This is a genomic window from Paenalcaligenes niemegkensis (assembly GCF_022230885.1).
GTDB classification, from domain to species: Bacteria; Pseudomonadota; Gammaproteobacteria; order Burkholderiales; family Burkholderiaceae_B; genus Paenalcaligenes; species Paenalcaligenes niemegkensis.
This window is the reverse complement of record NZ_JAKGCT010000001.1, coordinates 288358-343440: the sequence shown is the minus strand read 5'-3', so window position 1 is coordinate 343440 and position 55083 is coordinate 288358. Positions and strand designations below refer to the sequence as shown.

Below are 55083 nucleotides of genomic sequence, written 5' to 3'. Positions count from 1 at the left end.
TTAGGGTTTCTCACGAGAAGCAAAGTGGCGTTGCCAGCGCCATGCGTCATCGCACATTTCCTGTATGCCTTTTTGGGCTTTCCAGCCTAGTGTTTGTTCGGCTAATAACGTATCAGCCCAGCAGGCTGCGATGTCGCCCGGTCGTCTGGGTGCAATTTTGTAGGCGATGCTGGTGTCGCTGGTGCGCTCGAAAGCTTTAACCATTTCAAGCACCGAATAGCCTATACCCGTGCCCAGATTGACGGTCAGCAATTCTGAGGCGCTGTTCAGGCAATGCTTAAGGGCCGCTACGTGTCCATCTGCCAGGTCTTGCACATGAATGTAGTCGCGAACGCCGGTACCATCGGGCGTGTCGTAATCATTCCCGAATACCTGTAGATGTTCGCGTGTGCCCGTGGCCACTTGTGCAACGAAGGGCATGAGGTTATTGGGGATGCCCTGGGGAGCTTCCCCAATCAGGCCGCTGCTATGTGCCCCCACCGGGTTGAAGTAACGGAGGCGGGCGATGCGCCAATAATCTTCACTTTGGTAGAGGTTAGCCAGAATCTCTTCTACCATCAGCTTGCTGTGGCCGTAGGGGTTGGTGCTTGATAAGGGATGGTCTTCAGTCAGCGGCAGGAATTGCGGATCGCCATAGACCGTGGCAGACGAAGAGAAAATGAAAGTGCGTACATTGGCTGTCTGCATGGCGCTAAGCAACTGCAACGAGCCATGCACATTATTGTCGTAATAACGCAAGGGAAACTGTACGGACTCCCCTACGGCTTTTAAGCCTGCAAAGTGCATGACGGCATCAATGCGGTAGTCGCAAAAAACACGGGCAAGCACGGTCGCGTCGCGTATGTCACCCTCAATAAAGTCAGGCCGCTGGCCGCTGATGGCTGCAATGGCATCAAGTACCGAGACGGAGCTGTTGCTTAAGTTATCAAGGATGAGAACTTGATGGCCGGCCTGCTGCAGCGCGACAGTAGTATGGCTTCCTATGTAGCCTGTGCCGCCAGTGACAAGAATGAAAGAGCTCATAGTTTGATTAAATTCGTTTTGAAGTGGGCTGCGCGCTGCTGGTAGTTGCTGGCATTGCTGTGCAGTTTAGCCAGCTCATCATCGCTGAGGGTGCGTACGGCTTTGGCGGGCGAGCCGATAATTAAGGAGCGCTCAGGGAACACTTTGCCCTCGGTAACCAAGGCACCCGCTCCGACCAGACTGTTTCGGCCAATGACAGCTCCGTTTAGCACAACGGCTTGTATGCCTATCAGGGCTCCGTCTTCGATGGTACAGCCGTGCAGCATGGCCTGATGCCCGATAGTGACGTTTTTACCTACCTTAAGGGGGTAGCCAGGGTCAGTGTGCAATACAGCGCCCTCCTGAACGTTGGAGCCTTCTGCGATGTGTATAAGTTCGTTGTCACCACGCAGTACGGCACAGGGCCAAACGCTGGTGCTGGCGTCTAGCTGCACCCGGCCAATGAGTACCGCTTCGTTAGCAACATAGGCGCTCTCGTGAAGAGTAGGGCTGACGTCGTCAAGTTTATATTGTGTCATGCGTATAGGTAGGAGTCGATGTAGGGTAAATCGTAGCATTAGCTGAATTTTTAGAGCGCAGCGGCTGCGTTCAGTGTAAAAGATGCTACAGTTTCCACCAAATACCCTACTTTTTAGCAAGCATCCAGTGTCCTCATCTACGCCTACCTTAGCTCCTTCTCTATCTGATACCTTGTTGGCCAGTTCGCGCCACATTCAGGGCGTTTTATCGGGGAAATCACTCACCGAGTGTCTGGCTGCAACGCCTGATTCCTTGCGAGCCTCGTCACAGTCCGTTAGTTTTCATGCGCTAAGACGCCTGGGGCTCGCCCGGCAGTTACGTCAAATGATGGTGCCGCGCAAACCGCAGAGCGCCTGGTTCGACGCGTTGCTGTTGGTGTCGCTGGCATTGGTGGATACTGCTGCCCAGGCTCAGGATGGGCCTGAGTTTTTTCAGGACCGCCCCGATGTGCCGCTTTACGCAGTGCATACTGTGGTCGATCAGGCCGTTAGCGCCGCTGATTCCCAAATTGCGTTGCGTCCCTATAAGGCCTTGTTAAATGGGACTTTACGCCGCTTCCTCCGAGAGCGGGAAGCGCTTTTGGCGGTGGCGATGAATACGCAGGAAGCCAAATGGAATCACCCGCAATGGTGGATTCGCCGGTTAAAGAAGGCGTATCCGACGCAATTTGAAGAGATTTTGGCTGTGTCCAACGAGCCTGGTCCTTTAACGCTGCGGGTTAATCTGCGTCGCTGCAGTGTTCAACGTATGCTGGCGTTGCTTGAGCAGACGGGAATTCAAGCTTGGTCGCCAGGTGGCGCTGCAGTGATTCTGGCCCAGGCACAACCTGTGACCTCATTGCCGGGGTTTAACGAGGGCTGGTGGTCAGTGCAAGATTACTCGGCGCAGCAAGCTGGCTATTTACTGCCCATTGCCGACGGTATGCGCGTGCTGGATGCCTGCGCGGCTCCTGGTGGCAAAACGGCTCACTTGCTTGAGCAGGCCGATGTCTCGATGCTTGCCCTCGACTCCGATCCACAGCGTCTTACGCGTGTTAACGATACATTACAGCGTTTAGGCCTCTGGTCTGACAATGTGCAGACAGTCGCCGCTGATGCAGTCGATCTGGATTCGTGGTGGGATGGCGAAGGTTTTGATGCGATTCTTGCTGATGTGCCGTGTACGGCCTCTGGTATTGTTCGGCGTCACCCCGATATACGATGGCTGCGTCGCGAGTCAGATATTCTTGCTACGGCTGCGCTGCAGCAGGAAATTACAGATGCTTTGTGGCGTACACTAAAGCCTGGCGGACACATGCTATATGCTACGTGTTCGCTCTTCCCTCAAGAGGGGGCCGTACAGGCCAACGCTTTCGGTTATAGACACCCAGATGCTCAGTGTCTTGAAGCGCCAGGTCAAATTCTGCCTAAGCCCAATCGTGCGGGCCAGAGTTCAGGGGATGGTTTCTTCTATGCGCTATTTCGTAAAGTCACTTAAGTTCTTGCCTGCAGATGTGTAACCCTTCCCCTCTTTTTAAGCTGCTTTTAAGAGTGTTGCTGATGCTGACGATGTTGGCTAGCAGCGCACTTGTCAATGCGCAGGGGCTGCGTGGGCAGATTAGCGGCGAGCAGGGGTTGTTGCCGAATGCCTCAACCTTAAGCTTGCCTGTCGAAGCAGGCAGAACCGAAGTTTCTGTATATGGTATTGCGCCTCGCTCCGAGAATGCCAACGAACAAGTAACAGGTGTCGAACCTGTTATTCGTGACGGCAAGTTGTATATTGATGCTGATATTGAGTTTGAGCTAAGCCCGGAACTTGAAGATGCCGCCTACAAAGGAGTCCCTTTGCATTTCACGGCCGATGTTGAAATCAAACAGGCCCGCTGGTGGTGGTTTGATAAAAACGTGATAAAAGAAAGCCAGACGTGGCGTGTCATGTACAACGCGCTAACGCGACAGTGGCGCGTGGGTACGGGCGAACTCCTGGTTCCGGAAAGCACCCTCAATGATGCGCTCGCTCCATTGCGCCATATTCGCAGCTGGGCGGTGGCCTATGCTCACGACCTTGATAAAGACGAAGAACTGACCGGGCGAATTCGCCTGCGCCTCGATACGTCGCTATTGGCCCGTCCGTTCCAGGTGGACGCTATTAATAGCCGATCATGGACTCTCGCTACCCCATGGAAAGATTTCAGCTTTTCAATTTCCGACGTCGCGCCCCAGCCTTGATACGTTGGATGCTGCGCGTGGCGTTAATTATTGCCTCAGTCAGCGCGCTGGCGCTGTTGGGGCTGCTGGTGTGGTCCACCGCCAATGCTTCACGTTACGCCCAGCAGTACGATATTCTGTTGCTGCTGAATGGCGTGTTGGCCGTTGCGCTGATGTCATGGGTGCTATTGCTAAGCGCCCGGTTGCTGCGCCAAATCCGTCGCCGTCAGTTTGGCGCGCGTATGACGGCGCGGTTTGCGCTGTATTTCACCCTGATCGGTATTTTGCCTGGCACGCTTATTTATGTGCTGTCGGTGCAGTTCATGTCTAAATCCATCGAATCATGGTTTAACGTTCGGGTTGATTCAGCACTTGAATCCGGTCTGAATCTGGGGCGGGCCGCCCTTGATACCCAGTTGGCAGATTTAAAGCGGCGTAGTCAGAGTCTGGTCAGATCGTTGAATGAATCCGATGCTGAGCCGGGCACACTACTTAACGACCTGCGTGAGCGGGCAGGGGTAGGTGATGTGATGGTCTTTACCAGCTCAGGACGTTTGATTGCCTTTTCCTCAGCCCGCTTTGATGTGACACTGCCTGAAATGCCGCCGCAAAATGTTATGAATCATCTGCGCGTGGCACGAGAGTACTCGTCCGCAGAACTGGACGATGCCGCTACGGCTACGCGTCCGGAGAGCACAGGGCTGCTATTGCGGGTAGTGTTGCCCTTGAGCAGTGGCGAAGCCTATCTCGGACAGTTCGGCCAAAGCGGCGATAAGCGCTGGTTGCAGGTGACTCAGGTCGTGCCGGAAAAACTGGCACGGCATGCTAATCAGGTTCAGCAAGGCTTTAGGGATTACCAGGAGCTCGCGTTATCGCGGGTTGGGCTTCGCAAGCTCTACGGAATCACGCTAACCCTTGCCCTGATCCTTGCTGTATTTGCAGCCATGGCTGCTGCTATTGCTATCTCAAGCCGGCTGGTTCGTCCCTTATTGGCGTTGGCGGCGGGTACACAAGCTGTAGGAGTGGGCGATTATCGTCCCATACCTGAGCCCCCGGCTGAAGACGAAGTGGGCCAGCTTACCCGTTCTTTTAATGCCATGACCCGTCAGCTCGACGATGCTCGCCGTATGGTCGAAAACAATAGCCGGCAACTAGAGCGTTCGAACGTCTATCTTGAGTCGGTACTCAGCAGTTTATCTTCGGGAGTGCTGGTTTTTGATGATGTTTTTCGCGTAACCATGTTTAATCAGGCTGCCCAACGCATCTTGCATGTGGACTTGCGCAGCGTCAAAGGCCGTCCTCTGGAAACAGCGGACGATGCGGTAGATTTTTCGCGTCATTTGCGTAATGCATTTTCGGCTCATTCAGCCGTCGGCTCAGAGCGCCAGTTTTGGCAGCAGCAGTTTGAGCTTAATTTCGGCACTGAGCACGATATGCAGTCCACTACAATTACCTTGCTAGCGCGTGGTACCGAACTGCGCATTGATGAGCATTCAAATGGCTATCTGGTTGTATTTGACGACATTACTGAGGTTATTTCAGCTAACCGACTGGTGGCTTGGGGCGAGGTCGCTCGACGCCTGGCGCATGAAATTAAAAATCCATTAACACCCATCCAGCTTTCTGCCGAGCGTTTGGCGCTAAAATTAGCCAATAAACTGGAGGGAGCAGATGCAGCAATGCTGATGCGCTCTACAAATACGATCGTCAATCAAGTGGGATCATTGAAGCAAATGGTGGATGACTTCCGCGAGTATGCACGTACCCCACCTGCGCAAATGCATGCGCTTGATCTGAATGAACTGGTTTCTGAAGTGCTAACCTTATACGGGTGGGATCCAGTAGAGGGTGTTGTCCGGGACACAACCTCCAGCGTTAATTTGCAAGTAAAGCTCGAACCGGGCTTGCCTTTGGTCGAAGGAGACTCAACCCAACTACGGCAAATTATTCATAATTTGCTCTCTAACGCTACCGATGCCGCGACTCAGGAAAAAGAAATTAATGAAGCCTGCATTTATGTTCAGACTACTTGCATGGTCAATGAAGCCGAGGGGAGCCCACATGCGGTACGATTAGTGGTGTCAGATAATGGGCCAGGTTTTGACGAACAGCTGCTTTCGAGAGTTTTTGAGCCTTACGTCACAACTAAAGCTACGGGTACGGGGCTTGGCCTTGCTATAGTAAAGAAAATTATAGAGGAACACGGCGGTAAAATTGATGTTTCGAATCGTCGTGAAGGGGGCGCACGCATTTCCATCCTCTTAACGCGCCTGGCGAAATCCAGTATTTCACTGGATAAATCTGCCGAAGGCAACGATAATGCGTAAAAAAGCACGTAGGGACGGTTTATGGCCAGAATTCTGGTAGTTGACGATGAAATCGGTATCCGTGAACTCTTGTCCGAAATTTTGTACGACGAGGGACATACGGTAGAAATTGCAGAGAATGCTGCGCAGGCACGCGCGGCGCGTCTGCGCGCACGTCCAGATCTAGTATTGCTCGATATCTGGATGCCCGACACCGACGGGGTAAGCCTGCTAAAAGAATGGGCCTCACAAGGCCTGCTCGATATGCCGGTAGTAATGATGAGCGGGCACGCAACGGTCGATACCGCTCTCGAAGCTACTCGCATCGGAGCAGTAGATTTCCTTGAGAAGCCCATCACCATGCAAAAGTTATTGCACACAGTGGCTTCAGGTCTAGAGCGTACTGTTGTACCAGCTAAAGTCGCAGCACCGCCAGGACGAGGGGCGCCAGTCACAGCTTCAGGTCCTGCCGGCAGCTCTCCTGTTGGTACGGCAGGGTTAGCGGTGGCAGGTGATACAGTCGCTCAGCCAGAACACGATAATTCGTATCTGGGCAGTATCTCGCTTGATTTGCCATTGCGCGAAGCACGTGACGAGTTCGAGCGTATTTATTTTGAATATCATCTGGCACGCGAGAACTACAGCATGACACGTGTGTCCGAGCGCACTGGCCTTGAGCGTACTCACTTGTATCGCAAGCTAAAACAACTGGGTATTGATGCTTCGGCTCGCCGTCGCAACAGTAACCAATAAATAGCTGCCTGTTCGGTGGCCTGCGAACTACCTTGCCTCCAGGCGGGTGCGAACACAGCCGCTGGCATCGGCAGAGCAAATTAAAAGGGGTACGGCTAAACAGCTGTACCCCTTGTTTTTTCAGGCACCTTCCTTGGTGTTTTTTACACCGGGGCGAGTGCCTTTTTTATTTAGTCACGATGATGTGAAATCAATGATTCAGTTTAGCCAGCGGTCTTCTGCTGCATCCAGCACATCACGCTCATCTGCCAGATCCCAAGAGAACTGCATGACGCGCAGATAGTCAGCATCGTCTACAGGCAGCATGAAGCCCAGATAGCTTTTGGGTGTCAGGGGTTCGTCGATGAAGCGGGCAGCGAGCCTGGGGTCTGCCTTGCTGTAATGCAGAGCTTCGTACGTTTCGGTAATCATGACATCACCTTTGCCTTCAGCGATCAGTGCCGGAATTTCAGCATTTTTTTCGTGTGTGCTGACTTGGGCCTGCTTAAGGTTTTCAAGAACGAACATTTCGTTCGTACCGCCAGGGTTTTTGATGACATGCACAGCGGACTGATTCAAATCGTCGACGGAGTTATATTTGGATGCTTCATCTTTGCGTACCAATGCGACCTTGCCAAAGGGGGCGTAGCCAGGCAGCATTTCTACCTTGGCAATGCGTGCAGCAGTGCGTGTAATTCCGCCCACAGCAACATCAAACTTATCGGCCGTCAAATCATCAAGCAAGTCAGGCCACGAGCTTTGTACATACTCAACTTTGACGCCCAGCTGGCTAGCGATGGACTCGATGACGTCGATGTCATGGCCTTCGTAGCCGCCTTGTTCTGTTTTAATGGCAAAAGGACGGTAGTCACCTGGTGTGCCGACGCGGATGACCTTACTTTCCATGATGCGGTCTAGACGGGGGCCGGCCTGGGCCGTCGCGGCAACCGCGAATGCAGCGGCTAAACCTGCACAAATTCGAAGTATGGGTTTCATAGAGATACCTTTCTTATAGTTGTCGTATGCCACCAAGGCGACACGAGATGATGAACGTAAATTGTCTGTGTTTTGAATGGTATCTCAAAGAACCGCCTTATGGGTAGATCATGAGCTTGTCGCCGAAATTGCCCGCGGATCCTCATGTACGCTGCTGCAGGACGGCTTTTCGGAATTGCTTTATGCAGTCCGGATGATAAAAGGCCTATTGCCACCAGAAGTGGCAATAGGCCTTTGTTTATAGGTGAGTTGTAGATTCGCCTTCAGGACCTTTTAGGCCAAGGTCAAGACGTTTTTATACCGCCGCTGTCAGTACGATTTCGATCAGGTAGTCGGGCGACGCCATTAATACTTCGCCAGTGGCACGGGCAGGAAGCCCATGCGGGTCAGCCCAGTTAATCCAGACTTCGTTCATGCCGGCAAAGTCGCGATCAATATTCTTGAGCCAGATCTGGGCGGTTAGCAGACGCGTTTTATCGGTGCCTGCTCTTGCAAGAATTTCATCCAGCTTGCCGAGGACATTTTTAGTTTGTACCTGGATGTCGTCGGACAAGTCGCTGGAGAGCACACCAGACAAATAGGCTATGCCGTTGTAAATGACGGCTTCACTCATGCGGGTATTTCCAGCGGTACGGCTGATATCGCTCATTGTTGAATCCTAAGTGTGATTTTTGATGTGAAGGGGGAATGTTATTAAGAGTTTGTTTTAAAAAATGGTTCGGATTGTAAAAGGGGGCCTATAACGATGAGTACGTTATTGATACATCGCATATTGGCTGCGGTAGCAGGGAGCTTATTCATGCAGGCACTCGTGGCGGACCAAGAAATTTCAGGAGGACGGCTTTCGGGTAATCGACGAGATGGGAATACTGATTTCACCGCTAGCCTGATTGCGCGTCATCGTGGCGCGCCAGGCGTGGCCATAGGCGATCTCCAGGGTTAAGTGGATAGTGCCATCCATGTGCCGCTGGGCATTCAGTGCCTGAATGAGACGGTCACGCCAGGCTTTGGTGGTCAGGGACGAGCGGCGCAAGGTACTGGCATTCCCGCCTAAAATGGCAACCTCTTTAAGCAACTGCTCGGCAGTTTTGTAGGTAAGGGTAATAGTTTCCTGATCCATGACGGGATCAGTAAAACCATTCTGCAGAAGCTGGTCGCCATAATCATGCATGTCTACGAATGACAGGGTCTGAGTTTGGCTATTGGCGCTGCTCAGGGCATTACGCAGCTCTATAAAGGAGCCGGGGCCCAGTGCAGAAAACATAGCAAGTCCATTAGCACGCAATAGGCGACGCCACTCGTTAAAGACGAGCTCCGGATCCGGGTGCCAGTGCAGCGCCATATTAGACCAGACCAAATTCTGACTCTCGGCGCCAAGGCCGGTGTGAGCGAGATCAGCCTGAACAAAAGTGGCTGGCTTGGTGGGCTGATTGCGTAAACGCTCCCAGAGGCTGGGTTTCTTGCCGTATCGCTCGTTTGCAACCCTGAGCAACCCGGGGCTGTGGTCTACGCCTACATAGTCCATGTCGGGATATCGAGAACGCAGCGGATCCAGGGCATGGCCTGCGCCGCACCCTGCATCCAGTATATTCTGGGCATCTATCCGTATGTAGCTAAGGCGAGCCAACATGCGTTGGGCAATTTCACCGTACAAAAACTGTGCGTTATCTAAAGGCGCACGACGATTGAACTGCAGGAGAACGTGTTGCGAATTGATAGGCAGGGATGGGGTATGTGACATAGTGGCGCAGTATATAAGCGCAGTAACGCTTAAACGGGGTTAGATTCAGGCTTTGATTTCCATTGAGTAACTATTATGGCGTATCGAAAGCAGCTAAGCGAATTTTTGGGCCGATTACGGCGTTTAGATATATCGATCACGAATGCGTGTCCATTATGTTCGACGCCTGCTCATAATGGGGCTTTGTGCGGCCATTGCCAGGCAGAACTCCAAGAACAAAGGCAGCGGGGGAGACGGTGCGCGTGCTGCGCCCTGCAGCTGACTGCGCAAGGGGAATGTATTGATTGTCTGGGCCGTCAGCCAGCTTATGAGCGTGTCCATGTTGCTTTCGACTATACGTCGCCAGCCGACCTGCTGCTACATTTATATAAGCGTAAACGACGCCTCGCCCTTGCAGGTGTGCTGGGTGAAGCCATCTACGAACAGGTGCATCAGAACTGGCAGCCAGTGCCTGCCAAGCTGTGGGTGCTAAGCATTCCTTCGCGTCAAACGGCACTAAGAGACAGGGGCTTCAACCCTGCGGGCGAGCTGGCCCGGTATCTTGGCAAGCGTCTAGACCGGCCTTACAAAGCGAGCCAGCTTTACTGGCGAGGGAATCAATCAGCAGAGGCACAAAAACATCGCGGTCGCGAGGCTCGTCTGGAGGCAGACTTCGGCGCATGGGCATGCAAAGCGATTAAGCCAGGCACACATGTTTTAGTGGTTGACGATGTACTCACTACTGGCAGTACACTTCATCACGCCTCTTTACTCTGTTTGGCAGCGGGTGCTGCATCGGTTCAGGGGCAGTAGCGGCTCGGACCCCATGGCGAGAGCTGTCCTCAACAGCCTCTTAGGTTTTTCATGTTTCACATTGTTTTAGTCTCTCCAGAAATTCCGCCCAATACCGGAAATGTCATACGTCTGGCCGCCAACACCGGTTCCTATTTGCATTTGGTAAAGCCGTTGGGCTTTAAACTTGAAGACAGCAAGCTCAAACGGGCCGGGCTTGATTATCACGAATGGGCAAGGGTAGAGGTGCATGATGATTTGCCCACGGCTTTAGCCGTCATAGGGGCGGCCAGCGAGCGATGTTTCGCCATGACAACCAAAGGAAGCTCCAGGCTGGGAAAGGCGTCATTCAAGGCCGGTGATGTGTTTGTGTTTGGCTGTGAAACGGCAGGGCTTAAGCCTGAACAAGTGGCGCTGTTCGAGCCCTCACAGCGTATACGTCTGCCCATGATGCCCGATCAGCGTAGTTTGAATCTATCTAATGCGGTAGCGGTTACGGTGTTCGAGGCATGGCGTCAAAACGATTACCTGGGTTCGGTATAAGTTGAGAACATTTTCAGTTCAGTGGGGTTGAGACAGGAATACCATTCCTTGTGGTCTTGAACTCATGGAGGCGTGAAGTGAACGTTGAAATTACGGATTTATATGTGTACCCCATCAAATCCTGTGCGGGTTTGTCCCTTCAAAGTAGCCCGATCAGTTCGCGGGGGCTTAAATGGGACAGAGAGTGGGTGATTGTGAACAGTTCGGGGCAAATGGTGACTCAGCGCACTTTGCCACGTCTGGCGCTGGTTGCGCCCACTGTCAGCGAGACGCACCTGCATCTAGTGGCGCCGGGCATGGCGCCTTTTATGCTTAGCCTGGATGCTGCTGTTTCACCCACCATTGCAGTCACAGTTTGGTCAGCCCAGACTCTGGGCTATGACGAAGGCGATGCCGTAGCTGCGTGGTTAAGCACTTATTTAAGTGTGGATGGGGAGTCTTACCGCCTATTGCGCACTCATCCGCAGGCGAAGCGCCGTATCGGAGAGCGTTGGCTAGAGGCATGGCAGAAACAAAGCCAGTATGAAAGTGAACTTCTTAATCAAACAGCTTTTGCCTTCGCAGACGGCTTTCCGTTCTTGATCTGTAATCGAGCTTCGCTTGACGAGTTAAATGCCGAAATTCAGAAGCAGGGGGATGCTCCCATCGCTATGGAACGTTTCCGGCCAAATATCGTGTTATCCGGCCTCGACGCTTACGAAGAGGACTACCTGCTAACTCTTCAGGGCGGGGGCAACGCCTTTGCAAAGCTCAAAGATTGCACGCGTTGTTTACTGCCCAATGTAGAGCCCCTGACCGCTGAGGTGGGGCACCAGCCGTGGAACGCACTGTCCGATACCCGTCAATTTGAAGCAGGTGTGTTGTTTGGGGTGAATGCAGGGCTGAGTGATGTGAGCCCGGAGGGCGTTATTCGTGTCGGCCAACGTTTAGATGTGGCCTTCAACTTTTAATCAGGTGCGCTCGCAGCGAGATTCACGGGCCAGTAAACCGCTGACGGCTTGTCTGGGATGCAGTCCTTCAAGCAAGACTTGATAGACAGCTTCGGTGATGGGGGCATCAACCTGATGCCTTTGTGCGATTTCCCTTGCTGCTTTCGCGCAGCGAACCCCTTCTGCCGTCAGGCCACTGGCCATGATGCTGTCGATGCTTTCGCCCTGTCCTATCGCCAGGCCTACACGGCGATTACGAGAAAGATCACCTGTGGCGGTTAATACTAAATCGCCCAAGCCGCTAAGCCCAATAAAGGTTTCTGCCTGTCCACCCAGGGCCATGCCTAGATGTTGTATTTCAGAAAGGCCGCGTGTGATTAGCGCTGCACGTGCATTTGAACCCAAGCCCAGACCGTCGCCTATGCCGCAGGCAATGGCAATGATGTTCTTTAAAGCTCCGCCGACTTCAACGCCAATAACGTCATCGCTTGCATAAATGCGAGCCTGGGTGCCGTGCATGGCGCTGACGCAAGCAGATGGCAAGGCGGGGTTTTGACTGGCTGCCGTCAGGGCAACGGGCAGACCTTGAGCAACTTCAAGGGCAAAAGACGGCCCTGACAGGACACCGTGGCTTAGCCATGGGCGAGCTGCCAGATGCATCTGGGTAACATGGCTGGGAAGTTCACCCGTTTTTGCGTCGAAGCCTTTACAGACCCGCACGACATAGACCGGATGTTGCCGATGCAGGGGGAGGTGTTCAGAGAGCGCCTGGCAGGTTTCTGCAAGGGCAGCCATGGGCACGCCCAGGATGAGCAGGGCAGGCCCCTCATCAGCGCCGCAAGCATGCTGCACAGCATCTTGTAAAGAGTTGGTGGCTGTCAGTGACGCTGGCAGGCTGATGCCCGTCAGGTAACGTTCAAGTGTGTGGTGATGGTTGATTTCTTCGACCACGCCGGGATCACGAGCCCAAAGCATAGTCGAGGCACGGGCGCTGCAAAGAGAGGCCAGAGCCGTCCCGTAACTGCCAGCGCCCAAAACGCTGACCCGGAGAGTGTCGGGGGCGAGTTCAGTCATTCGTTATTGAATAGGCTGATTCTGTGCTTCAGCGGTGGCTTCTTTTTGTGCTTCTGCCAGGCGTTGCTCGTACATCTGCTGGAAATTAACTTCGGTTAAATGCAGGGGCGGCAACGACGTGCGAGTAATGGCGTCAGCAATAGTGGCGCGCAGGTATGGGTACAACATGGTTGGACACACAATGCCGAGCAGGGGATCGAGCTGTTCGGCAGGAATATTCGACGCTTCAAAAATGCCGGCTTGTGTAGCTTCTACCAAATACAGGACCTTATCGTTGATGCGGGTGGTAACTGTAGAGGTTACTGTGGTTTCGAACACGCTTTCGGCCAGGCGCTGAGCACTGACTTTCAACTCAACCTCGACGGCTGGCGCTTCTTGTTCGAGAAAAATTTGTGGGGCATGCGGCATTTCTATAGATAGGTCTTTAACGTAAGTGCGCTGCAAGCTGAAATTAGGCTGAGCCTGTTGGGCGTCTTGCTGAGCACCAGCGTTTTGGTTATTTTCTTCGGCCATGAGGGCTCCTGGATAGTAAATTGGCGTGGTTAAATGGGTAAGAGCTTAAGCTGACAGCAGCGGTACCAGACCGCCTTCGCGGTCCAGTGCGGCCAGGTCGTCGTAACCGCCTACGTGTTTTTCGCCAATGTAAATTTGTGGCACGGTACGGCGTCCGGTGCGTTCCATCATGATGTCACGCTGCGCAGGGTCGCGATCAATGAAGATTTTTTCTATTTCTTCAACGCCACGCTGTTTCAAAAGCATTTCAGCACGTGTGCAAAATGGGCATACGGTAGTGCTGTACATAATAACTTTAGTCATTTAATTTTCACCTTAAACGAATAGGGTCACGATTTCTTTACGGGTAGCCCTGCCTGAACCCAGCCTTGTTGGCCGCCTTCCAGACTGAACACCTGCTCAAACCCTAGTTTACGCAAACTGGCCACGGCTTTGGGAGCATTGCGGCCATGCTCGCAAACAACGACAATAGCTTTGTCTTTGGCGAAACTTGCTGTTTTGCTTTCCAGATCAGTGAGGCTGATGTTCTGTGCCTGGGCAATATGCGCAGCCTTGAACTGGTCGGCCGAGCGGATATCGATCAGTACGGCGCCGTCCTGGTTCATTTTCTGAACAGCTTCGTCTGTAGGAATCGACCTGCCTGTGCGACCTTTTGTAAAGGCTGGCAACAACAACATGATGCCGGAAGCGACAGCAACGACTAGAATAAGAATATTGTTTTGACTAGATAAAAAGTCCACGATGAATCCTGAGTAAAGCCTTTGTAAGTGGGCGACGTCGGTTGATTATAAAATGGACAAAAAATTTTCAACCTAGAGGCTGTTTTTACCATGTATAAACTCGTACTTATGCGTCACGGCGAAAGCCAATGGAACCGAGAAAATCGATTCACTGGCTGGACAGACGTTGATCTTACCGAAGTTGGCCGCGAACAGGCGCGACAGGCCGGGGAACTCTTAAAGTCTAAAGGCTACGAGTTCGATATTGCTTTCTCTTCGGTTCTAAAGCGTGCAATACGTACGCTTTGGATCGTTCTGGACACCATGGACGCTATGCACACACCCATCGGCATGAGTTGGCGTCTTAACGAGCGTCATTATGGCGCGTTACAGGGGCTAAATAAAGCCGAAACAGCAGAAAAGTTTGGCGAAGAGCAGGTTCATACCTGGAGACGGGCCTATTCAATAGGTCCTGACCCTGTTTCTGAAGACGATCCGCGTCATCCACGCTTTGATCCACGCTACCAGCGACTCAAGCCCGAACAGCTACCTGCTACCGAATGCCTGGAGACCACCGTTGAGCGAGTGGTGCCATTCTGGAACGACTCGATCGCTCCGGCGATTCGTGCGGGCCGCAATGTGTTGGTTACGGCCCACGGTAATAGTTTACGCGCTTTAATCAAGCATTTGGACTCTATTTCGGAAGAGGATATTGTCCATCTTAATCTGCCGACAGGGCAGCCGCTTGTTTATGAGCTAGACGAAAACCTTAAGCCTATTCGCCATTATTTTTTGGGTGACCAGGCAGAAATTGATGCGCAGGTGAAAGCCGTTGCGCAGCAAGCTAAAGCGGGTCAGTAATATGCGTCGTGCGAGCCTGTGTTTAATGCTGGCGCTGGTTGCCAGTACCTCGTGGGGTGCTGATATTACCTTGCAGTCTAAACAGCAGCAGGCTCGCCAGCAGCAGGCCGAGTTACGTGAACGTATACAAGGCCTGCAGAAGAAAATCGAGAGTACCGAGGCGTCGCGTAGCGATGCTTCTGTTGCGCTCAAAGAGTCAGAAAACGCTATTTCAGTTAGTGATCGGCGTTTAGCCGAATTAGAGCAGCGATCTGCACGGGTAAAGGCGCACATCAACGAACTCAATGCCCAAATCAAAGAGCAGGATGCGCTGCGCGAACAGCGTCAGCATGAACTGGCTGAACAATTGAGGGCCCTTCATTCAAGCGGTCTATCGCCATGGGCGGCATTATTGTCCGGCGACAACCCTCAGGCAATTCAGCGTGAACTGGGCTATTTGTCTTATGTATCCAAGGCGCAAGCCGAGAAAGTGCGCGCCTTGCGCCGCTCTTTAGAAAAGCTTGCTGCCTTGCAGGCGGACGCTAATGCCAGTCGGGACGAGCTCGTGCAGCTGGCATCTGAGACCAAAGAGAAAAAAGCTGAATTGCTTAAACAACAGGCGAAGCGGGTCCAGGTTCTTGCCGAGGTCGAAGACGAGCTTAAAAAGCAGCGTTCCCAAGCTTCAGGTCTGGAAAGCAATGAAAGTCGTCTATCGCAATTAATTACCGGTCTTGATGTCGAGATCGCTCGCCAGGCCGAATTGGCGCGGCAAGCGGAAATCCGCCGTCAGGCAGAGGCCAAGCGGCGCGCCGAGGAAGCCCGTCTGGCTGAAATAGCACGGCGTGAGCGTGAGGCTCAGCAGGTGGCTGAAGCCAGGCGTGTAGCCGAACAGCAGCGACAGCAGGCTGAAATGGCCGCTGCCCAACAAACGCAGCTTGAGCGAGACAAAGCGCTGGCCGCTCAGCGTGCAGAGGCCAGACGACTGGAAATTCTTGCTCATTCTCCTGCCATTGAAGAAGATTCTTCTACTCCGGCGACTGCGGCCAAAGCGCCTGACGCTCCTCCAGCCGCGCCCAAAGCCGTTGCAGTGGCACCTCCTGCACCTCGCTCCGCTCCGCCAGAGCCCATACGCCTTGAGCCAGAAGGCGGTTTTAAAGGATTGCAACGTGGTCTGGCGATGCCTGTACGCGGAGAAGTGCAAGGCCGATTTGGGGCTGACCGTCCCGAGGGCGGAAAGTGGCGGGGTATCGTTATTCGCGCCAGTGAAGGCACAGTGGTCAACAGCGTGGCAGCGGGCAGGGTGGTGTATGCCAGTTGGCTAAGAGGCTTCGGCAATCTGGTGATTGTTGACCATGGGGGCGGCCATCTTACTGTTTATGGATATAACCAGAGCCTGCTCAAGCAGGTGGGCGACGTCGTTACTCAAGGTGAGGCTATTGCACGAGTGGGCGCTACCGGCGGACAAGTGGAGCCGGGTCTGTATTTTGAAATCCGTCACAACGGCCAGCCCATCAATCCGCAGCTATGGCTCAGAGGGTAGTGGGGCTGCTGTTTCGATCAAGCTCGAATATCTTGTGCTCAAGTAACCGCGCTTTTAGCCATTGAGTACCGGGTTGCATCTGAGCTTCTTTTGCCCACAGCAAATCAATTCCCAGCACCCAGTCAGTATGTGGATAAGCTTCCAGAGGAAGCTCTATTAATTCACCGCTGTCTATTTCTTGTTTAATCAGTTGGCGTGGAAGGGTGGCCCAGCCTAAGTTAGCCTTTACTAACTCCAATAGAGCCAAATAGCTTTCTGCCTGCCAGATTTGGTTCGCATTAAGGTATTCGGTCGTAGGCAACTGGTTTTTATGTGCACTAAAGGTTAGGCGCCTGTGCTTTTTTAACTCCAGGAAGCTGATCTTGGTATTGCCTGCCAGTGGATGCTCGCGATGGGCGACGTGCGTCAAAATTAGCTTTCCCAGCTGACTAAACTGTATGTGACGTGGATACGAGGACTGAGCAAAGCTAATTGCCAGATCCACATCACGGCTGAGCAGTAATTCAGTTACGCGCCCCCGGTCAGGCGTGCGTATCGTAATGTCTATGTGCGGAAAACTCTCAGAAAACAACCTCAATGGTTCGATGACAGCGTTGTAAGGGATTTCAATGGCGATTGTCATTGAGGTCTGACTCACAGCAGCAAGCCGATGAGCGTGGCTTTCTAATTCCAGGCACTGATCAAGAATGAGTTCCGCTGATTTTAAAATTTGGGCGCCCGCCTCGGTAAGAGTGGGGAGTTTGGCTTCGCGGCTAAATAAGGCAAAGCCCAGGTCAATTTCAAGGTTGGCAATCGCGCTGCTAACTGATGACTGTGCTTTTCCCAGATGACGGGCAGCGGCTGAGAACGAACCGCGTTGAGCGACGGCGCTGAGCATTTCCAGTTGTTCTATCGAATAACGAAGGGACATTCTGACTCCTGTCATCTATCGGTTTTGGCTATGGATCCTAACTTTATTCCGTATTGATTCTGTTGGATGATTCAATAAATCGCAAGTCGATTCAAAGAAGTTATATCACTTCACGGAGGAGGTTAATGATGGAACGTCAAAACGAAACGAGCAGTTATAGCTCGGCAGGCGTACACCCAGTTGATGAGATTCTGCCTGTGCGGCAACTGGCCAGCTACGGCTTGCAGCATGTACTGGTCATGTATGCGGGAGCTGTCGCGGTGCCGCTGATTTTGGGAAGTGCGCTTGGGCTAAGTACCGCTCAGATGATCACTCTTATTAATGCTAATTTACTTACCTCAGGTGTGGCGACGCTGATTCAGACAATTGGGTTCTGGCGGTTTGGGGCGCGGCTGCCACTGATTCAAGGGTGCTCGTTCATTGCTATTGCTCCCATGATCATGGTGGGGCAGCAGTACGGGCTTAGCTATGTGTTCGGCGGCGTTATCGCAGCTGGCGCATTGACGATAGTGGTCGCTCCGCTATTTAGCCGTCTTTTAAAACTCTTTCCCCCGTTGTCATTGGCAGCTTGATTACCGTTATTGGCGTGTCATTGATGCCTGCCGCGGCAATTTGGCTAGGCGGGGAAACCCAGATGCCAGCGATTTCGGATCTATGCCTAATTTGGCTCTAGGCCTGTTTACCATCATCGTCACGCTTTTTGTTTATGCCAAATTTCGAGGTTTTCTCGGAAATTTATCGGTCTTGATTGGCCTGATTGTGGGTACGGTGGTGGCGGTGGCCTTTGGTTACTCCAACTTCTCGGGAGTATCAGAGGCCGCCTGGTTTGAAATCAGCCCTCCCTTTGCCTTTGGTATACCCAAATTTGCATTGGCGCCAACGCTTGTCATCATGCTGGCCATGTTGGTGATAATGGCCGAAACCACCGGAAACGTATTGGCTATTGGAAAAATCACTGGCAAACCAGCCTCACAGACTACCCTGGGGGATGCGTTTCGTGCTGATGGTCTGTCAACCATGCTCGGTGGCGTCTTCAACAGCTTTCCTTATAACGCCTTCACGCAAAACACGGGATTAATCGCCATGTCGAATGTGCGTAGCCGGTATGTTGTTGCATCGGCGGGCGTGATCATGATCCTGATGGGGTTATTCCCCAAACTAGGAGCGCTTATTGCCACCATTCCACGCCCTGTGCTGGGCGGCTGCGCGATTGTGATGTTCGGGATGACCACGGTTGCTGGTATTCAAGAGCTTAGCCGGGTCAGGTTTGAAGGTACGAAAAACGGCATTATTGTTGCCGTATCGGTCAGCGTTGGTGTATTGCCGATGTCATTTCCATCGTTGTTCGCTCAGGTCGAGGGGCCTTTAAAGCTAATTCTGGAGAGCGGGATTTTCCTGGCAGCGGTTACTGCGGTTGTATTGAATCTACTTCTTAATGGGCTGCCATCGGAGTCCATCCAGGTAGACAGCATCGACAACAAGCCGGACGTAGAGCCTTCTTATTAACGCTACTTACATTTAAATAAAGGTATAGGTATGAGCACTGAAATCACTGACGAAACGATTTCGTTAACCGAGTTAGATCGAAAATTGCTGCGTTTGGCTATTGAGTTATCTGAGGAGTCCAAGGCCCGGGGGCGTCATCCTTTTGCAGCGCTTGTGGCAGATGAGGACGGTACGGTGATTAGTACCGCTGGCAATAACTCCATGCCTCCGGAAGGAGATCCCACCCAGCACGCCGAATTGGTAGCCGTGGCCAAGGCGGCAAAGAAGCTCAGTCCTGACCAGCTTGCCCGCTGTACGCTGTATACCAGTGCCGAGCCTTGCTGCATGTGTTCAGGTGCTGTTTACTGGTGCAATATAGGAAGGGTGGTGTATGCATTGTCAGAGACCACATTGCTTGAGCTGACTGGCGCACATCCGGAGAACCCGACCTTTTCCTTGCCGTGCCGTGAAGTACTGGCCCGTGGGCAGCGCGAAGTTGAAATTGTAGGGCCAGCCTTGCAAGATGAAGCCGCACAGGCACATATTGGTTTTTGGAAATAGTGGCCACCTCTTGATTCACGCATAGCCCGCCATATATTGAAGTGACCCCAAAAAGATGGATGCTTATCCAGTTTTTTGGGGTTTTTACAAGCCCAGGGCTTGTACAGTGAGTTTATAGGCATCTTTTACCCAAGGGAGTACGGCAAGATGCGACTGTGCCGCTTCGAAACGTCGCTTAATTTTCTGTTTTTTCAAAAAAAGCTTCTTAACATTGTGTACGGCGAGTGGTTACGCCTATGATGCACAAACAGACCTTGTGGTCTGGGGTACTTCTCAGGGTAATGGCTATCACATTCTGATGTTGTCCCCGTCTATAATAGGATTGTTGTGCTGCTTAGCGTTAAGTGGCGGTTTTCTGACTTAATTCGATAGGACTTACATGAGCACTCGCAGGCTTCGCGGAATTGGTTTAGTTGGTTTGGGTGCGTTGGGCGGCGTCTTGCTTAGCCTTGCGCTCACTGCAACTGCGCAGCGTGGCGAACCATTGCCTTTGCGTGAACTACAGCAGTTTGCCAATGTATTTTCCGCTATTAAAAGTAGTTACGTAGAGCCAGTCACTGATCAGTCTCTTGTGAACGACGCGATTAAGGGTATGTTTAACGACCTTGATCCGCACTCCGCTTACTTAGACGCTGATGCGTTTAAAGAAATGGAAAACATGACGCAAGGCGGCTTTGGCGGGCTAGGTATAGAGATTGGCAGCGAGGAAGGCCGGCCCAAGGTGATTTCGCCTATCGAAGACACCCCCGCTGCGAAAGCAGGCGTGATGTCGGGCGATATCATTTCGCATATCGATGGTAAAGCGACCAAAGATATGTCGTTAAACGACGCTATTAAATTAATGCGTGGCGAGCCCCAAACGTCTGTCACCTTAACGATTTTACGTGCTGGCCGCGACAAACCTCTGGAAATCACTATCGTTCGTGACCACATCAAGGTAAAAAGTGTACGCGGCAAAAATCTGGATAACGAGATCGTCTATGTGCGCATTTCCCAGTTCCAGGAACGGACAGCGGCCGACTTGGTGCGTCAGTTGCGCACCCTGAGTGCGGGTATCAGCCCACGTGGCCTGGTGCTTGATTTGCGTAATGATCCCGGTGGCTTGCTTGAAAGCGCTATTGGTGTGACATCGGCCTTTGTCGAGCCTGGTCAGTTGGTGGTTTCTACCAAGGGCCGTATCCCGTCGTCAAACCGTGAGTATTTTTCCAAATCCATGACATCGGTGCTCAGTGAGCTTAATGGCGATAACGATGGGTTGACCTCGCTAGAGTGGCTCAGGAAAGTACCGGTAGTTGTATTGGTCAATGCCGGCTCTGCCTCCGCATCTGAAATTGTAGCTGGGGCGCTCCAGGATCACGAGCGCGCCACTATCATGGGTAACCGAACCTTCGGCAAGGGCTCCGTGCAAAGTGTGCTGCCCTTGGGTGAAGACTCAGGCATCAAGTTAACGACGGCGCTCTACTACACTCCTAATGGTCGTAGCATTCAGGTAACAGGTGTTGATCCCGACATTGTCGTCGATGATACGGCCCAAGGTAATATGTTCCGTATCCCGCGTGAGGCGGATCTGCAGCGTCACTTGCACAATGCGGGACTCGAAGACGAGTCATTGCAAAGCGACGAGTCCGAGTACGTAGAAGAGCTCAAAATGTTTGAGTTCGGCGGCGATGACGACTTCCAGTTGTTGCAGGCAGTCAACTTCATCGAAGGACGTCCTGTTAAAAAGTCTGATCCTACCCTGGCAAAAGCAGAGGAACCCACTACAGATACCGCTACTGTAGACGCTGCTAAACCAGTTGATGCTCAAAAAAAGCCCGGTAATTAAGGGCAAGGTCGAGCGCTATAAAGTTACACCCGAGGGTCTGGTGCCTGTGGATGCACAGCCCTAGGATGTGGCCGTATCATGAATGATCAGCACTTAATGCGCTATGCGCGTCACTTGTTACTCAACGAGTTCGGAATCGAAGCTCAAGAAAAAATAGTGGCGTCGCATGCCCTGATTGTCGGCGCTGGCGGCCTGGGGTCGCCAGCAGCCTTTTATCTGGCATCCTCTGGGGTGGGTACCCTTAGCATCGTCGATGACGATGTGGTTGAGCTAAGCAACCTTCAGCGCCAGATATTGCACACCACTGATCGGGTAGGCCTGCCTAAGGCAATATCGGCTAAAGACAGCTTGAATCAGCTTAATCCTCTGGTTACCGTACACCCTATTACCGAACGTCTCGACGATGCCGGCCTGCGTCCCTTGGTCGAGGCGGCCGATATCGTGCTGGATTGCACGGATAATTTCGCTACGCGTCATGCGATCAACCGTATCTGCGTAGAGCTCGCCAAGCCGCTGGTGTCGGGGGCAGGTATACAGTTTGCGGGACAAATCAGCGTTTACGATTTACGTGATCGGGAAGCCCCATGCTATAGCTGCTTGTTCCCTGAGGCTGATGACGTAGAAGAACTACGTTGCGCCACTACTGGAGTCTTCGCCCCTCTCGTGGGGGTGATTGGCTGCATGCAGGCGGCAGAGGCTCTGAAATTGCTGGGTGGATTTGGCGAATCGCTGGTAGGCCGCCTGTTGAGCTTCGACGCGCTCAACTCAAACTGGCATACCGTGCGCTTTCGTAAAGACCCGGGCTGTGAGGTTTGTGGCGTCGCCGTTTAGTTGTCCACAAGCGACAACTGACCGACTTGTTGAGCCAGCTCCTGGATACTGTCTACTCGCAGGTCTACATACAGGTTGCGGCCCCGATGGATGGCCGAGTAAGGGGTACCTGCATTAAAGATATGCACGGTGCGCATACCTAGCTGCTTGGCTGCCTTGAGATTGCGCAAGGTGTCTTCTACCAGCACTACCTGCCGCGCAGGAACTTGCAGTGCAGCCAATACCTGACGCATCAGTCCTAATGATGGTTTGGGACGATAGTGGCCTTGCAGCCGCATGTGGTCAATAGCCCAGACTCCGTCAAAGTTACGATGCATACCCGCAAGCCTGATTACGCGTGAAGCATAGTCACTGGGCGCATTGGTCAATACGATTTTGCGCCCTGGCAGGCGCTTGAGCTGCTGATTAAGCCCAGTTTCCACGCTAAGAAGCGGGGCAATATCGAAGTCGTGGCTGCGGTGCAGAAATGCATGCGGACTAACATTGTGGTGGCGATGCAAGCCGATCATGGTGGCACCATAACGCTGCCAGTATTTTAACCGCAGTGTGTCGGCGATTTGTGCGTCTACATCCAGCATTTCGGCCACGGCCAGCGCCATGCGCGAATCAATGGCCGCAAAAATGCCATGAGACGCGTTGTGAAGAGTGTTGTCCAGGTCAAAGAGCCAGACGGTCTCTGGCGTTCGGCCGGACGATTTAGGCAGCCGCAGCCCTTCGTTATGGCAGCGGCCAAGCACACGCATTTAGTGTGAGCTAATCATGGTGCCTACACCACGATCCGTCAGAATTTCAAGCAGCAGGCAGTGTGGAACACGTCCGTCGATAACGTGAACCGAATTTACTCCGTTACGGGCGGCTTCAAGGGCGGAAGAGATTTTTGGCAGCATTCCGCCTGAAATTGTTCCATCTTTAAATAGCTCGTCTATGGTTTGAGCAGACAGCTTGCGTAGCAAGTGTCCGTTTTTATCAAGTACGCCAGGCGTGTTGGTAAGCATGACCAGTTTTTCGGCACCCAGGACTTCTGCAATCTTTCCGGCCACGACATCTGCGTTGATGTTGTAGGCTTGTCCGTCTGCGCCATAGCCGATGGATGAAATGATGGGGATGAATTCGTCGTCTTGTAATGCCTTAACCACAGCGGGCTCAATACGCTTGATATCGCCGACAAAGCCGATATCAAGCATTTTTCCAGGATTTTCAGCATCTGCTAACAGCTTTTTCTCGACCTGGATCAAGCAGCCGTCTTTGCCCGTCAGGCCTACCGCTTTGCCGCCTGCCTCATTGACCATCATGACGATGTCTTGCTGCACCTGGCCACCCAGTACCCATTCGACCACTTCCATGGTTTCTGCATCGGTGACGCGCATGCCTTGAATGAAGGTGCCTTCTTTACCAATTCGGCGTAGAGCATGGTTAATCTGTGGACCACCCCCATGGACGACAACGGGTTTAAGCCCGACCAGTTTAAGCAATACTACGTCGTGAGCAAAACTGCGTTGCAGAGCCTCTTCAGTCATGGCATTACCGCCGTACTTGATCACTACCGTCTTGCCGTGAAAACGTCGGATATATGGCAGTGCTTCGGAGAGCACTTCGGCTTTGACAGTGGGAGAGTCGCTGGGATTGTCGCTGGAAGTAGTCATGGCGTAGTGGTCGGTAGTGATTAAACAAAACCCGGGGCTGTTGGGCTCCCGGGGTTAGGTTTTAGTTACGTAAAGGCTTAAGTTAACCGGCGAGTGCTTTTTCTAGGGTATTGATGAAAGTTTGCTTATCGTAGTTACCCACATATCGTCGCACTATATGGCCTTGTCTGTCGATAAGGAAAGCAGTGGGCGTCAGGCGGACATCATCAAAGGCCTTGGCAACCGAGCCGTCGGAATCAAGCGCAACCGTAAAAGGCAACTGGCGTGATTCGGTGAAATTGCGTACATAGTTAACGGGGTCGTGTTTCATGGCGACAGCGATTACTGACAGGCCTTTATCGGCATAGTCAGTGTGATATTGCGCGGTGTCGGGCATTTGAGCTACGCAGGTAGTGCAGTCGGTTGCCCAGAACTTAAGAAATACAACATTGCCTTTTAACGACTGCAGCGTGATGTCATCGCCGTCAAGCGTATGAAAGCTGACGTCCGGGGCTTTAGAGCTGCTGTTGCATGCGGCCAGCAGGCCGACTACGCCAACAAAAATAAATTTTATAAGTGTGTTCATTGTACAGGTATAGCCTGAGGGCCATCATCCAGCGTTGTCGCGCTTTGCTCGGGTGATGAAGATGGAGTGCTGCTGCCTTCTTTGACCGCAGCTGCTTCACGACGTTCTATAAGGCTTTCCGGGCTGACATAATGGAATAATTTTACGACTTCGTTAACGCCCTGGATACCTGCTACAGCTTTTGCTGCGCGCTGGCCTTCATCCTGGGTTACCCGGCCTTGCAAATACACCACACCACGTTCGGTGGTGACCGAAATGGTGCGGCTTGGCACATCTTTGGTGTTGACGAGCGTAGACATGACTTTTGTAGAGAGCCAGCTGTCATTGCTGCGTACGCTGAGTTCGGTTGGCGCTCCGACGCGGAGCCGATTAACCACGGATTTCACTTTTTCCACACGTGAAACACGATCGTTGGCCTGCTGTTTCTCTTGTTCGGTAGGAACATCGCCTGTCAGTAATACTTGACCGCCGTATGACTCTACATTGATTCGGCCTTGCTTGCCTTCAAGAACTTGGCGGGTTTCGCTGCCTGCTTTGAGAATAATGGCTTTGTCCTCAACCTGTTCGCCTGTGGTGCGGCGATCGGTAGCTACCACCGCGGTAGTGGCGGCTGTGCCGCCCACGACAACAGCAGCGCACCCAGACAGCGCTGTCAAGCCAGCCAAGGCGAGTGCAGCCACCGCGTGGCGATGAGGGAAAAGGGTAAAGCTCATAGGGTGTCTCCGAGTAGCAAAGCATCTATACCATCACACATGGCGTGCAACATAACGATATGAACCTCTTGAATGCGCATGGTTCGATCGTGGGGCACACAAAGGTGGATGTCTGTGTCAGCCAGCACCTTGGCGATTTCGCCACCACCTTTGCCTGTTAGTGCGATCACTACCATGTCGCGATCGTGTGCAACCTGAATGGCACGTATGACGTTGGCCGAGTTACCACTGGTGGATATAGCGACCAGAATATCGCCTGTTTGCCCCAGAGCACTGATTTGTCGTTCGAAAATGGCATCAAAACCGTAATCGTTGCCTACAGCAGTAAGAATCGAAGTGTCGGTGTTCAGGGCAATACCGGCCAGGGGAAGGCGGTCGCGTTCAAAGCGGCCCACGAGCTCAGCAATAAAGTGCTGGGCATCTGCCGCCGAGCCGCCGTTGCCGCAAGCGAGAATTTTTCCATTATTGGCGAGCGTGGCAAACAGAAGCTCGACCGAAGCGGTAAGGGGCTCGGCAAGTTCACGTGCGCTGGCTTTTAAGGCATCGACAGAGTCGTCGAAGTGCGTTGTCATGTGGGCGATTAGATCCATAGCCTTGATTATCGCATGTTCAAATTAACAGTGGTTAGCGCAAGCGCTGGAAGCTTACCGATTTTTGCATTACAGCAAAATGTAAGCGGAGCATTTGTATGACCGCCTCGGTGCGAGAGGGTTCAATCATAAACTTGACGCCCGGCGATGTACACCGGAATACGCTTACTCGCCAAATGCATTCGTAATCCAATGCATCTTAAGGTCGTCGATAGCGATCACATCAAAACGGTAAGGCGGCGTTTTTCCGCTGAAATACCGCCTGCCCAGCATCGGCAGCAGGCTTTGCGCCGAGCGTATTATTCGCCATTGCTTAGAGCGGTTTACACTAGCCAAGGCACCGCCGTAGCGGTGATTGGCACGGTAACGTACTTCTACAAATATCAGGTACAGTCCGTTCTGTGGCAATCAGGTCGATTTCACCGACCTGAGTACGTGCGTTGCGTTGTAGTATATGCAACCCATGGTCTTGCAGGTAAATGGCGGCTCTGGCTTCGTACTTGAAACCCACGTCTTGCGACGGGGAAGTCTGGGGAGCCGGGTGCATATGGCTGGTACCTGATGAGCTCTTAGCACGAGTGCGCCTGCCTAGCGTCTTGATTTGCGCTAAGCGTGCTAATTGATGGGGGCTGGGTGGGGCCGGCATCGCATTCCATAATATAAACAGGATAAATGCAGTATGAACGAGCTTAGTGCAGAATTACAGGGCGAGGCGACATGGAAACGTCTCACCGAGCGTGTTGGTGGACAGTCCTGGCCGGCTGCCACCTTGTACGTAGTGGCGACACCGATTGGCAACCTCGCTGATCTTGGATTGCGAGCCTGGCAAACCTTGTTGCGCTGTGATGTTATTGCCGCAGAAGATACACGTTCTACGCGTCCACTGCTGCAGGCCTGGGGAGTAGATACACCTCTTATTGCTGCTCACCGTCATAACGAGGCCAAAGCGGCTCAGGCGATTGTTGAGCGCTTGGCGAAAGGCGAGCGTGTTGCATTGGTGTCCGATGCGGGGGCTCCTGCCGTCAGCGACCCGGGTGCGCGAGTGGTCCGTGCTGTGCGCGAGGCCGGTTTTAGGGTGGTGCCCATTCCGGGCGCTTCGGCCGTCATTGCAGCCCTGATGGCAACCGGCGTAACTACTGACGAAAATCCTGCTTTTGCCTTTGCCGGATTTTTGCCACCCAAGCATACAGCCCGTGTTAAATGGTTGCGCTCCTGGTCACAGTTCAAGGGTCCTGTTCTGATGTTCGAAGGGCCGCATCGCCTGAGGGCCAGCCTGGCAGATCTGCTGGAAGTGTGTGGCCCAGACCGCACAATCAGTATCGCGCGCGAGCTGAGCAAGCGCTTTGAGCAGGTTCATACCGTTTCCTTGGGCGATGCGTTGAACTGGCTGGATGCTGATAGTCATCATGGCCAAGGCGAGTTTGTATTGATTTTGCACTCAGAAGAACAGGTAGAGGCTGAGCAAAGTGACGAGATAGACGAGGCTACGCAAGCCTGGATGAGGGTCATGCTGGAAACGCTTTCGGTGCGTGACGCGACGAAGATTGCCGTTAAAGCGACGGGTTTAGGACGCGATGTTTTATATAGTTATGCATTGAGCTTGAAAGGCTGATTGCCCTCGTCCACTGCACTGTCGGCAGGTCTACGGTCAGACAGGCCATGCTGGCTGGTTTTTAACGTACGGCCAGGCTAGCCTGCAGGCCAGTTTCCTGTTCAATGCGCAAGGCTGCGTTAATGGCTTCAGTACGTGTTTCGTAGGGGCCAATTTGAACTCTGAACAGGTCATTGGCAGGCTCGATGTAGGCGTCTCGGTACTCGACCTCTCGGGTTTGGCGGTTGATGCGCTCGACGAGGGCGGTGGCGCTCTGAGAAGCGCTGAAGGCCCCAAACTGCAAATAGACTCTGGGCACGCCACTACCGGAAATAGGTTTCAGCACGCTGGCCGGGGAGCCGGTCCGATTTCTTCAACTACCAGGCGCTGGCTATCGGCGTCGCTGCTCCATGAGGGAGTGTCGTTCATGGCGTTCTCTAGCTGGGTTTTAGCCAGCATTTCCAGCGCGTCAGGCACCTCTTCAGGCGCAGCCTGACCAGGGCCCGACCGGGGCGGTTCGACATCAACGACAGCTGCGCTGGCGCTATCCTGGAAGCGGCCACTGCGTATGTCTTCGTTGGTGATGGCCTCTACCACCACAGAGCCCTTTCCTGAGTTGATCAGCCCCAGTTTTGCCGCCGCGACGTAGGATAAATCGATGATTCGCGCCCTATGGAAGGGGCCTCGGTCATTGATGCGGACCACGACGGATTGCCCTGTGCCTGGCCGGGTAACCTTGGCATAGCTAGGAAGAGGCAGAGTGGGGTGTGCTGCCGTCATGGCGTACATATCGTAGATTTCACCATTTGCGGTCTTGCGGCCATGGAATTTTTTCCATACCATGATGCTGTGCCGGTTTGCCTGAATGACTGTTCGCCTGCCTGGGGGACGTACCGCTTCCCAAGTACGGTGTAGGGCCGCATGTTGGCGGGAGCATGTTTTTCAATTCGGGGGCTGGCATTGGGAATGGCGTGTAAATCGCCTGGGGGCTCATCCCAGGACCGTCGTCTTTATAGTATCCGCCATCGGCCGATGAGGTGCTGCTTTGGGGAGGGGCTGTACAAGCTGCGAGAATGGCGAGGATTGCCAATAGCAGCAATAAACCCCCGTTTTTACGACAAATCATGCAGGCATATCCACAGGTGGTTGGTTTCGGTGACGTACGAGTAATGGCGAGTGGCTCGCAAATCGTAAAGCCAGTTGCTCGACTACATAAACAGAGCGGTGTTTACCGCCTGTGCAGCCAACGGCTACAGTGAGATAGTTTCGAGTGTCTTGCATGTATAAGGGCAACCAGCGATTAACAAACCCGGCGATATCGTCGATCATAGTTTCTACACTGCCGAACTGCGATAGCCATTTGGCAACCGGCTCATCACGGCCGGTCATGGGACGAAGCTCGGCATCATAGTGAGGGTTTGGCAGACAGCGCACATCAAACATGATATCGGCGTCACCGGGGACGCCTCGTTTATAAGCAAAAGACTCAAAGGTGAGGACGACTGGGGCTCGGTCTGCCTGTACCAGATCTCGCACCCAGGCTCGTAGCTGACCTGGGGTAAGGTCGGAGGTGTCGATGACGTGCTCTTGTTCGCGCAATGCGGAAAGCATTTCCCGCTCGGCATCTATACATGCCTGCAGGGACGGCGATACGCCGTCTAAGCGTAAGCGGTCGGTAAGCGGGTGGCGGCGGCGAGACTCGGAGTAGCGCTGCCGTAACGTGTGATCATTGGCATCCAGGAAGATCACCCGCAGGGCGATACCGCTTTCACGAACTTGGGAAATGGCTTCGGGCAGGGTGTTAAGGTCGCCAGGGGCGCGTACATCAATGGCGATGGCAACGCGTTCGATGCCTGTATCGATAGAACGATTTACAAAATCCGCTAAAAACTGTACAGGTAGATTATCAACACAGGTATAACCAGTGTCTTCGAGTAAACGTAAGGCTACCGATTTTCCTGAGCCTGATATACCGGTGATAAGGACTACTTTTAGCATTGTTACAGTGATTCCACTTGATGATGGGACCGCTCAAGCATAACAGGGGAATATTACTCGTTAGCTTGACGGGTGCTTTCCATAATTGCCAAGGCTTGTCGCTCGATGAATTCACCCATGGTGTCGATGCCACGAATGTTCAGGATGGTATTACGCACTGCGGCTTCGACCAGAACCGCCAGGTTGCGTCCAGCCGCGACTTGCAGCATAACCTGCAGTATATCCACACCTAAAATTGATTCGGTACGGTCTTGCACGGGCAAACGTTCGAAATTGTCGGGATTGGCTCGCACCAGGTGAACGATAAGCTTCAGGTTCATTTTACGCCGTACTGAGGTTTCGCCAAAAATGGTACGAATATCGAGCAAGCCCAAGCCCCGGACTTCAAGTAAATTTTGCAACAGCGGAGGGCACTGACCTTCGATTACGTTAGGGGACGTGCGTGAAACCTCGACTGCATCATCAGCAACCAACCCATGACCGCGTGAGATGAGCTCGAGCGCCAGTTCGCTTTTTCCGAGTCCAGACTCGCCGGTAATTAATACGCCTAAGCCCAAGACATCCAGAAAGACGCCGTGCAAAATGGTTTTTGGTGCAAGGCGCTTATTTAAATAGATGCGTAGCTGGTCTATAAGTTCAGCGGCATCAAGCGGTGTTGCCAGCAGCGGTACATGATGCTGGGCGCAAAAAGAGACGAGGTCTGGGGGCGCGTCGGCACCACTGGCAACGATGATGGCGGGAACGCCACCCAAGGCAAGGTCGTCAAGATGGTGTTGGCGCCGCTTGATGTCAAAGCGTGTGTAGTACGAGAGCTCTTCAAGGCCGAAAACCTGAATACGTGCAGGGTGTATCAGGTTTAAGTGACCGACCAGGTCGGCTGAGGCCATACCTGGATCAAGAATAATGTGGGTGGCAGCCTGTTCTCCGGCAAGCCATTTAAAAGTGACTCGATCGGTGTTGTCGCTAACCAGCTCTTGTATCGTTAACATCGTTTTTAGCCTCGGCCGTTCCGGTCAACAGGCGGTGTACCACAGCTGGATCGGTTTCGGTGTTAAGTGCATGACGAAGATCGGGGTTAGACATGAGGCGTGCGATCTCAGCCAGTAAGTCCAGGTGTACCTGGGTGGCGGTTTCGGGCACGAGCAGGACGAAGAGCAAGCTGGCTGTGCGGCCATCGCAGGCGTCAAAGCGCACTGGGTCAGCCAGGCGAATAAACGCAGCTACCGGCTCTTTGAGATCTTTGATACGCCCATGAGGAACCGCGACCTCGTGGCCCAGGGCGGTAGAGCCCAAACGCTCTCGAGAGATCAGGCTTTGAAAAACCACGGTACGTGCAATGCCGTGATGGTTTTCAAAGAGTAAGCCTGCTTGTTCAAAAGCCCGCTTTTTGCTGGTTGCGACCAGATCTAGCACCACATTAGTGGATGGCAGAATACGCGACAATAGATTCATAGTGACTATTATAGGGCGAATGCATGAGTGCTGGTTAAGCGCCATTACATACGAAACGAGACAATTAATAAAGCCCCGCATAAAGACGGGGCTAATCAGTATGTCTAGTGTAGCAGTAGAACGCTAGACAAATCTGCATCTTGGCAGCTAGAGGGTGGCTTCTTCCATGCGCTTATGGGGGGCATGAGCATGATTAAATGCTTTGGATTTCGTCTTGACGATCTGTCGTTCGACCTTGTCGGACAGCAAATCGATAGCGGCGTACATGGATTCTTCGGTGGCGGCACAATGTATATCTTTGCCCGCGACCCGAAGGGTGATTTCAGCAGTATGCCTGACCCGCTCGACTGAGAGTATGACCTGGATGCCGACTACGCTATCAAAATGTCTGGCGATACGGCCAATTTTGCTTTCGACATAATCACGCATTGCAGCGGTGACTTCTAGATTGTGACCAGTGATGCTCAGGTTCATAAGAAGGCTCTCCTGTGAGAACAAGATGCGCAATTATGCGCAGAGATTAACGGTATAAAACGTTGATGCCCTCCCTGCAGTTTGTACACATCCAGTATACCCAAGACCCGGCTTTTGGGAATGACTTGCGTCAATTAAACTTGCCTTGCTTTCTACATTTTGAAGTTTTTGCCCAGGTACACTTTACGCACGGCTTCGTTGTTAATAATTTCGTTCGGATGTCCGCTGGTTAATACAGTGCCTTCGCTGATGATATAGGCGCGATCACAAATGCCCAGGGTTTCACGTACGTTATGGTCAGTAATGAGCACGCCGATATTGCGAGATTTCAGAAACTGCACAATACGTTGAATTTCGATGACTGCAATCGGGTCAACGCCGGCAAAAGGCTCATCAAGCAAAATAAAGCGCGGCTGAGTCGCCAGTGCCCGGGCTATTTCGACGCGACGGCGTTCGCCGCCAGACAGTGACAGGGCGGTGCTGCTACGAATGTGAGCAATTTGCAGCTCGTCAATTAATTGTTCCAGGTGCTGAGCAATTTTGGCGGAGTCGAAGCGCTTGCCGTTTTCGTCGTATTGCAGTTCAAGCACTGCACGAATGTTTTGCTCGACGGTAAGGCGCCTGAACACCGAGGCGTCCTGAGGCAAATACGATAGGCCCAGCTGGGCACGCTTGTGCATGGGAAGGCCGGCAATAGGGGTGCCGTCGATCTCTATGCGGCCCGAATCTGCGTGGATAATGCCCACAATCATGTAGAAACTGGTGGTTTTTCCAGCGCCGTTAGGTCCTAGAAGGCCCACTACTTCGCCACTGTCGACCGCGATCGAAACGTCTTTTACGACGGTGCGTTTACCGTAGGTTTTACTTAGGCCTACAGCACGAAGACTGCCAGATTGAGTGCGGTGGGGAGAGTGAGAGTTGGTGGTCATGGGTGATGCTTATGGTTGTGCAGAAGAGGCGGCTTGCCCCGATTTGTTTTCACACTCGGCTAAGGCGGCGTCGGCTTTGGCACGTGGCCGAGCCACGGATCTGACCCGCTGGTTTGCAGCGGCTGACTGGGCACCGCCAAACGCTTCGTAGGTGTCAGTGTCTTGATGATAAATGACCCGATCGCCCTGGATGTTGTCAAAGGGCTTGCCACATACATAACGAGTAATAATGGCTTGGCCGATCATGATGAGCTCGTCAGTTTTGCTGTTGTATTCTGCCCTTAAGCCTTCAGCTTTAACAACCTCATGTTTTTCGGGTTTTTCCTGGCGCACGCGCACGCGGTCAGTTTTGCTGACGGTAGCCGTGCCGTACTGAAAGCCTTCTGCGTCTTCTCGCATGGTGAGGTGATCGGAATTCAAGATAAGCATGCCACGGGTCATGATGACGTTGCCTTCAAACACGCTTTCTTTTTTGACATCGTCGTAGTGCAGCGTATCGGACAAAATCAAGGTGTCGGGCTCGACTTCGGGCTCTGTGGATTGTGCACTTAGCCCCGCACAGCTAAGGCCCAGGGCCAGGACTACGCAAAGCTTTGACCAGCCTGAGCGAGGCAGTCGTGACGTAAGAGTCGATAGAGATGGCGCGAGGTTCATGGCAGTTGGCTTAATTATTAGAGGAGTTGGCTCGTCGTTCTTGACGGTCCTGGCCGGATATTTTAACGTCTGAGGCCGAGAAAACTTCAAGTTGGCGGGTATTGTTGTCGTAGCGCATGCCTTTGCCGCGCATGGTCGAATTTCCGTTTACCACAACGGCAGGAATATCGGTGTAGACCACATCTTCGTCCGGCAACACGATCAGTATCTCGCTATTAACGTCCAGAGCCTTGCGTTCTGCATCGGGCAGGCGATGTACGTGGGCGTTTCCCTGCATTGTGATACGGGCGCCATCCTGATCCATGACGGCTGTGTCCGAGGTGGCAACAGTGATAGGTGAGTTTGCCCGATTGCCTACAGCGCGAGCGACAGTGATTTCGTAGGAGTCGTCGTCGGGATAGTGCAGCATGTAATCGCCTTCCAGCCGGTTAATCGCGATACCGAGCTCATTGCTGCGTACCAGCGTGAAGTGCTGTGCCCATGAGTCGGGTTCGTGAGTGGCACGACGCGCCGGGTCTACTTCAATAGCGCGCTGGGTGTAATCGGCAGCCCACCATGTTCCTCCCACCAATACAATTAGCAGCAGAATCGAGACGAGGGCGGGAAGGCGTTCGCGCATGAGAGGCTCTATTGAATGGCACCAGTAGTGCTTAGCGGTTTTGCGTTCAGGAAGGCGCCCAGCTTATGCTGGCTGGCCAGGATCAGGTCACAGCATTCACGCGCAGCCCCAGAACCGCCAGGCTTGCTGGAGACCCAATGGGTGATTTGAGAGATGTAGGTAGGGGCGTTGGGCACACTGGCAGCAAAGCCCACGCGCTGCATGGCGGTGATATCGATAATATCGTCGCCCATATAGCCGATTTCCGAAAAGCCCAGTCCCAGACGTTGCGCCATGTCGTGGAGTACATCGGCTTTATTGCGTACGCCCTGATGAACTTCCGCAATACCGAGTTCGGCTGCCCGACGAGCCACAATAGGGCCTTCGCGTCCGGTAATCAAGGCAACGCGTATGCCGCTTTCGTCAAGCAGCCGCAGGCCATGCCCATCGAGGGCGTGAAACGATTTAAAGACTTCGCCGTGTTCGTTATACCAGAGCCTGCCGTCGGTGAGCACACCGTCTACGTCAAAAACCATTAAACGTATATCGCGGAGCCGGTTCTGGACGTCGGAACTGATTTTCGCTAATAGCAGCGCTTCGGCCGGGTGTTGTGGTGTCAGTGTATTACTCATTTATATTACCTTCGCCGCGAGTAGATCGTGCATGTGCAGGGCCCCCTGCAGCTGGCCATCTTCGCCAACTACGAGCATTTGGTTGATGCGGTTCGCATCCATGGTGCCCGCTGCCTCGATGGCGAGGGAATGGGCTGATATATGCCTGGGGTTGGGGGTCATGCCTTCATGTATTTCTACGTTGCGGATGTCTCCTTCTCGACGGATAAGACGACGTAGATCGCCGTCAGTAAAGATGCCTATAGGCCGCTGCTTCTGGTCTACGACGATAGCCATGCCCATGCCTTTGGCTGACATTTCGGCGAGAGCTTCAGGTACCAGTGTGTGCTCATTCACAAGGGGTAAAGCATTGCCTTTACGCATAATATCGCGCACATAGGTAAGAAGCTGCCGTCCGAGGGCCCCGCCAGGGTGAGAGCGTGCGAAGTCTTCCTGGCTAAAGCCGCGAGCTTCCAGACAAGCAACTGCGATGGCATCCCCTAATACAAGTGACGCCGTGGTGCTGGCGGTAGGAGCGAGGTTTAGCGGGCAGGCCTCATATTCGACCTGTGCGTTCAGGTGCAAGTCTGCGTTTTGCGCCAATTCTGAATCAGGGTGACCAGTAATGGCGATAAGCCGTGCCCCCATGCGTTTTATTACATTCAGGATGGTTACCAGTTCTTGAGCTTTGCCCGAATAAGAAATAGCGATGACGATATCTTGACCAGTGATCATGCCCAGATCACCGTGCAGGGCTTCTGCTGCGTGCATGAAGAAAGCAGGGGTACCGGTTGACGCCAGCGTAGACGCTATCTTCCGAGCTATATGCCCGGATTTTCCGATACCGGTAACCACCACTCTGCCCTGGCAGTTCAGTAGCATTTCCACGACATCGACGAAATCGTGGTCGAGGCGATTTTTCAGAGCATTCAGGGCGCTGATTTCAGTCTGAAAGGTGCGTGCTGCCGAGGCGAGCGCTTCGTGGGTGGTGTGGGCTTGCGGTTTCATGATTCGATTGTAGTCGGGATGGTTTATTTTAGCTGGTCTTTGGGAGATTGAGTGGGCGATACAAGACGTATATGGCTATGGGTGTTTCTTGTCTAAAACATTCAGTAGCGTTATGATTTGTTTTTTACTGTTATTTCAGTAATTACTGAAACAAAAGAAGGCTGTGATGAATCTTGATCCGCAGGCAGAGCGCTTCGTCTTGCATTTTGGCGAAATGGGAGGGCGCTGGGGCGTCAATCGTACGGTGGGCCAAATATACGCATTGCTCTTTTTATCGCCTGATCCATTAAATGCCGAGCATATTGCTGATAGCCTGAAAATTTCACGTTCCAATGTCAGCATGAGTCTGAAGGAGCTGCAGTCCTGGCGTTTGGTGCAAATGGTGCATAAGGTCGGGGACAGGCGTGAGTATTTTGAGTCACCCAAAGATGTTTGGGAAATTTTTCATATTCTGGTTGAAGAAAAGCGTAAACGAGAGATTGACCCCACGCTGACTCTATTACGCAGTATCCTCATGGAAAAACCTGAGGGCGAGCGGGAGGCCTACGAGCAACAGCGCATTAGTGATATGTTGGCGCTCATTGAATTAGCCACGGATTGGTTTGACGAAATCCATGACTTGCCTCCAGAAACGTTGCAGAGCTTGATGAAACTGGGCACTAAAGTACAAAAGGTATTGGGTTTAGTCGGTAAAGTCCGCAAAAACGTTGGTTCCGGAGGCCAGTCATGATCGATATGGATGTCGTCACGCTTTCTCGATTGCAATTCGCTTTTACAGCGATGTTTCATTTCTTGTTTGTCCCGCTCACTTTAGGCCTGGCTGCGTTGATAGCCATTATGGAGAGCGTGTATGTCATGACCGGTCACGAAGTGTGGCGTCGGATGACCGTATTCTGGGGCAAGCTGTTCGGGGTCAACTTTGCATTGGGTGTCGCTACGGGTGTCGTGATGGAGTTTCAGTTCGGCATGAACTGGGCCTATTACAGCCATTATGTAGGTGATATCTTCGGTGCGCCTCTGGCCATTGAAGGTTTAATGGCTTTCTTCCTTGAGGCTACCTTTGTCGGGCTGTTCTTTTTTGGCTGGGACCGGTTGTCTAAAGTGGGCCATTTGATAGTCACCTGGCTGGTTGCTATTGGCACGAACTTTTCAGCGTTGTGGATTCTTATTGCAAATGGCTGGATGCAAAATCCGGTGGGGGCCTATTTCAACCCCGAAACGATGCGTATGGAACTCAACGATTTTGTTGCCGTTATTTTCAATCCGGTGGCTCAAGCCAAGTTTGTACATACTGTTAGTGCGGGTTATGTTCTGGGCGCTGTCTTTGTAATGGGTATTAGCGCCTGGTATGTTCTGCGTGGCCGTCACATCGAGATTGCCCGGCGTTCCATGGTGGTGGCAGCTAGCTTTGGCTTGGCTTCAGCACTGTCGGTTGTCGTATTGGGAGACGAGAGTGGTTATTTGACCACCGAGCACCAACAAATGAAAATTGCGTCGCTGGAAGCTATGTGGGAAACCGAGCCGGCGCCTGCCAGCTTCAATGCGTTCGCGATTCCCAATCAGGCTTCGCGCAGCAATAGTCTGGCAGTGGAAATCCCATGGGTGATGGGCATAATAGGCACCCGTTCATTAACCACGCCGATGCTGGGTATTAGCGATCTGGTAGATCATGCGAAAGTTCGCATCCGCAATGGGTTAGTGGCTTATGAGGCGTTGCAGGAAGTGCGCGCAGATACGTCTAATGACGAGGCACGGGCTGTGTTTGACGAGCATTGGCGCGACTTAGGCTATGCATTACTGCTTAAAAAGCACCTTAGTGATATAGGCCAGGCCACCGATGCCGACATCGACAAAGCCGCTTGGGACACCGTGCCGCAAGTTGCCCCCTTATTCTGGACCTTCAGGGTCATGGTGGGCTTAGGTATGTACTTTATTGCCTTCTTCATTGTGGCTTTCTTCTTGGCGACAACGGATCGTATTACTTACTCCAGACGTTTCCTGAAGGTCGCCGTCTGGACGCTACCGCTTCCCTGGGTGGCCATTGAGTGCGGCTGGTTTGTGGCCGAGTTCGGTCGTCAGCCCTGGATTATCGAAGGCGTTCTGCCTACGTATTACGCGGCCTCTGGCTTGAGCATTACAGACCTGGCGATAAGTTTGACAATTTTCCTGGCACTTTATGCGGCATTGGCCGTGGTGGGTGTGAAAGTCATGCTGCATTCCATTCGTAGCGGTCCCGAAGATAGCGACGCTGAGGCGCCAGCTGTTCCATTAACACCTTCAGCCCGCCTTTTGGGTGCCGAATAAGGAAAACTCATGGACGCTTTAATTCTTCTCGATTACGACACGCTCAGGGTGGTCTGGTGGCTGCTATTGGGTGTGCTGTTGGCGGCATTTGCGGTAATGGACGGGGCCGATTTAGGTATTGCCATGTTATTGCCGGTTGTGACCAACGATGACCGTGAGCGGCGGGTGCTATTTAATGTCATTGGTCCGGTTTGGGAAGGCAACCAGGTCTGGCTGATTGTGGCCGGTGCACTGGTGTTTGCTGCCTGGCCTTTGCTTTATGCGATGGCTTTTTCGGGTTTTTACCTGGCCATGATGCTTCTGCTGGTGGCCTTGATCTTAAGGCCTGTTGCCATTAAGTATCGAAGCAAAATGACATCGGCTGTTTGGCGTTCACGCTGGGACTCAATCTGGTGTGCTACAGGCATTGTTGCGGCTTTGGTTTTTGGGGTTGCAGTTGGCAACGTGATTGTCGGCGCCCCCTTCGGCTTTGAACAGAGTACGTTGCGCCCTATGTATGATGGCAGCTTTTTTGCTTTGTTTATGCCGTTTCCACTGTTGTGTGGTGTCATCAGCGTGCTGTTGCTGGCCTTTCAGGGAGCGGTGGTACTTAGCTGGAAAACAGAGGGTTCAATCGCCAGGAAATCTAAACGATGGGCTATCTATACAGGATTGCTGAGCATGGCATTGTTCGTACTCGCAGGCTGGTGGATAGCAACTTCGATACCGGGCTATACCATTGAGAACGCCGCTTTGGTGCACAGCTTTTCTAATCCTCTGGCGAAGACGGTAACCGTTAGCGCCGGTGGGTGGATGTCAAATTATGACAGTTATGCGTGGATGTGGGCGGCACCTGTTACCGCTGTCGCAGGTATGTTGCTGGCGATTGTCCTGGTAGGCCGGCGCAGTGGATTGCTAGCCGTGTTCTGCTCGTCGGCTTCCGTTGTCGGCGTCGTGCTTACCTTTGGGTTTTCGTTGTTCCCGTTCTTGCTTCCTTCGTCAACCCAGCCCAATTCCAGCTTAACTATCTATGACGCCTCGGCCAGCCATTTTTCCTTGTGGATAATGCTGCTGATTTCAGCCTTCTTTCTTCCTATTATCGTGATGTATACATCATGGGTATATAAGGTAATGGGCGGGAAAGTAACACCAGAGTCAGTCGAGGACTCTTCCCACTCTTATTAACGACCGAGGTTTAGCAATGTGGTATTTTTCGTGGATATTAGGGTTGGGCCTGGCGTGTGCATTCTCTATCCTGAATGCAATGTGGTTCGAACTCCGCGTTGTACGCGCTCAACAAGACAATCAGCTGGCGACCTCCGAAATTTCGGCTGCCGATGAGTAATACAACGGATGAGTTCTCGCGTTTGCCTGCTTCGGCAGCAAACGCTCGTCCGCCTGGGGGAAGCATGGCTGCGTCAAACTTGGCGTGAGGCACCGCTGCGTGCAGCGTGGGCGCTGTTGGCACCGCTTTTGGCAGGCTTGCTGTTTATTCCCCAAGCTTGGTATTTGGCTCAAACCTTGCAGCTTGCCATTGTCAGCAAAGCATCGCTTGACGTCTTGCTGAACTCGATTTTGCTTATTGCCGCAATTCTGGTTTTGCGTGCGCTGGTCGTATGGTCGGGCGAGCGCTGTGCAAGCTCCGTAGCTGAAACGGTCAAGCACCGGCTACGCAGTTCGCTATTGCATGAATTACTCCATCGTGGCCCTGCCTGGACGAAACGCTATCCCTCGGGGGAATTAGCAACGGCAGTCATGGATCATGTCGAGGCCCTGGATGGTTACTTGCAGCGCTATATGGCTGCCGCCTTGGCAGCCGTTTTTTTACCCTTGCTGCTGTCTCTTGCGGTATTTGGTGTTGACTGGGTGGTTGCATTGTTGCTGCTGGTCACAGCGCCTCTTATCCCTTTGTTTATGGCGTTGGTGGGCTGGGGGGCGGAAGCAGCAAACCAAAAGCACCAGCGGGCGCTGCTGCGATTATCCGGGGTATTTGGCGATCGTATCAAAGGCTTGTTTACCTTAACGCTATTCGGGCAGGCCGGCGCTGAGGTGGCTTCTGTCCGGCGCGCCAGTGTCGAGCTCGGGCAGACCACAATGAAAGTCTTGCGTATCGCTTTTCTCTCGTCGGCTGTGCTGGAGCTGTTTGCTGCTTTAGGAGTGGCGGGCGTGGCTGTTTACATGGGATTAAGCTACCTTGGGATGCTAGGCGCGGGCTTTAGCGGTTTTACCCTGCAGCATGGCTTGTTCTGTTTGTTCATTGCCCCCGAGGTGTATCAGCCTTTACGTCAGCTGGCGGCTAGCTATCATGACCGGGCTCAAGCTAAAGCCGCAGTGCAAGGCTTAGAGCAGCTATTTGTGACTCTTCCCGTCGTTGCCGATAGCCATACCACCCAGCCGTCTGTTTCCAGTGTCATGCCGCTTAATCAGCAAGTCTCCGTGGAAGCGCCGTGTGGTCTGGACTTTTCACGTTCAGGCTTGATGCCCACCGTGCTGAAGGCTGATGACTTGAGCCTGAGCACTCCGGGTGGTTTTAGCACCTTGCTGGAAAGCACATCGTTAACATTACGGCGAGGCGATTCGGTAGCTATAGTGGGCGCCAGCGGAAGTGGTAAAACAACCTTGCTGGAAAGCCTGGTTGGCTTACGTCCACGTACCAGCGGAGAAATCACGCTCTACACCTCAGGCAAGCCGACTCCTTCTGTCCAGTCCTTGCATTTACCTGGCGTTTGTCTAATTGGTCCTTCGCCATTCCTGGCTCTGGGCACAGTTGCCGACTCGTTGCGGCTGGCAGCGCCGTCTGCAACTGATGAGCAGCTGTGGTGGGCTTTAGAGCGTGTGCAAATGGCAGATCTGTTACGTTCGACTCCTGATGGTTTACAGAGCTTGATAGGTAATCGCGGTTTTGGCTTCTCTGGCGGACAAATTCATCGCATTGCTTTGGCGAGGCTATTTCTTTCTAACGCTTCTCTGGTGTTGCTGGATGAGCCTACTGCGCACTTGGATTGGCAGACTCGGGATCAGGTGCTCGATGCGATTTTGGCTTTTTGTGACAATCGGGCGCTGGTCATTGCGACCCACGATCCGGTCGTCGCTGGAAAAATGACGTCGCGATGGCATCTGGAAGGCGCGGTATTACACGGAGTGGGGCCATGAAACTATGGTGGCAATTATGTGCGCCCTGGCTGCGGCAACATAAAGGACGTGTTGTCATCAGTGGTTTCGTGGCGCTCAGCACCGTATTTGCGGGTGTAGGCCTGCTGACTGTGGCCGGATGGTTTTTGACGGGTGCCTTTCTTGCCGGCTCATTTTCGTTATTTAATTTGTTTGCTCCTTCAGCCTTGGTCCGCGGACTTTCAATGTGGCGTATAGCCTCGCGTTATGTCGAGCGTATAACGGGTCATACAGTTACATTGGATCTACAGGCTGAGATCCGCTCGCAAACTTTTGAGCAGTTGTCCCTTTTACCTCCCGCTGAACTCGCCCGCTACAGAGACGGAGATCTGGTGGCACGCTTGATCAACGATGTCGAGCGGCTGGATTCCGTGTTCCTGTTACTGGTAGTGCCTGCGTTTACGGCTCTTATGGGTGGGATGATCTATGCGGCCCTGGTGGGTAGCTATATTCCGTGGGCCGGTGTGGCAGTGCTTGCCTGTGTATTGATGGGGGCATTGCTTATTCCCTTTGGGGTAGCACGCCACGCATCCTCTGCGGGGCAGCAGATTACTGGTGCTGCATCCGAGTTAAGAGCTTTGCTGCATGATGCCATGGTTGCACACGTGGATATCGTGGTGTTCAACAGTTTTACAGCTGTGCAAGATAACTTTGAGGCACAAAGTGCCGCGCTATCGGCGCAGCAGTCGCGTATGTCAGCAGTGGCGAGTCTGGGCAATCTGGCTCAGCAGGTATGTATGGGGCTGCTGGTGATTGCGATGCTCGTAATAGGCATTCACGTGTATAGCGAACATGAGCTCAGCGCAGCTATATGGGTAGGGCTGTTATTGGGTGCCATGGCCTTGTTTGAAATTATGGCCCCTTTAATGCGCGGGGCGGCCAGTCTGGGGGTTGCCAGCTCAGCAGCAGCACGCCTTCGCGCCATACGGGGCCAAGACAGCGAGTCGGAGTCAGGTCCTTGCGATATGGCGACCTCAGGTAGCCTGACGCTGAATAAGGTTTATATAGGACACGATGGCAATGAGCCTCTTGTGGGCGCTATCGATTTGGTTTTGGAGCAGGGGGAACGGTTGCTTATCCGTGGCTTAAGCGGCTCCGGAAAAACCACCTTGCTGCACTCGTTAATCGGCGTTATTGCTCCGTTGCAGGGCGACATATACTACGGCGGAACCAGTCTGGCGAGGGTTCCTTCCGAGCAGCGCTTTAAGCAATTTGCGTTATTGTCCCAGCATTCTACGGTATTCATGGGCACCATAAGGCATAACCTGTGCCTGGCCAAGCCCGACGCTACCGATAAAGAACTGTGGGCCGTATTAGAGCGAGTGCGTCTGGCGAGCTTCGTCGAGACCTTGGCTAAAGGTCTTGACAGCTGGGTAGGAGAGGGGGTAACACCTTGTCCACAGGGCAAGCCCGCCGTTTATGCCTGGCGCGTATTTTGTTGACGTCGGCATCGCTTTGGCTGCTTGATGAACCAACCAGTGGTTTGGATGAAGCCACGGCCAATGCTTTGTTGCATGATCTTTTGCATTTCGCCGAGAACCGCACCGTTATTATGGTAAGCCATGAGCCTGTGCCGCCAATGCTATTTCAGCGAGAAATGCAGATCATTGGCGAGCAATTGATTGAGGAGCCTGTTCAGCGTTCTTTTTAAGACACGACCGTCACTATACAGGGTGAGATTGTGTACACTTCATGCGTGCCGATGGTGCATAGTGCACTCTGGTTATTTTTGTGGTTATTTAAGTCAACATGCATACCGATCCCGCCGAATATATTCGCAACACGATTCGCAGCGTACCGGATTGGCCTAAACCCGATGTTATCTTCCGTGACATCACTCCGGTTCTACAAGATCCCCAGGCTTTTCGTGTTCTCATCGATTTGTTCGTTTACCGCTACATGCGTCAACGTCTAGATTTAGTGGCCGGGATTGATGCTCGCGGTTTTATCGTTGGTTCAGTTCTGGCTTATGAACTAAATCTGGGCTTTGTTCCGGTGCGAAAAAAGGCAAGCTGCCTTTTCAAACGGTGGCAGAAGAATACTCCCTTGAATATGGCAATGCCACCGTCGAAATGCACACCGATTCAGTACGCCCGGGGCAGCGTGTGCTGCTTATTGATGATCTTATTGCCACGGGTGGCACCATGGTGGCAGCGTCACGGTTATTGCAGCGTCTGGGCGCCAATGTCGTCGAAGCAGCCGCCATTATCGATCTGCCTGACCTAGGTGGCTCTAAAGCGGTTACTGACACGGGCTTGCCGGTGTATACGGTCTGTGAGTTCGGTCATTCGCTACCAGATCCGGGGGCCATGCAGGGCCAGTGACGGTCAGTGTAAAAGCCCTGTCTCCAGTTCATATGGCTGAAGACAGGGCTTTTTTTATCGATGACCTTCAGTCCGTCTTCTCTATACTCTTTGTTTAGAAAGCGCCCGTGTTAAAACATTGAAAATCTGATCGTTCATAGATTGTGCGACATTGAAGCGCAAGTAGTCGCTTGCGCTTAATGATTGACTGAAAGCATTACCTGGAGCCAGCACTACGTCGTCTTCCAGGCATGAACGGGCAATGGTGGTTGCATCGATGCCTTCGGGCAGCCTGCACCAGAGAAACATGCCAGCCCGAGGAACGAGCCACGGTTTCACGCCAATCGCCTCAAGCCGGGGGATAGTTTTCTCCATGGCTTCGGCTAACCGAAACCTTATTGCCTCCATATGCTTACGATATCCGCTGTCGGTTAGCGCCTTCAGCACAATGTCGGCCGCCAGTCGACCACCTCCAAAGCTAGTCGCGAGTTTCAGGTCGATCAGACTTTCGATCCAATCAGGGCGTGCCGCAATGTAACCACATCGCAGCGAAGCCGAAACCGTCTTGGAGAAGCTGCTGATCTGGATCACGCGTGTGAAGCCGTCGAAAGCAGCGAGCCTGGGGGCGGGATCAATTTCGAAGTCAGCAAAGATGTCATCCTCGACGATCACAAGATCTGCAGTGTCGGCAAGTTTCAATAGCCGATGCGCAATGACGGGGGAGAGCACGGCGCCTGTAGGGTTGTGGACGCCAGAGTTAGTGATGTAGATTCTTGGCGAATGCTCCTTCAGGGCAGCGCCGAATGCTTCTATATCCGGCCCGTGTGGCGTGTAGGGCACACCTACCGCCCGCACGCGATGTGCCTTGAGCAAGGCATGGAAATTAAAATAACAAGGATCGTCTACCAGCACGGTGTCGCCTGGCTCCAGAAAGAAACGGCAGATCAGGTCGATCGCCTGTGTTCCTGACTCTGTAAGCATGATTTGTTCGGGAACCGCGTCAATGCCGATAGCCGCCATTCGGCGTACGAGAAACTGACGCAACGCCGGATGCCCCAGTGGAGTGGAGTACTCGGTTAGCTCCGCTGTGCTAGCCCTGGCCAGTGCGCGCAGGGCCCGGCGCATTCCTGCTTCGTACATCCATGAGGCAGGAAGCCATCCGCAGCCAGGCTTGAGTACGCTGACGCCTGTTTCCAGCGATTGGCGGGAAATCCATAGCGGATCGATTTCTCTGTCGAGCTTGGGGCCGACCTCTGCCAGTGCAAGCGGGGCAACAGGTCCGTTCACATAGAAGCCAGACCCTGGACGAGAGCTAATGATGCCTTCGGCGGCCAGGCGTTCATAAGCTTCAACCACCGTTGAAACTGAAAGTTTCATGGCCTGTGCCTGTGCACGGACGGAAGGTAAGCGAGCCCCTGGCAGGTACATGCGAGATGTGATCCGCGACAGAATGACTGACATTACGGTGCTGATTCGCGTGGTGTTTTGCTTCACGTTGTTGACTCCACTGTATTGTTATTGTTCGCATAACAGTTATTTATAATTGTACTGGACTGTTCCTTGCTGCTCTATCTTTCTAATGCTCTACTGGCGGTTAGCAATAAGGACTTAACAATGAGAAAAACAACAAACGGTTGGCTGAATGGCTTCATTGGAATGGCTATTTTTGCAGGGTCGCTTCCGGCGACACGTGCAGCAGTCGCTGATTTTGATCCGACGTTCCTGACCAGCGCGAGAGCGACTATCGCCGGTTTGCTGGGCTTGGTGCTTCTGATCTTGCTTCGACAGCGCCGCCCGGAACTTGCGGATCTTCCTTCTCTCATTCTTACTGCCCTGGGTGTTGTGGTTGGCTTTCCGCTACTGACTGCACTGGCCCTGCAACATATCACTTCTGCGCATTCACTGGTCTTCCTGGGTTTGCTGCCTCTGTGCACCGCCATTTTCGCCGTGTTGCGCGACGGAGAGCGCCCTCAGGCTGCTTTTTGGCTGTTCTCTGTACTTGGAAGTGCCTTTGTTGTCGGCTACGCGGCACTGAGCGGCATCGAGGCGTCCTTACGTGGCAACGTGCTGATGCTGGCTGCTATCGTCGTGTGCGGACTGGGATACGCGGAAGGCGCGCGGCTTTCGCGCAAGCTGGGAGGCTGGCAAGTCATTAGCTGGGCGTTGCTGTTGTCGCTGCCGATCATGTTGCCGATCGTGCTGCTGACTTTGCCAGCATCATTCGAACATGTAGGTGCCCCGGCATGGATCGGCTTTGCCTATGTTTCGCTTTTCAGTATGTTTATCGGTTTTATGTTCTGGTATCGGGGCTTGGCACAGGGCGGTACCGCGGCTGTAGGGCAGCTCCAGCTGCTTCAGCCTTTCATGGGGCTCGGACTGGCATCGCTGTTTCTCCACGAAACAGTGAGCTGGACGATGCTGGGGGTAACGCTGGCTGCGGTGATCTGCGTTGCCGGGGCAAAAAAGTTCTCTGGCTGATATTCTGCATGGAATCGTCACTGCCGCTGTGAGTCATCAGGAAACTGCAAGGAGCGCTAGCAGCGCTACGGCCTGTGCGCATCATAGAATCTTATTGGTAGTGATCGAATACTTGTCGCAAATAGGCAATGAAGGTTTCGTCGTCGCACATGGTTTTACCGGGCGAGTCAGACAGTTTGGCGGTTGAAGCGCCATTGCAGCTCACGAGTTTCATTACGATGTTGAGCGCCTGCACGCCCATGTCGTTGGTCAGGCTGGTACCTATCCCAAAGCCAACTTGGATACGGCTGCCAAAATACCGATAGAGCTCTATTGCGCTATCTACAGTAAGGCCGTCAGAAAACACCAGCCGTTTTGTAGTGGGGTCGATACGCAGCTTTTTATAGTGGTCAATGGCGAGTTCTCCCCATTCAAAGGGGTCGCCAGAGTCGTGGCGAAGGCCATCAAAGAGCTTGGCAAAATACAGGTCGAAATCACGTAAAAAGGCTTTCATGCCAATGGTGTCGGTCAAGGCAATACCCAGATCGCCCCTATACTCTTGAACCCAGTCTTCGAGCGCAGCTTTCTGAAAGTCGCGTAATCGCACTGACCCGAAAGCCTGGAATGACTGAAAGTATTCGTGGGCCATCGTGCCTATAGGCACCAGGTTGTGCTTGCGTGCCAAATGTACGTTCGAGGTTCCTTTGAAAAACTCGGGCACTTGCCTGGCCAGCGTTTCAATGACCTCGTCATGCCATGCAGCTGAGTAGCGCCGCCTTAAACCGAAGTCGGAAATATCGAAACTGAAGTCTTCTTGAGGCGTAGCACCAAATTGCTTGAGGTGGTCGATTTTATGCTTCAAGCGTCTGCGGCCTTCCTCGACAAGCGTTGTAGCATCGTAGTGTCTGAAATACAGTTCGTTGACGATGGCCAATACGAAAATTTCAAAGCCCATTACATGGACCTGTGGACCCTCTGTAATAATTCGCAGCGCTGAACCTTCGGTTTGCACCTTGATGAAACGTCGCTGGTATCGAAAAAGAGATAAATAATCAATGAAATCTGACTTGATATAGCGCAGGCTGGCCAGGTAGTCGAGTTCGTCTTGGCTAAAGCTGAGACTGCATAAGTGATCCAGTTGCCGTTCGACCTCGGGAGCCAGCTCCGCCAATGGATATTCAGCATCATTACGGCATAAAAACTCGTACCGTGCTTGCGCCGCCGGATGGCGATGCAGCATGGCCTGCCACATGGTGAATTTATAAAGATCCGTTTCGAGCAGGGAAGTAATGACGGGAATAAAAGGCTGGCTCATTGTTGTCGCTGTAGTGGTTACGCTGATTCGTCTGCGTACAGTCTACCCGGTTTTAGCTATCGTAATATCCGGGAAGGAAGAGCAACTCCCCGGCATGACCCGCAGAGAGGCCCGGGCCGGGGAGTACATACAAACGTGCTTAGACTAATACGCGTTCAATACCGCCAGCGTTAGCTGTTTTTACGTAGTCAGCCATCCAGTTTTCTCCCAGGATGTGTTTTGCCATCTCGACAACAATGTAATCGGCTTTAACGCCAGTGTCGCCTTCGTAGCGTGACAGGCCCTGCAAACAGGAGGGACAGGAAGTGAGCATTTTCACTTCGCCCTGGAAACCGTCAGCAGAAATGGTTTCCTGGTTTTTAAGCAGTTCTTCTTGTTTACGAAAACGGATTTGCGTTGAGATATCTGGACGTGATACAGCCAGCGTACCCGATTCGCCACAGCAGCGATCACTTTTTACCGATTCATCACCCACCAAGGCTTTTACTGTTTTCATAGGATCCTGCAGCTTCATGGGGGTATGGCAAGGATCGTGATACATGTACCTGACGCCCTCTACACCATCAAGCTTGATGTCTTTTTCAAGCAGGAACTCGTGAATATCAATCAGGCGACAACCCGGGAAGATTTTCTCAAATTCGTACATGGCAAGCTGGTCATAGCAGGTGCCACAGCTGACAACTACCGTTTTAATATCGAGGTAATTAAGCGTTGTAGCCATGCGATGAAACAGCACGCGGTTATCGGTGATCATCTGGTCCGCTTTTTCTTTCTGCCCGCTGCCACGTTGCGGATAGCCGCAACAGAGGTAGCCCGGGGGCAAAACCGTTTGTACGCCAGCGTGCCAAAGCATGGCCTGTGTAGCCAGGCCCACCTGAGAGAACAAGCGTTCTGAACCACATCCAGGGAAATAAAACACGGCTTCACTGTCGGGAGCGGTGTTTTTGGGGTTGCGAATAATTGGTACGTAATCGGCGTCTTCAATGTCCAGCAGTTTACGCACCGGCTGCTTGGGTAAGCCGCCAGGCATTTTCTTGTTGATGAAGTGTATGACCTGTTCACGTATAGGGGCTTTGCCCACCGTCGCAGGTGGTGCCGCTGTTTGTTTTCGGGCCGGAGCTGCCAGCACTTCGTGAGCGAGACGTTGGGCTTTATATCCCACATCCAGTACCTTGCGGGTGGTGTTTATAACCCGGGGGTCTTTGGCATTCAGGAAGAACATGGCCGTGGCGGCACCCGGGTTCCTGGATTTTTTCCCCATACGGCTTAGCAAAGCACGCATTTCCATAGACACGTCGCCAAAATCAATGTCGACGGGACAGGGGTTAAAGCACTTATGGCAGAGCGTACAGTGGTCTGCTACATCTTCAAACTCTTCCCAATGCTTCAGGCTCACGCCACGCCGGGTTTGCTCTTCATACAGAAAAGCTTCGATCAGTAGCGAGGTAGCCAAAATTTTATTACGGGGTGAATAAAGTAAATTTGCACGAGGCACATGCGTGGCACAAACCGGCTTACATTTACCACAGCGCAAACAGTCTTTAATGGCATGCGAAATAGAACCAATTTCGCTACGCTGCATAATTAGGGACTCATGGCCCAGCAGATTGAAGCTGGGGGTCCAGGCTGCACTTAAGTCAGCGCCCGGCATCAGTTTTCCTGCATTAAAATGATCGCCAGGATCAATGCGGCGCTTGTAGTCTTGAAACGGCTGCAGCTCTTCCTGTGTCAGATACTGATACTTGGTGAGACCAATACCGTGCTCGCCTGAAATTACTCCGTTAAGCCCACGCGCAATCTGCATGATTCGGCTTACGGTTTCGTTGGCCTCTTGCAGCATTCCGTAGTCGTCAGAGTTGACCGGCAGGTTGGTGTGTACGTTGCCGTCGCCAGCATGCATATGCAAGGCCACGAATACGCGGCTTTTAAGGACGCGGTCGTGAACGGCCTGCAGTTCGGCTAGCACGGCGGCGCAGTCGGCCCCTGGAAAGTGCTCTTCAAGCCTGGCACGCACTTCGGTCTTCCACGAGGTGCGCAAGGTATGGTCTTGCAGTAATTCAATGATCTTGGTTTCGGGCAACGAAGCAACCCGTTCGCGCAAGGCTTCGGTATGTTCACCTAAACCTAGCTGGTTCAATGCATCCAGGCTGTCGGCCACCTTGGCGTCCAGGTTGTTCAGCAGCCAGCTCCAGCGATTGCGTACGGTTGATATCGTAGCAATGGCGTCATGACGGCGCTCTTCGAGCACTTCTTCGCGAGTGTGCTCTGCGTCAGTGTGATCCGCTGACTTACCGACGGGTAAGTCGCCGTGCAGAAAGTGCTCAAGCTCGTCGAGCAGGCGCAGTTTATTGCGGGTGGAAAGCTCGATGTTGATACGTTCGATCTCGTCGGTGTATTCGCCCATGCGGTCTAGCGGAATAACGACGTCTTCGTTAATTTTAAAGGCGTTGGTGTGACGGGCAATAGCAGCGGTGCGAGCGCGATCCAGCCAGAAGCGCTTACGGGCTTCGGCGCTGACGGCTACGAAGCCCTCACCGTGACGCGTGTTGGCAATGCGTACAACCTCGCTGGCTGCTATGGCGACTGCATCGGCGTCGTCGCCCATAATATCGCCAATGAGCACCATTTTAGGCAGGCCACTACGTTTGCTTTTTGTGGCGTAGCCCACTGCACGCAAATAACGCTCATCCAGGTGTTCAAGGCCAGCCAGCAGTGCCCCGTTGGCGCGGCCTTCGGTGTCCAGGTAATTCTTGACTTCAACGATAGAGGGTACGGCATTGCGAGCGCTGCCAAAAAACTCAAGGCATACGGTGCGGGTATGGTCTGGCAGACGATGCAAGATCCAGCGAGCCGCGGTAATCAGTCCGTCGCAGCCTTCTTTTTGTACACCAGGCAGCCCTGAAAGAAACTTATCTGTGACATCTTTACCCAGACCTTCCTTGCGGAATTTCTTCCCTTCGATGCTAAGGGTTTCGCTACGCAGCAAACGCGCGCCGGGCTGTAGCTCACCGTCGTACCAGTGGAGGTCGAAAACAGCCAGATCGACCTCGTGAATCTTGCCTAAATTATGATTGACCCGCGTTACTTCAAGCCAGTTTCCATCCGGGTCGACCATACGCCACCAGGCGAGATTATCAAGCGCAGTGCCCCAGAGCACCGCTTTTTTGCCACCTGCGTTCATGGCCACATTTCCGCCAATACAGGAGGCGTCGGCCGAGGTAGGGTCAACGGCGAATACTCGGCCAGCAGCTTCGGCGGCGTCTGCCACCCGACGGGTTACAACCCCTGCGCCGCTAAGAATGGTGTGTACAGGCTCTTCAACACCGGGCAGATGGATCACCTCAACCGAACCCAGGCCATCGAGCTTTTCGGTATTAATAACAACCGAACGAGAGCTGAGAGGAATAGCACCACCTGTGTAGCCTGTACCACCCCTCTAGGGATTATCGTGAGCTTGAGCTCGATACAGGCTCGTACCAAGGCGGCCATCTCGCCCTCGTTATCGGGAGTGAGTACAACGAAGGGGTATTCGACACGCCAGTCGGTGGCGTCTGTTACGTGGGAAACTCGTGACAAGCCGTCGAACTTAATATTGTCTTTTGCGGTTATGCGCTGCAGGCGCTTTACTACACGCTGGCGCAATTCGCGCGTGGTGTTGAACTCGTTTTCAAAGTCTGAGACAGCAGCTTCACCAGCCTGTAATAGGCGAATGACTTTTTGATCGCGTTCGGGAACATCGACATCGCGGCGATTATCAATTTCGCTGAGGCGATGGCGCAATGCCTCGATTAGCTGGCGCTGGCGCTTTGGGTTATCGAGCAAATCATCAAGCAGGTAGGGGTTTCGTCGGACCACCCAGATATCGCCCAGTACTTCGAAAAGCATACGTGCGGAGCGTCCGGTGCGACGCTCGGAGCGAAGCTCGGAAAGCTTGTTCCACGCTTCTTCGCCTAAGAGACGCAATACTATTTCCCGATCGGAATAGGAAGTGTAGTTATAAGGAATCTCACGCAGACGTGAAGTGAACACCGCGGGTGAGCGGGCGGCGAGATACTGGCTGGCGACTGGGGCATTCATAAGGTCAGACTAAAGCCACTGAAGAGAGAAATTAAGCGTTAAACAACACAATAGTTTAATTCATTCGGTGACAAGACGTTTGCTTACACATGCAATGCGTGGGTTGTTTGCAAATAAATCAAGTAAAACAGTTAATTGCCGGGTTGCCTGATGAGCTTAAGTAAAGCATCAGGATAGCCCCCAGCCCACGTAGGGGAAAAACCAGAGTAAAAGGATGGTCATCAGGGCATAGCGCAGGAACTTGCCGATAGCCATGTAGACAGCGCAGGGCCCCAACGGAAGCCGTAACCAGCCAGCGACGCCGCACAGTGGGTCCCCTATTATGGGAAGCCATGAAAAAAGCAGTGCTGAAGGCCCCATTTTATGTAGCCACATCTGCACCGTCTTATGCCAGCGTCCTGTGGATTTTTTAGGGTGGCGATGAAGACTCTCAAGGCCATCGGGGTGTGCATCCCGCCATTTTTGATAAGCGCGCTGTGCACCCGAGCCCATCAGAAAGCTCACAACTCCGCCCAAGGTGTTTCCTGTCGTGGCAATAACAATGGCTGGCCACAACATATGCGGAGAAACGGTCACATAGGCAAAGACCGCAGGCTCAGAGCCGAGTGGCAATAAGGTTGCTGATACGAAACTTACTACAAATATTGCTGTGAGACCGACTTCAGGCAGTGCAAGCGCTTGTAATAACCAGGCAATTGAGGTGTGTAGCCATGCTTCCATAAAAAATGTGGCTAAGCCACCCTAAAATAGTTTTATAACCCTGGCCGGGGCTCATGCAGTGTCCTTGAGTTAGAGGACAGGTTGAGGGGAGGAGACTGTGGTATTCTTTTTTCTTTATTTGTTTACCCTTACCGCGGCCTTCTTGGGCCGTTATTGTCATCTTTATGTCCAACGACTATCTTAAACGCATTCTGACTTCTAAAGTCTATGATGTGGTGCGTGAAACAGCGCTTGAGTTTGCCCCCTGATTTCAGCTCGATTAAATAATCGAATTTTGCTTAAGCGCGAAGATCAGTTGGAGGTATTTAGTTTTAAATTGCGTGGCGCCTATAATCGCATGGCGAATTTAAGCCAGGCCGAATTAAAGCGCGGAGTGATTGCCGCCTCGGCAGGCAATCACGCTCAGGGCGTGGCTTATTCTGCCAAGCGCTTAGGCACACGAGCGGTGATTGTAATGCCCGAAACCACGCCTCAGGTGAAAATTGAAGGGGTACGTCGCAATGGCGGCGAAGTGGTCTTGTTTGGGGAAAGCTTCTCCGATGCTTATGCGCATGCAGTAGAACTGGAAAAAGAAGAAAAGCTCACATTTGTTCATCCTTTCGATGATCCCGATGTTATTGCCGGTCAAGGCACTATCGGAATGGAAATTCTTCACCAGCATCCTGGTCCCATACATGCTATTTTTGTTCCCATAGGCGGGGGCGGCCTGATCGCCGGGGTAGCGGCCTACATCAAGCAGCTGCGGCCCGAGATCAAGGTTATAGGCGTGCAAACCGAAGACTCTGCGGCTATGGTACGCAGTGTCAAAGCGAATCGAAGATTAAACCTGAACGATGTGGGGCTGTTCTCGGACGGCACTGCAGTTAAGCAAGTCGGCAGTGAAACATTCAAGCTTACGCGTCAGTACGTAGACGATTATGTGCTGGTCGATACTGATGCAATTTGTGCTGCGATCAAAGACGTGTTTCAGGATACGCGTAGCGTGCTGGAACCTGCCGGGGCTTTGGCGATGGCCGGTGCGAAACGATATGCACAGCAACATAAGCTCAAAAACAAGACTCTGATAGCCATTACCTCTGGCGCAAACATGAATTTCGATCGCCTGCGTTTTGTGGCCGAGCGTGCTGAGGTAGGCCTGGCCCGAGAGGCAGTCCTGGCTATCAGTTTGCCCGAGCAGCGAGGCAGCTTTTTGCGTCTCATTGAGGCGTTGGGCAATCGTTCGGTAACCGAATTTAATTACCGCATTTCGGATGCCGATCAGGCGCATGTTTTTCTGGGCTTGCAGGTGCAGTCCGAGAGCGAAATCGAAAAGCTTGAAACGCATTTTGTTCGTAAAGGTTTTCCTACCCTTAACCTGACGAATAACGAAATGGCTAAAACGCACTTGCGTTATATGGTGGGTGGCCGTTCACCTTTGGCCGAACACGAGCAGTTGTATCGCTTTGAGTTTCCAGAGCGCCCTGGTGCCTTACGCCGTTTTCTTAGTGCCATGAACCCTGAGTGGAATATCAGCCTGTTTCACTATCGCAACCAGGGCGACGATTACGGTCGTATTCTGGTGGGCTTGCAGGTGCCGCCTACCGATAAAAAGGTATTCAGTACGTTTCTTGAGAACCTGGGTTACCCATACTGGGACGAGAGCGGGAACCCGGCATATAAGTTGTTTTTATAATTGTTTTGCCGAAGACATGCGATAACTGCGGTTGATACAGTGATGCCTAAAGCTGCGGCGTTTATACACAGATAGGCGCCACGGCTTTAGGGGCTTGGGTTTTAAACGGCAAAAAGAGAGCTTAAATCGCGAAAGGCCTTGAACTCAAGTGCGTTACCCGAGGGGTCTAGAAAAAACAGCGTGGCCTGTTCGCCTGGCTGACCCTCAAAGCGTATGTGCGGCTCGATAATAAACTGGGTGTTGGCATTACCCAGCTTTTCAGCAAGAATTCGCCAATTGTCCATATCCAGCACCACCCCAAAATGCCGTACCGGCACCTGATGTGCTTCGACCTGGCTGGTTTGTGGGGGCGTGCACTCGTCGGGCGCCAGATGAGCAACAATCTGGTGACCATAGAAATCGAAATCTATCCAATGCTCAGAGGAGCGTCCTTCAGGACATCCGAGCACACCACCATAGAAATGACGTGCGGCAGCTAAGTCATGTACAGGGAAAGCCAAATGGAAAGGGCGTAACGAGGCTTGGTTGCTCACGGTGAACTCCGAATGATTTTCAGCATAAAGCTTAAGATTAGCGCAGATTTCAATTCTTGAGTATTAAGTGTGCCAGCGACGACGCACTGTTGACCGAGGGGCTTAAAGGTTGGGTTCTTCGATTTGACGTACACGCAGTGGAGCGAAGCGCAGCATGAACAGGCTACCCGATCCAAAACGGCTTTGGATGCTGAGTTCTGCGTTATGGCGCACTGCTACATGCCTGGTGATGGCTAAGCCCAGGCCCGTGCCGCCTGTGGCGCGTGATCGCCCTTTATCTGCCCGATAGAAGCGTTCGGTCAGGCGAGGAATGTCCTGGGGTGCAATACCTATACCGGTATCTTCAACCGAATAGATGGCTCCGCCGTCTTCAGTTGGAAACCAGCTGACGGTGATTGTGCCATCTTTAGGGGTGTAGCGAATGGCGTTGGTCAGCAGGTTGGAAATCGCCGACGTCAGTTCGTTTTCAGAGCCGACAATACAAAGACTGGAGTCTATGTTTTCGATGAAAATATGCTCGCCATCAGATAGCACCTTGGCCTGTTCAAGTGCCTGGTTAATGATTTGGCTCATGCGGACGGGACGGCCTTCGGTAGGCAGCGATGACTCGAGCGTAGAGAGAGTGAGCAGATCAGCCACAATGGCTTGCATGTGCTGAGCCTGCTCAAGCATCATTTGCTCGTATCGGTCACGTTGCTCGTCGCTGATGCTTTCAACGGGCAGCTCGCGTAACGTTTCCAGAAAACCCAAAAGAACGGTCAGCGGTGTACGTAGCTCGTGAGACACGTTAGCTACGAAGTCTTTGCGAGTGGTTTCAAGCTTTTCAACTTGCGTGACATCGCGCGTGACCAATAAGAACTGGCCGAATCCATAGCGGGTGAGCTGCACGGACAGTGATTTGTCTATGCCCTCTTTTTCAAGATGAAGCAAAAGGGGACCTTCCCACTCGCGCTGCTGAGCGTAATGAGCGAACTCAGGGGCCCGGAGAATATTAAAAATACTGTGGTGGCGATCGGTGGCCAGGTTCAGGCCAATATGCTCAGAGGCAGTTTGATTGCACCATTGGAGCTCCATGCCTTCGCTTAAGGTAATTGCGCCGTCGGGTAACGCTTCGGCAGCCATCATAATGGCATCAACGTTTCGGCTTAAGTCGGTGATCTCTTCACGATTGGCCTTGAGCTGGCGATATACGGGAGCAAGAATTTCGTCCCACGGACCAACTGAAGCGGGGGAGGCAAGTCGAGGTTATGAACCCAGCGACGAATTTTTTGTAGCTGTGCGCCGCTAACGATGACCATAAGCAGCAGCCCTAATGCAAAGGTTGCCCAGCCAAAGCTGTAGCCTAGCCACCCTCCGATTACTAAGCCCAAAAGGGCCCAAGCAACAACTGAGCTTAGTGTTTTATTCATGATTTTTCGGATCTTGATCGCTCGGGTAGTACGGCAGCAAAACGATAGCCCGCACCCCGTATGGTTTCTATATGGGCATCGTGGCCGCTGGGCTCCAGGGCTTTGCGTAAACGCCTGATGTGTACATCAACGGTGCGCTCTTCGACAAAAACATGATCGCCCCAGACTTGGTCAAGCAACTGTGTTCGGGTAAAGACGCGTTCTGTATGAGTCATGAAAAAGTGCAATAACCGAAATTCGGTGGGACCTACCGTTAGCGAAATGTCGGCGCCT

The 55083-nt window shown here is 52.8% G+C and carries 58 protein-coding genes and 3 pseudogenes (1 of these 61 only partly in view); 25 read left to right on the top strand and 36 right to left on the bottom strand.

Annotated features, from left to right (window positions below):
* Together galE and L1889_RS01705 are read right to left on the bottom strand one after the other, a co-directional pair.
* The gene (galE, locus tag L1889_RS01710; protein ID WP_238663599.1) at nucleotides 1–1023 is read right to left on the bottom strand and encodes a UDP-glucose 4-epimerase GalE; all 1023 of its coding nucleotides are present in this window, start codon (nucleotides 1021–1023) and stop codon (nucleotides 1–3) included.
* A complete protein-coding gene (locus L1889_RS01705) occupies nucleotides 1020–1541 on the bottom strand; it encodes a gamma carbonic anhydrase family protein (protein ID WP_238663598.1) in 522 nt (173 codons plus the stop codon). The genes galE and L1889_RS01705 overlap by 4 nt, the downstream gene beginning before the upstream one ends.
* A gap of 82 nt (nucleotides 1542–1623) precedes the next feature.
* Between L1889_RS01705 and rsmB the strand changes: the two genes are divergently transcribed.
* The 4 genes from rsmB (at nucleotide 1624) to L1889_RS01685 (ending at nucleotide 6787) form a co-directional block, all read left to right on the top strand.
* The gene (rsmB, locus tag L1889_RS01700; protein ID WP_238663597.1) at nucleotides 1624–3018 is read left to right on the top strand and encodes a 16S rRNA (cytosine(967)-C(5))-methyltransferase RsmB; all 1395 of its coding nucleotides are present in this window, start codon (nucleotides 1624–1626) and stop codon (nucleotides 3016–3018) included.
* A gap of 62 nt (nucleotides 3019–3080) precedes the next feature.
* Complete coding sequence (locus tag L1889_RS01695; RefSeq protein ID WP_238663596.1) at nucleotides 3081–3749, top strand: DUF4390 domain-containing protein; 669 nt, start codon at nucleotides 3081–3083, stop codon at nucleotides 3747–3749.
* Nucleotides 3749–6055, top strand: coding sequence for a sensor histidine kinase (locus tag L1889_RS01690; RefSeq protein ID WP_238663629.1), 2307 nt, complete (start codon nucleotides 3749–3751; stop codon nucleotides 6053–6055). The genes L1889_RS01695 and L1889_RS01690 overlap by 1 nt, the downstream gene beginning before the upstream one ends.
* A 21-nt stretch (nucleotides 6056–6076) precedes the next feature.
* Nucleotides 6077–6787 carry a response regulator gene (locus tag L1889_RS01685; protein WP_238663595.1) on the top strand — a complete coding sequence of 237 codons (711 nt, stop codon included), beginning with the start codon at nucleotides 6077–6079 and terminating at the stop codon, nucleotides 6785–6787.
* Between the two features lie 198 nt (nucleotides 6788–6985).
* Here L1889_RS01685 and L1889_RS01680 read toward each other — a convergent pair whose 3' ends face one another.
* The 3 genes from L1889_RS01680 to L1889_RS01670 form a co-directional block, all read right to left on the bottom strand.
* Nucleotides 6986–7762, bottom strand: coding sequence for a transporter substrate-binding domain-containing protein (locus L1889_RS01680; protein ID WP_238663594.1), 777 nt, complete (start codon nucleotides 7760–7762; stop codon nucleotides 6986–6988).
* A 295-nt stretch (nucleotides 7763–8057) separates the two neighbouring features.
* Nucleotides 8058–8411, bottom strand: coding sequence for a RidA family protein (locus L1889_RS01675; RefSeq protein WP_238663593.1), 354 nt, complete (start codon nucleotides 8409–8411; stop codon nucleotides 8058–8060).
* Between the two features lie 180 nt (nucleotides 8412–8591).
* A complete protein-coding gene (locus tag L1889_RS01670) occupies nucleotides 8592–9503 on the bottom strand; it encodes a methyltransferase domain-containing protein (protein WP_238663592.1) in 912 nt (303 codons plus the stop codon).
* A gap of 75 nt (nucleotides 9504–9578) precedes the next feature.
* Here L1889_RS01670 and L1889_RS01665 point away from each other — a divergent pair, with 75 nt between their 5' ends.
* The 3 genes from L1889_RS01665 (at nucleotide 9579) to L1889_RS01655 (ending at nucleotide 11767) form a co-directional block, all read left to right on the top strand.
* Nucleotides 9579–10295 carry a ComFC family protein gene (locus tag L1889_RS01665; RefSeq protein WP_238663591.1) on the top strand — a complete coding sequence of 239 codons (717 nt, stop codon included), beginning with the start codon at nucleotides 9579–9581 and terminating at the stop codon, nucleotides 10293–10295.
* 51 nt (nucleotides 10296–10346) lie between these two features.
* Complete coding sequence (locus L1889_RS01660) at nucleotides 10347–10817, top strand: tRNA (cytidine(34)-2'-O)-methyltransferase (RefSeq protein ID WP_238663590.1); 471 nt, start codon at nucleotides 10347–10349, stop codon at nucleotides 10815–10817.
* Nucleotides 10818–10894: 77 nt separating this feature from the next.
* Complete coding sequence (locus L1889_RS01655; protein ID WP_238663589.1) at nucleotides 10895–11767, top strand: MOSC domain-containing protein; 873 nt, start codon at nucleotides 10895–10897, stop codon at nucleotides 11765–11767.
* Here the strand turns inward: L1889_RS01655 and L1889_RS01650 are convergent, their stop codons facing one another.
* From L1889_RS01650 to L1889_RS01635, 4 genes are read right to left on the bottom strand one after another with little or no spacing between them, the layout of a single operon-like run.
* Nucleotides 11768–12820, bottom strand: a complete 1053-nt coding sequence (locus L1889_RS01650; protein WP_238663588.1) for an NAD(P)H-dependent glycerol-3-phosphate dehydrogenase — start codon at nucleotides 12818–12820, stop codon at nucleotides 11768–11770.
* A gap of 3 nt (nucleotides 12821–12823) precedes the next feature.
* Nucleotides 12824–13333, bottom strand: coding sequence for a protein-export chaperone SecB (gene secB / locus L1889_RS01645; protein WP_238663587.1), 510 nt, complete (start codon nucleotides 13331–13333; stop codon nucleotides 12824–12826).
* Nucleotides 13334–13378: 45 nt separating this feature from the next.
* Entirely contained in the window at nucleotides 13379–13636 is a 258-nt protein-coding gene (grxC, locus tag L1889_RS01640) for a glutaredoxin 3 (RefSeq protein WP_238663586.1), read from the bottom strand.
* A 26-nt stretch (nucleotides 13637–13662) separates the two neighbouring features.
* The gene (locus L1889_RS01635) at nucleotides 13663–14073 is read right to left on the bottom strand and encodes a rhodanese-like domain-containing protein (RefSeq protein ID WP_238663585.1); all 411 of its coding nucleotides are present in this window, start codon (nucleotides 14071–14073) and stop codon (nucleotides 13663–13665) included.
* Nucleotides 14074–14163: 90 nt separating this feature from the next.
* On the opposite strand from L1889_RS01635, the gene gpmA reads away from it, so the two are divergent.
* Together gpmA and L1889_RS01625 are read left to right on the top strand one after the other, a co-directional pair.
* Entirely contained in the window at nucleotides 14164–14913 is a 750-nt protein-coding gene (gene gpmA / locus L1889_RS01630) for a 2,3-diphosphoglycerate-dependent phosphoglycerate mutase (protein WP_238663584.1), read from the top strand.
* 1 nt (nucleotide 14914) lies between these two features.
* On the top strand, nucleotides 14915–16432 hold the full coding sequence (locus L1889_RS01625; protein WP_238663628.1) for a murein hydrolase activator EnvC family protein: 1518 nt from the start codon (nucleotides 14915–14917) through the stop codon (nucleotides 16430–16432).
* On the opposite strand, the gene L1889_RS01620 is transcribed toward L1889_RS01625, so the two are convergent.
* Complete coding sequence (locus L1889_RS01620) at nucleotides 16422–17342, bottom strand: LysR family transcriptional regulator (RefSeq protein ID WP_238663583.1); 921 nt, start codon at nucleotides 17340–17342, stop codon at nucleotides 16422–16424. The genes L1889_RS01625 and L1889_RS01620 overlap by 11 nt on opposite strands.
* A 125-nt stretch (nucleotides 17343–17467) precedes the next feature.
* Between L1889_RS01620 and L1889_RS18310 the strand changes: the two genes are divergently transcribed.
* The 5 genes from L1889_RS18310 (at nucleotide 17468) to L1889_RS01600 (ending at nucleotide 22044) form a co-directional block, all read left to right on the top strand.
* Nucleotides 17468–17914, top strand: a complete 447-nt coding sequence (locus tag L1889_RS18310; protein ID WP_257793799.1) for a solute carrier family 23 protein — start codon at nucleotides 17468–17470, stop codon at nucleotides 17912–17914.
* Between the two features lie 82 nt (nucleotides 17915–17996).
* On the top strand, nucleotides 17997–18848 hold the full coding sequence (locus L1889_RS01615; protein ID WP_257793798.1) for a solute carrier family 23 protein: 852 nt from the start codon (nucleotides 17997–17999) through the stop codon (nucleotides 18846–18848).
* A 30-nt stretch (nucleotides 18849–18878) separates the two neighbouring features.
* Entirely contained in the window at nucleotides 18879–19388 is a 510-nt protein-coding gene (locus tag L1889_RS01610; RefSeq protein WP_238663582.1) for a nucleoside deaminase, read from the top strand.
* 379 nt (nucleotides 19389–19767) lie between these two features.
* Nucleotides 19768–21213, top strand: a complete 1446-nt coding sequence (locus L1889_RS01605; RefSeq protein ID WP_308217576.1) for a S41 family peptidase — start codon at nucleotides 19768–19770, stop codon at nucleotides 21211–21213.
* Between the two features lie 78 nt (nucleotides 21214–21291).
* Nucleotides 21292–22044: a HesA/MoeB/ThiF family protein gene (locus L1889_RS01600; protein WP_238663581.1), complete on the top strand. Its 753-nt coding sequence runs from the start codon at nucleotides 21292–21294 to the stop codon at nucleotides 22042–22044.
* Here L1889_RS01600 and L1889_RS01595 read toward each other — a convergent pair.
* The 7 genes from L1889_RS01595 to L1889_RS18300 all read right to left on the bottom strand — a co-directional run bounded on the left by L1889_RS01595 (nucleotide 22041) and on the right by L1889_RS18300 (nucleotide 26102).
* A complete protein-coding gene (locus tag L1889_RS01595) occupies nucleotides 22041–22787 on the bottom strand; it encodes a pyrimidine 5'-nucleotidase (RefSeq protein ID WP_238663580.1) in 747 nt (248 codons plus the stop codon). The two genes, L1889_RS01600 and L1889_RS01595, sit on opposite strands and share 4 nt — an antisense overlap.
* A complete protein-coding gene (gene argB / locus L1889_RS01590) occupies nucleotides 22788–23687 on the bottom strand; it encodes an acetylglutamate kinase (RefSeq protein ID WP_238663579.1) in 900 nt (299 codons plus the stop codon).
* A gap of 82 nt (nucleotides 23688–23769) precedes the next feature.
* The gene (locus L1889_RS01585) at nucleotides 23770–24252 is read right to left on the bottom strand and encodes a peroxiredoxin family protein (RefSeq protein ID WP_238663578.1); all 483 of its coding nucleotides are present in this window, start codon (nucleotides 24250–24252) and stop codon (nucleotides 23770–23772) included.
* Nucleotides 24249–24965, bottom strand: a complete 717-nt coding sequence (locus L1889_RS01580) for a BON domain-containing protein (protein WP_238663577.1) — start codon at nucleotides 24963–24965, stop codon at nucleotides 24249–24251. Before L1889_RS01580 ends, L1889_RS01585 begins: the two co-directional genes overlap by 4 nt.
* On the bottom strand, nucleotides 24962–25555 hold the full coding sequence (locus tag L1889_RS01575; protein WP_238663576.1) for a phosphoheptose isomerase: 594 nt from the start codon (nucleotides 25553–25555) through the stop codon (nucleotides 24962–24964). The genes L1889_RS01580 and L1889_RS01575 overlap by 4 nt, the downstream gene beginning before the upstream one ends.
* Nucleotides 25556–25720: 165 nt before the next feature.
* Complete coding sequence (locus tag L1889_RS18305; RefSeq protein ID WP_257793797.1) at nucleotides 25721–25963, bottom strand: YraN family protein; 243 nt, start codon at nucleotides 25961–25963, stop codon at nucleotides 25721–25723.
* Nucleotides 25884–26102: a YraN family protein gene (locus tag L1889_RS18300; RefSeq protein WP_257793821.1), complete on the bottom strand. Its 219-nt coding sequence runs from the start codon at nucleotides 26100–26102 to the stop codon at nucleotides 25884–25886. The genes L1889_RS18305 and L1889_RS18300 overlap by 80 nt, the downstream gene beginning before the upstream one ends.
* Nucleotides 26103–26234: 132 nt before the next feature.
* Here L1889_RS18300 and rsmI point away from each other — a divergent pair, with 132 nt between their 5' ends.
* Nucleotides 26235–27167 (top strand): 16S rRNA (cytidine(1402)-2'-O)-methyltransferase, encoded by a 933-nt coding sequence (gene rsmI, locus L1889_RS01565; protein ID WP_238663575.1) that lies wholly within the window; start codon nucleotides 26235–26237, stop codon nucleotides 27165–27167.
* Between the two features lie 61 nt (nucleotides 27168–27228).
* Here rsmI and L1889_RS19010 read toward each other — a convergent pair whose 3' ends face one another.
* The 11 genes from L1889_RS19010 to L1889_RS01510 form a co-directional block, all read right to left on the bottom strand.
* Nucleotides 27229–27492: an SPOR domain-containing protein gene (locus tag L1889_RS19010; protein ID WP_238663574.1), complete on the bottom strand. Its 264-nt coding sequence runs from the start codon at nucleotides 27490–27492 to the stop codon at nucleotides 27229–27231.
* Entirely contained in the window at nucleotides 27486–27989 is a 504-nt protein-coding gene (locus L1889_RS19005; protein ID WP_372870994.1) for a septal ring lytic transglycosylase RlpA family protein, read from the bottom strand. Before L1889_RS19005 ends, L1889_RS19010 begins: the two co-directional genes overlap by 7 nt.
* Nucleotides 27990–28268: 279 nt before the next feature.
* A complete protein-coding gene (gene rapZ, locus L1889_RS01550; protein WP_238663573.1) occupies nucleotides 28269–29144 on the bottom strand; it encodes an RNase adapter RapZ in 876 nt (291 codons plus the stop codon).
* A gap of 53 nt (nucleotides 29145–29197) precedes the next feature.
* Entirely contained in the window at nucleotides 29198–30133 is a 936-nt protein-coding gene (gene hprK / locus L1889_RS01545; protein WP_238663572.1) for an HPr(Ser) kinase/phosphatase, read from the bottom strand.
* Entirely contained in the window at nucleotides 30108–30596 is a 489-nt protein-coding gene (locus tag L1889_RS01540) for a PTS sugar transporter subunit IIA (protein ID WP_238663571.1), read from the bottom strand. The genes hprK and L1889_RS01540 overlap by 26 nt, the downstream gene beginning before the upstream one ends.
* A gap of 147 nt (nucleotides 30597–30743) precedes the next feature.
* The gene (gene hpf, locus L1889_RS01535) at nucleotides 30744–31070 is read right to left on the bottom strand and encodes a ribosome hibernation-promoting factor, HPF/YfiA family (protein WP_238663570.1); all 327 of its coding nucleotides are present in this window, start codon (nucleotides 31068–31070) and stop codon (nucleotides 30744–30746) included.
* 152 nt (nucleotides 31071–31222) lie between these two features.
* Complete coding sequence (gene lptB / locus L1889_RS01530; RefSeq protein WP_238663569.1) at nucleotides 31223–31999, bottom strand: LPS export ABC transporter ATP-binding protein; 777 nt, start codon at nucleotides 31997–31999, stop codon at nucleotides 31223–31225.
* A 9-nt stretch (nucleotides 32000–32008) separates the two neighbouring features.
* Nucleotides 32009–32653: a lipopolysaccharide transport periplasmic protein LptA gene (gene lptA / locus L1889_RS01525; RefSeq protein WP_238663568.1), complete on the bottom strand. Its 645-nt coding sequence runs from the start codon at nucleotides 32651–32653 to the stop codon at nucleotides 32009–32011.
* Between the two features lie 10 nt (nucleotides 32654–32663).
* The gene (gene lptC / locus L1889_RS01520) at nucleotides 32664–33272 is read right to left on the bottom strand and encodes an LPS export ABC transporter periplasmic protein LptC (protein WP_238663567.1); all 609 of its coding nucleotides are present in this window, start codon (nucleotides 33270–33272) and stop codon (nucleotides 32664–32666) included.
* An 8-nt stretch (nucleotides 33273–33280) separates the two neighbouring features.
* Nucleotides 33281–33883 carry a KdsC family phosphatase gene (locus tag L1889_RS01515; protein ID WP_238663566.1) on the bottom strand — a complete coding sequence of 201 codons (603 nt, stop codon included), beginning with the start codon at nucleotides 33881–33883 and terminating at the stop codon, nucleotides 33281–33283.
* A complete protein-coding gene (locus L1889_RS01510; protein ID WP_238663565.1) occupies nucleotides 33884–34870 on the bottom strand; it encodes a KpsF/GutQ family sugar-phosphate isomerase in 987 nt (328 codons plus the stop codon).
* Nucleotides 34871–35036: 166 nt separating this feature from the next.
* Here L1889_RS01510 and L1889_RS01505 point away from each other — a divergent pair, with 166 nt between their 5' ends.
* The 8 genes and pseudogenes from L1889_RS01505 to L1889_RS01470 all read left to right on the top strand — a co-directional run bounded on the left by L1889_RS01505 (nucleotide 35037) and on the right by L1889_RS01470 (nucleotide 42648).
* A complete protein-coding gene (locus L1889_RS01505) occupies nucleotides 35037–35600 on the top strand; it encodes a GbsR/MarR family transcriptional regulator (RefSeq protein WP_238663564.1) in 564 nt (187 codons plus the stop codon).
* Nucleotides 35597–37174, top strand: coding sequence for a cytochrome ubiquinol oxidase subunit I (locus L1889_RS01500; protein WP_238663563.1), 1578 nt, complete (start codon nucleotides 35597–35599; stop codon nucleotides 37172–37174). The genes L1889_RS01505 and L1889_RS01500 overlap by 4 nt, the downstream gene beginning before the upstream one ends.
* A 9-nt stretch (nucleotides 37175–37183) precedes the next feature.
* Nucleotides 37184–38338, top strand: a complete 1155-nt coding sequence (cydB, locus tag L1889_RS01495; protein ID WP_238663562.1) for a cytochrome d ubiquinol oxidase subunit II — start codon at nucleotides 37184–37186, stop codon at nucleotides 38336–38338.
* A 16-nt stretch (nucleotides 38339–38354) separates the two neighbouring features.
* On the top strand, nucleotides 38355–38498 hold the full coding sequence (cydX, locus tag L1889_RS01490) for a cytochrome bd-I oxidase subunit CydX (RefSeq protein WP_238663561.1): 144 nt from the start codon (nucleotides 38355–38357) through the stop codon (nucleotides 38496–38498).
* Nucleotides 38499–38506: 8 nt separating this feature from the next.
* On the top strand, nucleotides 38507–40306 hold the full coding sequence (cydD, locus tag L1889_RS01485) for a thiol reductant ABC exporter subunit CydD (protein WP_238663560.1): 1800 nt from the start codon (nucleotides 38507–38509) through the stop codon (nucleotides 40304–40306).
* Complete coding sequence (locus L1889_RS01480; RefSeq protein ID WP_505483614.1) at nucleotides 40264–41766, top strand: ATP-binding cassette domain-containing protein; 1503 nt, start codon at nucleotides 40264–40266, stop codon at nucleotides 41764–41766. Before cydD ends, L1889_RS01480 begins: the two co-directional genes overlap by 43 nt.
* On the top strand, nucleotides 41718–41975 hold the full coding sequence (locus L1889_RS01475) for an ATP-binding cassette domain-containing protein (protein WP_372870987.1): 258 nt from the start codon (nucleotides 41718–41720) through the stop codon (nucleotides 41973–41975). Before L1889_RS01480 ends, L1889_RS01475 begins: the two co-directional genes overlap by 49 nt.
* A 98-nt stretch (nucleotides 41976–42073) precedes the next feature.
* A pseudogene (locus tag L1889_RS01470) lies at nucleotides 42074–42648 on the top strand (adenine phosphoribosyltransferase).
* 81 nt (nucleotides 42649–42729) lie between these two features.
* Here L1889_RS01470 and L1889_RS01465 read toward each other — a convergent pair.
* Nucleotides 42730–44088 (bottom strand): aminotransferase-like domain-containing protein, encoded by a 1359-nt coding sequence (locus L1889_RS01465; protein ID WP_238663627.1) that lies wholly within the window; start codon nucleotides 44086–44088, stop codon nucleotides 42730–42732.
* Nucleotides 44089–44241: 153 nt separating this feature from the next.
* Between L1889_RS01465 and L1889_RS01460 the strand changes: the two genes are divergently transcribed.
* Nucleotides 44242–45105, top strand: coding sequence for a DMT family transporter (locus tag L1889_RS01460; protein ID WP_238663557.1), 864 nt, complete (start codon nucleotides 44242–44244; stop codon nucleotides 45103–45105).
* Between the two features lie 91 nt (nucleotides 45106–45196).
* On the opposite strand, the gene pncB is transcribed toward L1889_RS01460, so the two are convergent.
* From pncB to L1889_RS01445, 3 genes and pseudogenes are all read right to left on the bottom strand, one after another.
* Nucleotides 45197–46399 (bottom strand): nicotinate phosphoribosyltransferase, encoded by a 1203-nt coding sequence (gene pncB, locus L1889_RS01455; RefSeq protein ID WP_238663556.1) that lies wholly within the window; start codon nucleotides 46397–46399, stop codon nucleotides 45197–45199.
* A 139-nt stretch (nucleotides 46400–46538) separates the two neighbouring features.
* Nucleotides 46539–50476 (bottom strand): annotated as a pseudogene (locus L1889_RS01450) (DUF3683 domain-containing protein).
* 168 nt (nucleotides 50477–50644) lie between these two features.
* Complete coding sequence (locus L1889_RS01445; RefSeq protein ID WP_238663555.1) at nucleotides 50645–51196, bottom strand: YqaA family protein; 552 nt, start codon at nucleotides 51194–51196, stop codon at nucleotides 50645–50647.
* A gap of 164 nt (nucleotides 51197–51360) precedes the next feature.
* Between L1889_RS01445 and ilvA the strand changes: the two are divergent.
* Nucleotides 51361–52868 (top strand): annotated as a pseudogene (gene ilvA, locus L1889_RS01440) (threonine ammonia-lyase, biosynthetic).
* A gap of 101 nt (nucleotides 52869–52969) precedes the next feature.
* Here the strand turns inward: ilvA and L1889_RS01435 are convergent.
* The 4 genes from L1889_RS01435 to phoB form a co-directional block, all read right to left on the bottom strand.
* Nucleotides 52970–53401 (bottom strand): VOC family protein, encoded by a 432-nt coding sequence (locus L1889_RS01435; protein ID WP_238663554.1) that lies wholly within the window; start codon nucleotides 53399–53401, stop codon nucleotides 52970–52972.
* A 102-nt stretch (nucleotides 53402–53503) separates the two neighbouring features.
* Nucleotides 53504–54526, bottom strand: a complete 1023-nt coding sequence (gene phoR / locus L1889_RS01430) for a phosphate regulon sensor histidine kinase PhoR (protein ID WP_238663553.1) — start codon at nucleotides 54524–54526, stop codon at nucleotides 53504–53506.
* 20 nt (nucleotides 54527–54546) lie between these two features.
* Complete coding sequence (locus tag L1889_RS01425) at nucleotides 54547–54810, bottom strand: hypothetical protein (RefSeq protein WP_238663552.1); 264 nt, start codon at nucleotides 54808–54810, stop codon at nucleotides 54547–54549.
* Nucleotides 54807–55083 carry the 3' portion of a phosphate regulon transcriptional regulator PhoB gene (gene phoB, locus L1889_RS01420; RefSeq protein WP_238663551.1) on the bottom strand. 440 nt of this gene lie beyond the right edge of the window, so the window shows 277 of its 717 coding nt (coding positions 441–717); its start codon lies beyond the right edge, outside the window — the gene reads right to left on this strand; it ends in the stop codon at nucleotides 54807–54809. The genes L1889_RS01425 and phoB overlap by 4 nt, the downstream gene beginning before the upstream one ends.

What these genes read in the sequence shown, in the direction of transcription:
- secB (WP_238663587.1), bottom strand. Translation starts at nt 13,333, where the DNA reads ATGGCCGAAGAAAATAACCAAAACGCTGGTGCTCAGCAAGACGCCCAA.
- L1889_RS01460 (WP_238663557.1), top strand. Translation starts at nt 44,242, where the DNA reads ATGAGAAAAACAACAAACGGTTGGCTGAATGGCTTCATTGGAATGGCT.
- phoR (WP_238663553.1), bottom strand. Translation starts at nt 54,526, where the DNA reads ATGATGGCTGCCGAAGCGTTACCCGACGGCGCAATTACCTTAAGCGAA.
- lptA (WP_238663568.1), bottom strand. Translation starts at nt 32,653, where the DNA reads ATGAACCTCGCGCCATCTCTATCGACTCTTACGTCACGACTGCCTCGC.
- L1889_RS01610 (WP_238663582.1), top strand. Translation starts at nt 18,879, where the DNA reads ATGAGCACTGAAATCACTGACGAAACGATTTCGTTAACCGAGTTAGAT.
- L1889_RS01425 (WP_238663552.1), bottom strand. Translation starts at nt 54,810, where the DNA reads ATGAATAAAACACTAAGCTCAGTTGTTGCTTGGGCCCTTTTGGGCTTA.
- L1889_RS01680 (WP_238663594.1), bottom strand. Translation starts at nt 7,762, where the DNA reads ATGAAACCCATACTTCGAATTTGTGCAGGTTTAGCCGCTGCATTCGCG.
- cydB (WP_238663562.1), top strand. Translation starts at nt 37,184, where the DNA reads ATGGACGCTTTAATTCTTCTCGATTACGACACGCTCAGGGTGGTCTGG.
- L1889_RS01465 (WP_238663627.1), bottom strand. Translation starts at nt 44,088, where the DNA reads ATGTCAGTCATTCTGTCGCGGATCACATCTCGCATGTACCTGCCAGGG.
- L1889_RS01620 (WP_238663583.1), bottom strand. Translation starts at nt 17,342, where the DNA reads ATGTCCCTTCGTTATTCGATAGAACAACTGGAAATGCTCAGCGCCGTC.
- L1889_RS01595 (WP_238663580.1), bottom strand. Translation starts at nt 22,787, where the DNA reads ATGCGTGTGCTTGGCCGCTGCCATAACGAAGGGCTGCGGCTGCCTAAA.
- L1889_RS01500 (WP_238663563.1), top strand. Translation starts at nt 35,597, where the DNA reads ATGATCGATATGGATGTCGTCACGCTTTCTCGATTGCAATTCGCTTTT.
- L1889_RS01615 (WP_257793798.1), top strand. Translation starts at nt 17,997, where the DNA reads ATGCCTAATTTGGCTCTAGGCCTGTTTACCATCATCGTCACGCTTTTT.
- L1889_RS01660 (WP_238663590.1), top strand. Translation starts at nt 10,347, where the DNA reads ATGTTTCACATTGTTTTAGTCTCTCCAGAAATTCCGCCCAATACCGGA.
- L1889_RS01605 (WP_308217576.1), top strand. Translation starts at nt 19,768, where the DNA reads ATGAGCACTCGCAGGCTTCGCGGAATTGGTTTAGTTGGTTTGGGTGCG.
- rsmI (WP_238663575.1), top strand. Translation starts at nt 26,235, where the DNA reads ATGAACGAGCTTAGTGCAGAATTACAGGGCGAGGCGACATGGAAACGT.
- L1889_RS01540 (WP_238663571.1), bottom strand. Translation starts at nt 30,596, where the DNA reads ATGAATCTATTGTCGCGTATTCTGCCATCCACTAATGTGGTGCTAGAT.
- L1889_RS01600 (WP_238663581.1), top strand. Translation starts at nt 21,292, where the DNA reads ATGAATGATCAGCACTTAATGCGCTATGCGCGTCACTTGTTACTCAAC.
- L1889_RS01675 (WP_238663593.1), bottom strand. Translation starts at nt 8,411, where the DNA reads ATGAGCGATATCAGCCGTACCGCTGGAAATACCCGCATGAGTGAAGCC.
- lptB (WP_238663569.1), bottom strand. Translation starts at nt 31,999, where the DNA reads ATGACCACCAACTCTCACTCTCCCCACCGCACTCAATCTGGCAGTCTT.
- L1889_RS01510 (WP_238663565.1), bottom strand. Translation starts at nt 34,870, where the DNA reads ATGAAACCGCAAGCCCACACCACCCACGAAGCGCTCGCCTCGGCAGCA.
- L1889_RS01585 (WP_238663578.1), bottom strand. Translation starts at nt 24,252, where the DNA reads ATGAACACACTTATAAAATTTATTTTTGTTGGCGTAGTCGGCCTGCTG.
- cydD (WP_238663560.1), top strand. Translation starts at nt 38,507, where the DNA reads ATGAGTTCTCGCGTTTGCCTGCTTCGGCAGCAAACGCTCGTCCGCCTG.
- argB (WP_238663579.1), bottom strand. Translation starts at nt 23,687, where the DNA reads ATGACTACTTCCAGCGACAATCCCAGCGACTCTCCCACTGTCAAAGCC.
- L1889_RS01665 (WP_238663591.1), top strand. Translation starts at nt 9,579, where the DNA reads ATGGCGTATCGAAAGCAGCTAAGCGAATTTTTGGGCCGATTACGGCGT.
- L1889_RS18310 (WP_257793799.1), top strand. Translation starts at nt 17,468, where the DNA reads ATGATGGAACGTCAAAACGAAACGAGCAGTTATAGCTCGGCAGGCGTA.
- lptC (WP_238663567.1), bottom strand. Translation starts at nt 33,272, where the DNA reads ATGCGCGAACGCCTTCCCGCCCTCGTCTCGATTCTGCTGCTAATTGTA.
- hpf (WP_238663570.1), bottom strand. Translation starts at nt 31,070, where the DNA reads ATGAACCTGAGCATCACTGGTCACAATCTAGAAGTCACCGCTGCAATG.
- L1889_RS19005 (WP_372870994.1), bottom strand. Translation starts at nt 27,989, where the DNA reads ATGGTATGGAAAAAATTCCATGGCCGCAAGACCGCAAATGGTGAAATC.
- L1889_RS01625 (WP_238663628.1), top strand. Translation starts at nt 14,915, where the DNA reads ATGCGTCGTGCGAGCCTGTGTTTAATGCTGGCGCTGGTTGCCAGTACC.
- L1889_RS01515 (WP_238663566.1), bottom strand. Translation starts at nt 33,883, where the DNA reads ATGAGTAATACACTGACACCACAACACCCGGCCGAAGCGCTGCTATTA.
- L1889_RS01580 (WP_238663577.1), bottom strand. Translation starts at nt 24,965, where the DNA reads ATGAGCTTTACCCTTTTCCCTCATCGCCACGCGGTGGCTGCACTCGCC.
- L1889_RS18300 (WP_257793821.1), bottom strand. Translation starts at nt 26,102, where the DNA reads ATGCACCCGGCTCCCCAGACTTCCCCGTCGCAAGACGTGGGTTTCAAG.
- grxC (WP_238663586.1), bottom strand. Translation starts at nt 13,636, where the DNA reads ATGACTAAAGTTATTATGTACAGCACTACCGTATGCCCATTTTGCACA.
- L1889_RS01670 (WP_238663592.1), bottom strand. Translation starts at nt 9,503, where the DNA reads ATGTCACATACCCCATCCCTGCCTATCAATTCGCAACACGTTCTCCTG.
- galE (WP_238663599.1), bottom strand. Translation starts at nt 1,023, where the DNA reads ATGAGCTCTTTCATTCTTGTCACTGGCGGCACAGGCTACATAGGAAGC.
- L1889_RS01695 (WP_238663596.1), top strand. Translation starts at nt 3,081, where the DNA reads ATGCTGACGATGTTGGCTAGCAGCGCACTTGTCAATGCGCAGGGGCTG.
- L1889_RS01650 (WP_238663588.1), bottom strand. Translation starts at nt 12,820, where the DNA reads ATGACTGAACTCGCCCCCGACACTCTCCGGGTCAGCGTTTTGGGCGCT.
- L1889_RS01445 (WP_238663555.1), bottom strand. Translation starts at nt 51,196, where the DNA reads ATGGAAGCATGGCTACACACCTCAATTGCCTGGTTATTACAAGCGCTT.
- L1889_RS01480 (WP_505483614.1), top strand. Translation starts at nt 40,264, where the DNA reads ATGGCATCTGGAAGGCGCGGTATTACACGGAGTGGGGCCATGAAACTA.
- L1889_RS01705 (WP_238663598.1), bottom strand. Translation starts at nt 1,541, where the DNA reads ATGACACAATATAAACTTGACGACGTCAGCCCTACTCTTCACGAGAGC.
- cydX (WP_238663561.1), top strand. Translation starts at nt 38,355, where the DNA reads ATGTGGTATTTTTCGTGGATATTAGGGTTGGGCCTGGCGTGTGCATTC.
- hprK (WP_238663572.1), bottom strand. Translation starts at nt 30,133, where the DNA reads ATGTTAACGATACAAGAGCTGGTTAGCGACAACACCGATCGAGTCACT.
- L1889_RS01685 (WP_238663595.1), top strand. Translation starts at nt 6,077, where the DNA reads ATGGCCAGAATTCTGGTAGTTGACGATGAAATCGGTATCCGTGAACTC.
- L1889_RS01575 (WP_238663576.1), bottom strand. Translation starts at nt 25,555, where the DNA reads ATGGATCTAATCGCCCACATGACAACGCACTTCGACGACTCTGTCGAT.
- rsmB (WP_238663597.1), top strand. Translation starts at nt 1,624, where the DNA reads ATGCTACAGTTTCCACCAAATACCCTACTTTTTAGCAAGCATCCAGTG.
- L1889_RS01505 (WP_238663564.1), top strand. Translation starts at nt 35,037, where the DNA reads ATGAATCTTGATCCGCAGGCAGAGCGCTTCGTCTTGCATTTTGGCGAA.
- rapZ (WP_238663573.1), bottom strand. Translation starts at nt 29,144, where the DNA reads ATGCTAAAAGTAGTCCTTATCACCGGTATATCAGGCTCAGGAAAATCG.
- gpmA (WP_238663584.1), top strand. Translation starts at nt 14,164, where the DNA reads ATGTATAAACTCGTACTTATGCGTCACGGCGAAAGCCAATGGAACCGA.
- pncB (WP_238663556.1), bottom strand. Translation starts at nt 46,399, where the DNA reads ATGAGCCAGCCTTTTATTCCCGTCATTACTTCCCTGCTCGAAACGGAT.